Genomic DNA, 43367 nt, shown 5'->3' on the forward strand with positions numbered 1-43367 from the left:
GGTTCTTCCTCGGCGCTTCGCTGTTCGACCACGTCACCCCGGACATGCGGATCTACCGGGAGGAGATGATCCCGGGCCAGCAGGTCAGGGTGGACACGGCGACCAGCGAGCCGGGTGCGAGGCGCTGGCGGTAGGCGCCGATCAGCTCCGCCGGTTGCGGGTCCTCGAGGTACAGCAGCACGCCGACGGCGAGCAGGCCGACCGGCTGGGTGAAGTCGAGCAGCCTGCGGGTGTCCGGGTGGTCGAGCACCGCGGGCAGGTCGCGCATGTCGGCCTGGATGATCGTCGCCGTCTCCGAGCCGCCCAGCACGTGCTGGGCGTGGTGGTAGGCCACCGGTTCGTTGTCGACGTAGACCACGCGGGCCGCGATGCCCGCGGCATCGGCGACCTGGTGGGTGTTGCCGACCGTGGGGATGCCGGAGCCGAGGTCGAGGAACTGGCGGATGCCCTGGTCGAGGCAGTAGTGCACGGCGCGGCGCAGGAACGACCGGTTCAACCGGGTCACGGCCGGGATGCTCGGCGCGATGGCCAGCACCTGGTTGGCGAACTCGCGGTCGGCGGCGAAGTTGTGCGAGCCGCCGAGGAAGTAGTCGTAGGCGCGAGCTGCGCTCGGCTGAGTGGTGTCAACGGTCGCTGGTAAAGCTGGCACGGGGTCCCAGATCGACACGGTGCGTCTCCCTCTTGTTCCGGTGGGGTGATCAGTATCGCCTTCGGATCAAGAGCAGCGACGACCGCGGGCACCGGGGCGGGGTTCGGGTACGTGCGGCCTACGCGGGGCAGGCGAGGACCGCCTTCGCCGCCTCGGTCAGCAGGGTGCGCTGGCGGTCTTCGGGCAGCCCGGTGTTGTGGAAGAGCATCGACTGGATGGCGCCGATCGCGGCGTGCACGACGGCCCTGGCCTCGGCGTCGCTGAGGCCGGGGCGCAGCTCGGCCAGCAGGTGCACCCACTCCTCGAGGTACAGGCGCTGCTTGCGCCGCAACCTCCGCCGGTCCTCCTCGGGCAGGTTCTGGATCTCGTTGTGGTACACCTGCGCGAGCTCGCGGTCGGCCACCACGAACTCGACCTGCCCGGCGATGAGCTCGTCCAGCACCTGCTCGAGGTCGGTGACCTCGTGCACGATGCGTTCCTCGTCCCGCAGCAGGCCGTCGATGACCCGGTCGAACAGCGCGACGAGCATGGCCGACTTGCTCTCGAAGTGCCGGTAGATCCCGGAACCGGTGATGCCGGCGGCCGCGCCGATGTCGGCCATCGAGACCGAGTGGTATCCGTTGCGGGCCACCAGGTCGGCCGCTGCGGCCAGGATCCGCTCCTTGCGGGCGGGGTCCCGGACGCGCGCGGGCGCCTCGCTCATCACCGCTCCTCTCGGGTCCGTGCGTAGTGGTCGGCGTAGCTGTGCCGCACCTTGTGCTTCTGGATCTTGCCAGTCGAGGTCTTGGGCAGTTCATCGACCACGATCACCGCCTTGGGCGCCTTGTACGGGTCGATCAGCTCCTTCACCTTCGCGATCAGCGCCTCGCCGTCGATGCTGCCGCCGTTCCTGGGCACCACGATCGCGGTGATGGCCTCGCTCCACCGCTCGTGCGGCAGCCCCACCACGACGACCTCGGCGACGTCCTCGTCCGCCGCGTAGACGGCCTTCTCCACCTCGATGGAGGCGACGTTCTCCCCGCCGGTCTTGATCACGTCCTTGTTCCGGTCGGTGAACCAGAGGACGCCGTCGCGGTCGAAGTACCCCGCATCACCGGAGTGGAACCACCCGTGCGCGAACGCCTTGCCGGTGGCCTCGGCGTCCTTCAGGTACTCGGTCATCGTGTGCGGGCCGCGGTAGACGATCTCGCCCTTCTGCCCCTGCGGCACCAGCGTCCCGTCCGGCGCCATGATCCCGACCTGCACGTTCACCACCGGGGTGCCGACCGCGCCGCAGTGCGAGAGCTGGTGCTCCGGCCGGAACACGGTCGCGGTCGGGCTCATCTCGGTCTGCCCGAACAGCAGGTAGAAGTCGCAGCCGAACTTCTCGAGGCACTGGCGCAGCTGCGCGTCGGGCATGGGCGCCATGGCGTAGCACGCGCGCCGCAGGCTGGAGAGGTCCCGCCGGTCGACGTCCGGGTGCTCCAGCATCGTCCGGTACATCATGGGCAGCGCGAAGATCTGCGTGATCCGCTCCCGCTCGATCAGCGCCAGCAGGTCCGCGGCGTCGAACGCGCGTCGCACGTGGATCGTCGCCCCCACCATGATCGCCGACGTGCAGTGGCAGTTCAGCTGCGCGGTGTGGAACATCGGCAGCATCGCGACGAACCGATCGTCCTCGGTGAAGCGGGCTTCCAGCGCCATCGTCATCGATTCGAGGTAGATCGCCGTGTGGTTGCCGACCACGCCCTTGGGGAACGACGTCGTGCCGCTGGTGTAGAGGTAGGTGATCGGGTCGCGGTCTTCCACGACGTGCTCGGGCTCGCCCTCTCCGCCGGCCAGCGCGTCGAAGGTGCTCACCGGCCGGTCCAGCGCGACCTCCGCCCCGGTCCCGGGTGCCACGAAGACGTCCCGCACGGCGGGCACCCTGCCCAGCGCGTCGGCCATCGCGGCGGCGAGCTGGCTCTCCACCACGATGCCGCGCGCTTCGGAGTGGTCGAGCACGTAGGCGATCTCGTCGGTGCGCCACCCCAGGTTGATCGGCACGCACACCACGCCGAGCTTGGCGCACGCGTAGTAGGTGACCAGGAACTCCGCGCTGTTCCCACTGGCCAGCGCCAGCGCGTCGCCGCGCGCGTAGCCCAGCCCGGACAGCGCGTTGGCCACCCGGTTCACCCACGCGTTGAACTCGGCGTAGGTCCAGCGCCGGTCGCCGTCCACCACGGCGGTCCGCTCGGGATGCCGGGCGGCCGTCCTGGTCAGGCTGTCTCCCACGTTCACCCGGTGGATGAGGTTCGCGTTCAGCTCGGACATCGTCGTCCCACCTCGCGTTCGTCAGTACGACTTGGGCAGGCCCAGCGAGTGCTGGGCGACGTAGTTGAGGATCATTTCCCGGTTCACCGGTGCGATTCGCAGCAAGCGCGCCAGTCCCCAGTACGGCACGAGTCCGAAGTCGACGGACAAGCCGTTGCCGCCGTGGCACTGGATTGCCGCGTCCACCGCGGAAAGCGCGGCTTCGGCCGCCGCGTACTTGGCCATGTTGGCGGCTTCACCCGCCGGTTCGCCCTGGTCGTGCAAGCGGGCCGCCTTGGCGGTCATCAGCGCGGCCAGCTCCACTTCGATCTTGGCCCGCGCCAGCGGGTGCGACACGCCCTGGTGGGCGCCGATCGGCCGGTCCCACACGGTGCGCGCGTTCGCGTACTCGACGGCCTTGTCGAGCACGTGCCGTCCGATGCCGACGCACACCGCGGCGCCGGTCACGCGCTCCGGGTTGAGCCCGTGGAAGACCTGCGCGAACCCGTCGCCCTCGGTGCCCACCAGCGCGTCCGCGGGTACCCGAACGTCGTCGAAGTGCAAGGTGAACTGCCGTTCCGGCAGCGTCACCGACACCGGCAGCGGCTGCTTGACCAGGCCGGGTGCGCCGGTGCCCACGAGGAACAGGGACAGCCGCCCGTGGCCGCTGGCCTCGTCGGTGCCGGTGCGCGCGACGACGAGGACGGCATCGGCCTCGTCCACGCCGGAGATGTAGTACTTCTGCCCGCGCAGCACGTACGAGTCGCCGTCGCGGGTGGCGGTGGTGGACAGCCGGTGGGTGTTCGACCCCGCGTCCGGCTCGGTGATCGCGAAGACCACCTTGCCGCTCCCGTCGGCCAGCCGGGGCAACCACTCGTCGCGCTGCGCGGCGGTGCCGTAGGTGGAGATCACCTCGCCGCTGATCGCGCTGGACACCAGCAGCAGGAGCAGCGGACAGCCGCGCGCGGCCGACTCCTCGCACACGATGGCCAGCTCGCTCAGCCCGGCGCCGCCTCCGCCGTAGGCCTCGGGGATGTTGATGCCGATGTAGCCGTGCTCGCCCAGCGCCTGCCACAACTCGCTGGTCGGTTCTCTGGCCTCGGCCTTCCGCGCGAAGTAGTCGCCGCCGAACTCGGCCGCGATCGCGCCGACCGCGTCGCGGAGCGCGCGGTGCTCGTCACTTTCCTTGAAGTCCACGGGCCACCTCGAGTAGTTCCGTCGGGATGTCGACATGGCGCGACCGCAGGTACTCGCCGAGTCCTTTGGCCTGCGGGTCGGGTCGGCTGGACGAGGCCACGCCGGCGCCGAGCAGGCCCACGATCACGAAGTTCAGCGCGTGCAGGTCGGGCAGCTCGTACCGGCGCACTTCGAGGCCCTTCGCCTCCGGGATCAGCTCGGCGAGCCGGTCGGTGGTGAGGAAGTCCCGGAGCCATGCGAAAGTGCGCTCGTCGCGGCCCCAGATCCCGACGTTGGCGTTGCCGCCCTTGTCGCCGGACCGCGCCGCGCACACCGCGCCCAGCGGTGCCCGCTCGCACGGCCCGCCCGGCCCCGGCGTCCGGTCCGCGGGCGCCGGTGCGGTTCGCGGCGGTCCGCTCGGCGAGTGCTCGACCACCTTGCTCGTGCCGTCCGGCAGCACCACGGTGTGCTCGACGACGCTCGCCGGAACCAGCGCCGGCCAGTACACGCCGTACGCGCTTTCGGCGGTGGGCGGGGTGGTGGTGTGGAACCCGGCGTAGCCGCCGAGCGCGAGTTCCATGGTGGCGTTGGAGAACGCCCGCCCGACCTTCTTCGGATCCGGGTCCTTCACGGTGATCCGCAGGTGCGCGCACGCCTGCTCGTTGGTCTCCGCGTCCGCCCGGTCGAACCGGATCAGGCGGGTGTCGACCTCGGCGAACCGGTCCTTGCCGCCGAGGATCTCGAACAGCTGCTGCTCGGCCCGCGCGGCCTTGTCGTCGATGTCGAGGCCGGTGAGCACGAGCGTCATCGTGTTGCGGTAGCCGCCGAGGTAGTTCACCGCGACCTTGAGATCGGGCGGCGGCGGGTCGCCGCGCACTCCGGAGATCCGCACCCGGTCCGGGGCCTCCTGGCTGAGCCGCACCGTGTCGAAGTGCGCGATCACGTCCGGTCCTTTGTAGGCGGGCTCCGCGATCTCGTACACCAGCTGCGCGGTGACCGTGCCGACCGACACCAGACCGCCGGTGCCCGGGTGCTTGGTGATCACCGAGCTGCCGTCGGCGGACACCTCGGCGATGGGGAAGCCCGGGTAGCGCCGGTCGGTGATCTCGTGCAGCCACGAGTAGTTCCCGCCGGTGGCCTGCGGTCCGCACTCGATCACGTGCCCGGCGACCACGGCTCCGGCCAGCGCGTCGTGGTCGCCGCGATCCCACCCGTGCCACCACGCGGCAGGCCCGGTGACCACGGCGGCGTCGGTGACCCGACCGCACACCACCACGTCGGCGTCGCCGGCCAGCGCTTCCGCGATGCCCCACCCGCCGAGGTATGCGTTGGCGGACACCGGTTCGACGCCCGCCTCCGCGAGCGGCACGCCGGTGTCCAAATTGGACAGATCATGCCCGTCGCGGACCAGCTCGTCGACGCGGTGCACGAGGTCGTCGCCGTGCACGTAGGCGATCCGGGGCGCGAGGCCCAGTCGCGCGGCCAGCTCGCCGAGGCGGGCGGCCAGCCCGGCCGGGTTCAGGCCGCCCGCGTTGCTCACCACCCGGATGCCCCGGTCCAGGCAGGTGCCCAGCACGTGCTCCATCTGGGTCAGGAAGGTCTTGGCGTACCCGGCCTCCGGGTCCTTCTGCCGCGCCTTCCACAAGATGAGCATGGTCAGCTCGGCCAGGTAGTCGCCGGTCAGCACGTCGATCGGGCCGCCGTCCACCATCTCCCTGGCGGCGGCGATCCGGTCGCCGTAGAAGCCGGAGCAGTTGCCGATCCGCACCGCGCGCGTCATCGGGCGACCTCCTTCCCGGCGGGCTGCCGCCCCGGCCCGGGAGCACCGGCGAAGGCCTGCGCGATCGACATCCACTCGGAGGCGACCGGGCCGCTGATCACCAGGTCGGTGTCGTCGCGGTGCCGCCGCTGCGTGACCGCGAGGCAGAAGTCCAGCGCGCTGCCGGTCACCCGGTCCGCGGCGTCGTCCGGACCCCAGGTCCAGACGCCCCCGTCCGGAGCCGCGAGCTCCACCCGCACCGGCGCGTTCGGCACCTCGAGGCCGTTCAGGGCGAACGCGAACCCGAACGTGCGGATGCCGAGCTCGGCGATGTGCCGCAGCCGGTGCGTGGGCCTGCGCACCACGCCCAGGGTGTCGGCGATGTCCTGCCCGTGCGCCCAGGTTTCCATCAGGCGCGCGGTGATCGAGCTCACGGCGCTCATGTCCGGGCCGTACCAGGGAACTCTCGCCTTCGGGTCGAGGCCGGTGAACGTGTCCAGCAGGTTCTGGCGCGCGGTGGCCAGCCAAGCGGAGAGCTCGGCCGGGGTGAGGTGCCGGTAGCGCTCCGCGATCCGGTCCGGGAACGCCGCGCCCAGCGCGAGCAGTTCGGCAGCGGATTCGCGGAACCGGTCCGGTTCGGTGGCCGCCTGGACGGCCGCCTCGTCGAAGTACGCGAGGTGGCTCACCTGGTCCCGGACGGCCCATCCTTCGGCGGGGGTCGGCGCCTCCCAGTTCGCCGGGGTGGCAACGGTCAGCAGTGCGGTGAGCACGTCGGTCTCCGCGCGCAGGTCGGCCAGCAGGTCTGGCAACGAGACGGGCATCAGGCCCCCTTCCACTGCGGGGTGCGCTTGTCGCGGAACGCGGCGGGGCCCTCCTGCGCGTCCTGGCTCAGGTAGACCGGCTCCCAGATCCGCTCGGCCTCCTCCAACGCGTCGGGCAACGGGTGGTCGGCGACCAGGCGGACCGTGCGCTTGGCCGCGCGCACCGACAGGGGAGCGTTGGCGGCGATGCGCTCGGCGAGCCGTTGGGTGGTCTGCGCCAGCTCGGCGGCCGGCACGACCTCGTTCACCAGCCCGACTTCGCGGGCTCGCTCGGCGTCGATGGGGTCGCCGGTGAGCAGGACCTGCATCGCGATGCGCGGCGGGATCAGCCACGGCAGGGGTGCCGCCCACGGCGCGCCGCGCCCCACCTTGGCCTCGGTGATCGCGAACCGGGCGTGGTGGGCGGCGACGCACAGGTCGCAGCACTGCGCGAGCAGGAACCCGCCGGCGTAGGCGACGCCGTTGACCGCGGCGATGGTCGGCTTCTCGACCTGGATGTTCCGCCCGAACTGGGGCACGAAGTCCGGCGGCGGCACTTCGAGGCCGGTCTCCGCCATCTCCTTGAGGTCGCCGCCCGCGCAGAACGCCTTGTCCCCGGCACCGGTGAGCACCAGCACCTTGGCGTCCTCGTCGTCGTTGAACCGCTGCGCGCCCTCGAACAGCCCGTCGCGCACTGCCTTGGACAGCGCGTTGCGCGCCTCCGGCCGGTTGATGGTCAGCCACGCGACCTCACCCCGGAGCTCGTAGGTCACCTCGTTCACGGGGCCTCCTCCACGACAGCGAGCACCGCGCCCGTCTCCACCGTCTGTCCTATTGCAACGTTCAGCTCGGTGACCGTTCCGTCGTGCGGCGCGGTCACGCTGTGCTCCATCTTCATGGCTTCCAGCACCACGACCGGCGTTCCGTGCGCGACCGCCGCGCCGGTGTCCACCGCGACCCGCACGACCGTGCCCGGCATGGGCGCCAGCAGCGACCCCGGTGCCGTGCGGGACTGCGGGTCGGGGAACCGGGGTAGCTCGGTGAGCGTGGTCGCGCCGAGAGAGCTGTCGGCGTAGAAGACGTCGCCGACGCGCTGCACGCGGACCGCGCGGCGCACGCCGTCGACGGTCAGATCCACCAGGGACTCGGAAGCCGCGTGCAGGACCACCTCGCCGAGGACTTCCGCACCTACCTCGGCCTCGACGATCCGGCCTGCTATCCGGTAGCGGACTTCGATCTCATCGTCCTCATAGGACAGCTTTGCGACCTGCGGGCCGTTCGGCACGTTGCGCCATCCCGAAGGTGCGGACGCCAGCACCGGCGCAGTCGCCCGCCGCTCGGCCTGCCCGGCCAACGCCGCCGCGAGCGCGTGCAGCCGCACGACTTCCGGTGCGGTGCGGGCGAGTTGAGCCGGGTCGTGCCGATCGAGGTAGCCGGTGTCGATGGCGCCGGAGCGGAACTCGGGTTCGCGGAGGATGCCGACCAGGAGTTCGCGGTTGGTCACCACGCCGTGCACCCGCGTCTCGTGCAGTGCCCTGGCCAGGCGCCGGCACGCCGCGTCCCGGGTCGGACCGTGGGCGATGACCTTGGCCAGCATGGGGTCGTAGTGCACGCCGACCTCCGAGCCGTCGGCCACGCCGGCGTCCACCCGCACGCCGTTCATCGGCGGCACGTCGAACCGGGCCAGCGAGCCGGTCGCCGGGAGGAACCCCGCGCCGACGTCCTCGGCGTAGAGCCGGGCCTCCACGGCGTGGCCGGAAACGGTCGCGGTGAGCGCTTCGTCGGGGAGCGGTAGGCCGTCCGCCACCTGCAGCTGCAGCCGCACCAGGTCGAGGCCGGTGACGAGCTCGGTGACCGGGTGCTCGACCTGCAGGCGGGTGTTGACCTCTAGGAAGTAGAACCGGCCGTCCTGGCCCAGGACGAATTCCACCGTGCCCGCGCCGACGTAGCCGATGGCCTTGCCCGCGGCCACCGCGGCCTCGCCCAGCCGCGTGCGCAGCGCATCGTCCACCGCGGGTGACGGCGCCTCCTCGATGATCTTCTGGTAGCGCCGCTGGATCGAGCACTCCCGCTCGAACAGGTGCACCACGGTGCCGTGGGTGTCGCCGAAGATCTGCACCTCGACGTGGCGCGGCGCGTCGACGAAGCGCTCCAGGAACACCGCCGGGTTGCCGAACGCGGCCTGCGCCTCCCGGCGCGCCCCGGTCACCGCGTCGAAGAGCTCCGAGGGGTCGCGCACCACGCGCATGCCCCGCCCGCCGCCGCCGTAGGAGGCCTTCACCAGCAACGGGTATCCGATCTCCGCGGCCACCCGCGCCGCGAAGTCGTCGGCGTCGACCTCGGTGTCCGAGTCCAGGGTGATGCCGGGCAGCACGGGCACCCCGGCAGCCGCCATCAGCTCCTTGGCGCGGATCTTCGAGCCCATCGACTCGATGGCCTGCGGGGAGGGGCCGACGAACGTGATCCCGGCAGCCGCGCAGGAGCGGGCGAACTCCGCGTTCTCCGACAGGAACCCGTAGCCCGGGTGGATCGCGTCGGCGCCCGTGCGCCGGGCAGCGTCGATGATCGCCTCCGCGCGCAGGTAGGTGTCCGACGGCGCGTTGCCGGGCAGGTGCACGGCCTCGTCGGCGTCGGCGACGAACGGCGCGCCCGCGTCCGCGTCGGAGAACACCGCGACCGGAGCGATGTCGCACTCGCGCGCGGTGCGCATGATCCGGGAGGCGATCTCGCCCCGGTTCGCGACGAGCAGCTTGGTGATGGTCATGGCCACCTCACATCCGGAAGACGCCGAACCCGCGGCGACCCTCGACCGACTGGGAATGCGCTGCGGACAACGCGATGCCGAGCACCGTGCGGGTGTCCCGCGGATCGATCACACCGTCGTCGTAAACCCGCGCGGTGACGAACAGCGCGTGCGATTCGCGCTCGATCTGCTCCTCGATCTGCTTGCGCTGCCGCTCGTCGGCCTCGACGTCGAACTCCCGCCCGGCAGCCTCCGCGCTCTGTCTGCCCACGATGGACAGGACGCCTGCGAGCTGCTGCGCGCCCATCACCGCGAGCTTCGCGTTCGCCCAGGCGAACATGAACCGGGGATCGTAAGCGCGGCCGGACATCCCGTAGTTGCCCGCGCCGAACGACGCGCCGATGTTGATGGTGATGTGCGGGACCGAGCTGTTGGTCACCGCGTTGATCATCTTCGCGCCGTCCTTGATGATGCCGCCCTGCTCGTAGTCCTTGCCGACCATGTAGCCGGTGGTGTTCTGCAGGAAGATCAGCGGCGTGTTCGTCTGGTTGGCCAGCAGGATGAACTCGCTGGCCTTCTTCGCCTCCTCGGAGAACAGCACGCCGCGGGCGTTGGCCAGCACGCCCACCGGGTAGCCGTGGATCGACGCCCACCCGGTGACCAGGCTGGTGCCGTAGCGCGGTTTGTACTCGCCGAACCGGGATCCGTCCACGACGCGTGCGAGGACCTCGCGGGGGTCCACCGGCACCCGGAAGTCGGCCGAGGCGATGCCGAGCAGCTCCTCCGGGTCGAACAGCGGCGGGTCCGGCGGTCGGGTCGGGTCCGGGCCGAGCTTGCGCCAGTTCAGCTCGGAGACGATCTGCCTGCCGAGCCGGATGCAGTCCACCTCGTCGACCGCGAAGTGGTCGGCCAGGCCGGACACCGTGGAATGCATCTCGGCGCCGCCGAGCGCTTCGTCGTCGGCGTCCTCCCCGGTGGCCATCTTCACCAGCGGCGGTCCGCCGAGGAAGACCTTGGCCTGGCGGTCCACCAGCACCGCGTAATCGCACATCCCGGGCACGTAGGCGCCGCCCGCGGTGGAGTTGCCGAACACCAGCGCGACCGTCGGAATGCCCATGGCCGACAGCTCGGTGAGGTCGTGGAAGATCTTGCCGGCGTGCACGAACAGCTCGGACTGGGTCGGCAGGTCGGCGCCGCCCGACTCGACCAGGTTCAGCACCGGGAGCCGGTTGGTGCGCGCGATCTCCAAGGCGCGCAACGTCTTCCGCAGCGTGTAGGGGTTCATCGCGCCGCCGCGCACGGTCGGGTCGTGCGCGATGATCACGCATTCCACACCGGACACCACGCCGACGCCGGTGACGATGCTGGCGCCCACCGCGAACTCCGTGCCCCACGCGGCGAGCGCGGAGAGCTCCAGGAACGGCGCATCGCGGTCGAGCAGCAGCTCGATGCGCTCGCGCACCAGCAGCCGCCCGCGCCGGCGGTGCCGGTCGGCGTACTTCTGCCCGCCGCCGGCGCGCGCCAGATCCAGCTGCTCGCGCAACGCGGCCACCGCGGCCAGCTGCGCCTCGCGGTTCTGCCGGTAGTCCTCGGCGGTGACGTCCACGGCGGATCTCAACACGGGCACGATGCCGCCCCTCTCCTCGACAACGGGGTTGAAGTTACTCCACATTCACTAACTTTGAAAAGGGTGAACCTGGAGGCGGCATTTCAGCTGGTCGCATGACTGCATCTGTGACCCCCTTCACAAGTCGTGATGCGCAGTTTACGATCCCTAGTGAATATGGATTCACAATCCAGGATCGGAGCAGCGGTCATGGGCCTCGACGTCACCAGCCTGTCCGACCGGCGTGCGGTCAACCGCTGGGAGCGCGCCAGCGTCGGCGATGTTCTGGAACGCCTGACCTGGAGCTATCCAGACCAGGAGGCGGTGATCGGCTGGGCCGGCGCCTTCGCGCACCCCGAGCACGAGCGGCTCACCTACGCCGAGGCCGACCGCCTCGTCGCGCAGGTGGCGAACGGGTTGCTCGCACGCGGGCTGCAACGCGGCGATCGCGTGCTGATGTTCTGCGAGAATTCGGTGGAGGCCTACCTGACCAAGCTCGGCATCGCCCGGGCCGGACTGGTGTGCGTACCGGTCAACCCGACGCTCGCCCCGGACGTGGTCGGGCACCTCATCGACAAGACGCGGCCGGCGTTCGCCGTCGTCGACGCGGAGCTGTGGCCGCGCGCGGAGGAGCCGTTCGACGAGCACGGCCTCGCTCCCGGCATCACCATCCCGATCGGTGGAGACGCGGTCGAGGGCAGCGCGACGTTCGCGGAGTTCGTCCGCGGAGTGCCCGACGGCGAGCCCGACGTGGAGATCCACGGCGACGACATCTGGCAGATCTTGTTCACGTCGGGCACGACTTCGCTGCCGAAGGGCGCGATGATCTCGCACCACTCGAGCTATTACGCCGCGTACAGCTTCGCGCTCACGCTCACCCGGGGCATCCGGCTGGAGTGCGACCTCAAGCTGGCCGCCTTCCTCCCGATCATCTACCACGTCGCCGACCAGATCTTCACCTTCCCGGCGTTCCTCTCCGGCGGCGCGCTGGTGATCGGGCGCAAACCCGATCCGCGCGCCATCGCCGAAGCCGTCACGCGGGAGGCGATCACCGCGGTGTGGAGCGGCTCGCCGGCCATGGCGAACGCCCTCGCCGACGTGCTCGCCGACGACCGGCTCCGCTACGACCCGCGCAGCCTGAAGGTGCTGGTGTACGGGTGGGCGGCGCTGCCGCCGGGAACCCTCACCACGTTCAAGCGGCTGTGCGGCGACGACTTCGTCGCGGTGGAGATCTTCGGCCAGACCGAGGCGATCTCCTGCCACCGGTTCTGGCCGGACAAGTGGGGCGAGACCTACCGCAGGACCGCGCCCGAGCGGAACTACGTCGGCGTGCCCAACCCGACGCTGGCCTCAGCGGTGGTGGACGACACCGGCGCCGATCTGCGCGATCAGCCCGGGATCGCCGGGGAGGCCGTCTACCGCTCGCCGAGCATCACCGCCGGGTACTACGGCGACGAGGAAGCCACCGAGCACGCGTTCCGCGGCGGCTGGTTCCACTCCGGGGACAGCTGCACCTACGACGACCGCGGGCTGCGGGTGATGGTCGATCGCTACAAGGACATCGTGAAGTCCGGCGGTGAGAACGTGTCCAGCCTGCGGGTGGAAGCTGTGCTGCACCAGCATCCGGGCGTGTTCAAGGCGGCAGTGGTCGGCTTGCCCCACGAGCGGTGGGGCGAGGCGGTGACCGCGGTCGTCATCGCCGGAACCGAGCACCCGGTGAGCGAGGACGAGATCATCGCGTTCTGCCGCGAACGGCTGGCCGGCTTCGAGACGCCCAAGCGCGTCCTCTTCGTCGACGAGTTCCCGGAGACGGTCGGCGGCAAGGTGCTCAAGTACAAGCTGCGGCAGCACTACCGCGACGCCTACGCGCGGCGGGACGCTGCCGGCACTTGAGCCCCGCTGAAAACAGGCCGGGGCGCCCAACGGCGCGCCTTTGCGGGTGTCGAATCCCGGTAGCGACCCGACGGATCCGTTGGCCCAGGGCGAACCCGCCAACGCTTCCCCCGTCTTTCGCGGAGTCGATCGCACGACCTTGCCCGGGAGCCGGTTGCGGTTCCTGTCCGGGTGAATGGGTGCCGAACTGATCCACTCGAGGGGGTGGGGCCGCCGGATTCCTACTCCACGGGACGACGAATCCTGCCGATGACCGGGTGGTGACATTCGGTGATCTGCGGACCGGAGGAAGATCGAATGCGAACGTCCCATCGTCTCGTGGTGGCACTGGCGGCATGGGTGATGCTGGTGGTCGGTGCCGGAGGTGCCACCGCACAGCCGTTGCCGATACCGGGGGCGGCTCCCGCCGTCGTCTCCCGCTCGGACGGCACGCCGCCGGCACCTCCGCTGACGCCTGAACGAACGGCCCCACCTTCTGAGCATCCGGCGCCGCCTCCAGCGGGACCGCCGCCGGCGATCTGCCCGGCGAACGGGATTCCGGGCTCGCGAGTCGAGCTTCCGGACCGCCCGTTGCAGCGCTACTACTTGGACGATCCTCGGCTCGGTCCGGAGTTCCTGCCCCGGACCGGCGCTGTCGGCGAACTGCTCCGCGACTACAACCGGCTGGACTCGTTCTCGGCGACGGCGTTCATCGCCTGCTTCTGGGACCCGTCCGCCAACATGAACGCGGGCGGGTGGCGCTTCCCGCCCAACGACGGTTTCGCCGACGGGCGCACGACGTTCGAGATGGTTCCCGGGCAGGTCATCGACCGGTTCGGCAGCAACAACGGGCGGTTCTTCGCGCCGTTCGGCGTACCTTTCGGGCAGCGGGCACTCGCACCCAGCAGCCTCGACACCCTCGAGCCGCGGTACCCGTTCGACTACCACGTCTTCAAGGTGTTGAAGCCGTTCACCGTCGAGGCCGGAACCGCGTCACCGTGGTTCGGACAACCGGGCGGCGGCCTTCAGTACCGCTCGCCGAGCATGAACGCGAGCCAGCTCATCGCGGGCAACTTCCTGCAGCCCCTCAACTGATTCGGCAGCTCCGAGAATTGGTCGACCGAACAGCTCGTTGTCCCTCCCCGCTGATCTCCGCGGGGAGGGACAATTTTCGGGCTGCCACGGCCGGTCCCGAGTCGCCGACCTTCACCCCCGTGCCGTGACGACCGACCCGGCCGTCGCCGATGCCGAGCAACGGGACCCCGCTCATCCGCGCTCGTGGCGGCGGGCCTGGTCGTACTGGTCACGGGCCTCCCGCTGGATCTCTTCCCGGCGTGCCATCAAATCCTCGATGATCTGGGCCGAGTCCGGCGGTGGCGCGGGCGCTCGCTGCGCGAGGCGACCGTAGAGGTACCGGCAAGCTTCGTCCTCGGAGGCGAACCGCGCAGCCGTTTCCTCGGCACCTCGTTCCCAGAGGGAGACCAAGTAGGCGCCGGACTCCTCGCGCAAGACGTAGTAGGCGTCCGCACGCGGCCCTCCGGACGCGGGGCCACCCGGGATCAAGTACTCGCCGTCGGGCACACCAGCGGCGCGCAGCGCTTCGACGAGTTCGATCCGGTCCATCCCGCCCTCCAGGCGCAGCAGAACACGTGGTGGTCGTGCGGGTACCGCGTATCGAGAATACCGAGATCGCTCGGTCACGGGTCAGCGGGCATTCCCGGTCTTCGCCGATCGGTGTCCGTTGTGGATGGTGCTGGTCCGTCAGGGTTGGTCGGGCGTGGTCGGGGCTGCGAGGCCGGTGACGAGCTGCTCGTACACCGCGCCGGCTCGTGCGTCGAGCTCGTCGAGTTCCACTCCGAGCTCGCGGGCGATCGCCTCGCGGAAGATGCAGTAGCCCATGTAGGTGGCCGCGGTCATCGCGTGCAGGACGTCGGCGTCGGCATCGGGTGGGAGCGCGCCGGTCTCCCGGTCGCGGTCGAGCGCCTCGCGGGTGCGTTCCAGCTCGGGGAACAGCACCAGCTGGTCGTCGCGCTCCAGCGCCAGGAGCGCTTCCAGCTTGGGCACGTCGGGCTGCCGGAGCGCGGCGTCCCACATCGCCGTGCGTCGCCGGGTGAACGGCTGCTCCCAATGGGTTTCGCGGTCGAGCGCCGACTCCCGGAGCAGGCGGGTGATCGCCGCGCGCAGCAACGCGTGCCGGGATCCGAAGTACTGGTAGATCTGCCCGTGGTTGACGCCTGCTTCCGAGGCGACGTCCCGCAGCGTCACGCCTTCGAGGAGCCCGTCGCGCCGCATGATCCGCAGCGCCGCGTCGAGCAGGTCCGACTCGGTCTCCTCTCGCGAGCGCCGTCGTCGGCGGGGTTTCGCGGCGACCTCGTCGGTCATCCCGCACCTCCTGGTCCATTGACTGCCGTGCAGCTCGCCCCTACTCTACCGTTCCGTTAATAACGGTTCGTTAATAACGATGCGTTCACAAGGAGGTGGGCGATGCCGGGAGACCGCTCGCCGCTCGAGGGCATTCGCGTGCTGGACCTCGCCACCGTTCTCGCCGCGCCGGTCACCGCGACGATGCTGGGCGACTTCGGGGCCGAGGTGGTGAAGGTCGAGGAGCCGGGCCGCGGCGACTTCACCCGCGACGGGCCGGGTTCGTCGACCCCGGGGCGCCGTTCGCTGCAGTGGATCCAGGAGGGGCGCAACAAGAAGTCCGTGACGGTCGACCTGCGGACCGCGCGCGGCCAGGAGCTGGTGCGCGAGCTGGTGCCCCACTTCGACGTGGTCGTCATGAACTTCCGCCCGCCCACGCTGGAGGAGTGGGGCCTGGCGCCGGAGCGGCTCCAGGAGATCAACCCGCGGGCGGTGCTGGTCCTGGTCACCGGTTACGGCATGTCGGGCCCCCACCGCGACCGGGGCGCCTTCGACCGCATCGCCAGCGCGTTCTCCGGCCTCACCTACGTCAGCGGCGAACCCGACGGGCAGCCGACCCGCACCGGGTACGCCGTGATCGACTACATGGCCGCCTACCTCGCGGCGTTCGCGACCGTCACCGCGCTCTACGACCGGGACCGCAACGGCGGCACCGGCCAGATCGTGGACCTCGGCCTCTACGAGGCGGGGTTCCGCGCCTCCGAGAACGCGCTCCTGAGCTACGCCGCGCTCGGCAAGGTCCGGGAGCGGCAGGGCAACCGCAACCTCCAGATCGTCCCGGCCAGCGACTTCGACACCGCCGACGGGCGGCGGATCTCGGTGCACGCCGGCACCGACGCGCTGTTCGGCAAGCTGGCGGCGGTCATGGGCGCGGCGGAGCTCGCGGCCGATCCCCGGTACGCGACCCGCGAGAGCCGCGTGGAGAACCAGGACGAGCTGTACCCCGTGATCGCGGCGTGGGTGGGGCGGCTTTCGGCGGACGAGGCCGTTCGGGTTCTCAACGACGCCAGCGTGCCGGCCGCGCCGATCATGAGCATCGCCGACATCGCCGCGGACCCGCACTACCGGGAACGCGGAACGATCACCAGCCTCGTCGACGACGACTGGGGCGAGCTGCCGATGGTCGCTCCCCTGCCGCGGCTCAGCGGAACACCCGGGCGGATCCGATCGCTGGGGCCGCGCCTGGGGGAGCACACCGACTCGACGCTGACCGACCTGCTCGGTCTCGACCAGCACGCCGTGGACGCCCTTCGGGCCGACGGCGTCATCTGACCGATCCGCGCGCCGTTTCCCCGCAGCGACGCTGAAGGACAGGACACCCAATGGCTCCCTCGCTCCTCTCGATCGCGGTGCTCGCCCTGCTGTTCCTCGGTGCTTTCGTGCCGCGCTTCAGCCTCGCGCTCGCCGCCCTGCCCGCAGCCCTCCTGGTCGCCGGCCTCGCCGGCGTCGGCGTCGACGAACTGTTCGGCTTCTTCCCGGTCGACTTCGTCGTGCTGGTCGTCGGGATCACCGCCCTGTTCGCCGTGGTTCAGCTGTCCGGGACCACGGACTGGCTCCTGTCCCGCGCGCTGCGGCCGATCGGGAACCGGGTCGCGTTGATCCCGCTGCTGCTGTTCGCCGTCGGGGCGCTGCTCACCGCGATCGGAACGCTGCCCGCGGCGGTCATCGCGATCATGGCCCCGATCGCGCTCGGCATCGCGGCCAAGCGCGGGCTGCCGCCGCTGCTGCTCTGCCTGACCATGCTCAACGGCATCATGTGCGGGTTGTTCTCCCCGATCGCGGTGTTCGGCGCGAGCACCCCGCGGCTCATGTCCAAAGCGGGCATCGAGGTGCCCGCCCACACGTCGCTCGCGCTCTTCCTCGCCGTGCTCGGCACCGGTCTCGTGCTGTGCCTCGTCGCGATGCTCGTGGGGCGGCGTTCGATCCGGGCCGCCCGCGACGGTGCTGGCAGCCCGACCGCACCCCCGGACCGAGCCTCGGCGGAAATCGTTGGTACGACTGGCACTGCTGTCGCGAGCACGGCTGTCCGGGAGCGCGTCTCCGATGCGGTGGGGCAGCAGTCCGCGCCGGGGCGGCTCGCCGTGTGGGGCTCGATCGCCGCGCTGGTCGTGCTCGTCGTCGGCGGAGCGGTGTTCAAGGTCAACCTCGGCCTGCTCGGGCTGACCCTCGCTGTCGTGCTCCAGCTCGTGCTGCGCATCGAGCCGTCGGCGATCATCCGCCGCCTGCCCTGGGAGATCATCCTCGTGATCGCCGGAGTGCTCACCTACGTCGGGCTCATGGAGCACCTGGGTGCTTTCGAGCAGATCACCGCAGCGCTGAGCAGCGCCACCGGTTCGCCGCTGCTGTCGCTGCTCGCCGTGTGCCTCGTCGTCGGTCTGACCTCGTTCTTCGCTTCCTCGATCGCCGTCCTCGCCACGGCGGTGCCGCTGGTGGCCCCGCTCGTAGCGGCGGGTCTGCCGCCGGTGGGCGCGATCATCGCCGTCGCGCTCTCCGCGGTGCTCGTCGACGTCAACCCCCTCGGCATCACCGGCGGGTTGCTGCTCGGGTCCGCCGCCCCGGAAGACCGGGCACGGCTCTTCCGGCAGCTGATGGTCTACGGGCTGTGCGCGATCGTCCTCGGGCCGGTCCTGGCCTGGTTCGTCTTCGGGTGGGTGCTGTGACCGGTGACCGTCCGATGAGGACGGTTGCGGGCCCGTTCCCTTGATCTGCCGCGGTGTCCGCGAGCGGGGGCTCTTCCGGGTTCTGGGTCGACCATCTTGACAGCTTGATCAAAACGGGGTTATATAACTCCGTTACCGTGGCGCGGCCGTCGACGTCTTGGCGTCGGATCCGTGTCGACCACCGTGCCCGTTGCCGGGGATCGCAGGGTGAGCATGATGGGTTCGATCCAGGACGGTAGGGGAGTCTTAGCCAGGTTGAGTTCCGCCGTCGTGCGCCGCCGCGGCATCGTGGTGGTCGTCTGGATCGTTCTCGCCGCAGCGCTGAACGTCTTCGTCCCGCAGCTGGAGCGGGTGATCGGGCAGAGCCAGGTCTCGTTCGTGCCGGACTCGGCGCCGTCGGTGCGAGCACTGCCCACGATGGACGAGCGGTTCGGCGGCAGCGGTGCGAACAGCATGGTGTTCGTGGTGCTCGCCGACGAACGCGGGTTGACCGAGGAAGACCGGCAGCACTACCGCGATCTGGTCGGGCAGCTGAAGGCCGACGACGCCCGGATCGCCTCGGTGCAGGACACCATCGCGCAACCGGAACTGGCGGAGGCGCTGGAAAGCCGCGACGGCAAGGCGGTGTACATCCCCGTCGGCCTGCGCGGCGAGAACGGCTCACCGGAGACCACGGCGCAGATCGAGTTCATCCGCGAGATCGGCCAGCACGGGCGGCCGGCGGATCTGTCCGTGCACGTCACCGGCCCGATCGCCACGGTCGCGGACATGCAGGCCGAGATCGAGCGGAGCATGGTCGTCATCACCGCCGTCACCGTGGTGCTGATCCTGCTCATCCTGCTGGTGATCTACCGGTCGCTGTTCACCTCCCTGATCGTGCTGTCCGCGATCGGGCTGTCGTTGGCCACCGCGCGCGCGACCACGGCGTTGTGCGGCTTGGTCTTCTTCGACATCTCCACGTTCACCGCATCGCTGCTCACGGCCGTCGTCCTCGGTGCGGGCACGGACTACGGCGTGTTCCTGGTCAGCCGGTTCCACGAGCAGGTGCGAGCCGGCGTCGACCCGGAGCAGGCCGTCGCGGAGGCCACCCGGCGGGTGGCGGGCGTGATCACGGCGTCCGCGGTGACGGTGATGGCCGCGTGCGCGGGCATGGCCTTCGCCGATGTCAGCATCTTCAGCACCACCGGCCCGGCCATCGCCGTGAGCTTGGCGGTGACGCTGGTGGCGGGGCTGACGCTGATCCCGGCGATGCTGGCGATCGCGGCGACCCGCGGTTTCGCGCTGCCGCGCCGCAGCAGCGGGAATCGCCGGTGGCGCGTGACGAGCATCCGAACTGTGCGTCGACCGGGGCTGGTCATGCTGGTCGGCCTGGTCGTGCTCGGGCTGCTCGCCGCGTTCTACCCCGGCGCGCAGCTGAGCTACGACGAGCGGAAGGTGCAGCCTGCCGCCACCGACAGCAATCTCGGGTACGACGCGCTCGGCAGGCATTTCCCGGCCACCGAGGTGCTGCCGGAATACCTGCTGATCAACGCCGATCACGACATGCGCAACCCGCGGGACCTCGCGGTGCTCGAGATGGCCGCCGCGAACGCGGCCAAGGTGGACGGGGTCCAGATGGTGCGCGGCGTGACGCGGCCGACCGGCACGCCGATCACCGAAGCTTCGCTGGGGCAGCAGGCGGGGCAGGTCGGCGACCGGCTCGGGGAGGCCACGGGCCGGCTCGCCGAGGGCAACGCGCAGACCGGACGCCTGGTCGACGGCAGCGAGCAGATCGCCACCGGAACCGGGCGGTTGGCCGACGGGGCCGGTCAGCTCGCGATCGGCAGCGGCAAGCTCGCCGACGGGGCGCGCTCCGCGATCGACGGGGCGCAGCAGCTGCTGGACGGGTTGAACGCGACCGGTGGAGGACTGGGGTCGGTGGCCGACGGGGCGGACCGCGCCCACGACGGTTCTGCCCGGCTCGCCGAGGGCGCGGATCAGCTGGCCACCGGCCTGGAACTGGCCAGCCAGCAAACGGAGTTGGCGGTCAACGGCTTGGAGCTGGCCTACAACGCGTTGCGGGCCGATCAGCTGTGCACCCTCGACCCGGTGTGCGCGCAGGCTCGCAGCGGTATCGGCGAGATCTACGTCGCGGAGCGGGACCAGCTGCTCCCCGGCCTGCGGAAGGCGGCCGAGGCCGCGCGGCAGCTGGCTTCCGGCAGCGGGGAGCTGTCCTCCGGGATCGGCGAGCTGCAGACCGGTATCGCCTCGGTGCGAGATGGGATCGAGCGGCTCGCCGAGGGCGAGCGGACGTTGCGGGACCGGCTCGGCGAGCTGTCCGGCGGCGCGGACCAGGTCGCGGGCGGGGCCGAGGAGCTCTCCGGCCACGCGAACGCCGCGGCCGACGGTGCGAACCAGCTGCACGACGGGACCACGACGATGACGCAGTCCATCCAGGAGCTGGAGCGCGGGCTCGGCCAGGCCGCGGACTTCCTGCGGACCGCGGGGCAGGAGGCGGGGGATCCGGACGTCGGCGGGTTCTACCTGCCGCCGAACGCCTGGCAGGATCCGCGAATGGCCCTGGCCAGCGGGATGTTCCTGGCCGAGGACGGGAAGACGGCGCGGCTGGTGGTGCTGCACGACTCCGACCCGCTGGGGCAGGCCGCGATGGATCGCACCGACGAGGTGGTGCGGACGGTGCAGCGGGCGTTGCAGGGCACCTCGCTGGACGGGAGCACCGTCGAGAACACCGGCGCGGCTTCGGTGAACCAGGACTTGGCGCGAATGTCCAATGCGGACTTCGCGCAGTTCGCGCTGATCGCCCTGCTGGCCGTGTTCGCGGTTCTCGCGCTGTTGCTGCGCAGCATCGTGGCGCCGCTGTACCTGCTGGCGTCAGTGATCTTGTCCTACTCCGCGGCGATGGGGCTGTCGGTGCTCTTCTGGCAGCACCTGCTGGGCGTCGACCTGGACTGGAGCGTGCAGGCGATCACCTTCGTCATCCTGGTGGCGGTGGGGGCGGACTACAACATGCTGCTGATGTCGCGGATCCGGGAGGAGGCCGTCGACGGCAGCCGCATGGGCATCGCGCGGGCGATGACCGCCACGGGAGGCGTGATCACCACCGCCGGGATCATCTTCGCCGTCAGCATGTTCGCGCTCATCTCGGGCAGCGTGGACACCCTCGCCCAGATCGGGTTCACCATCGGGGTCGGACTGCTGCTGGACACCTTCGTGGTCCGCACCCTGGTGGTCCCGGCCGCAGCCACCCTGCTCGGCCGCTGGAACTGGTGGCCGTCGCGACTGCCGAGGACTTAGTGCCTGTCTGACGCACTCGTTTTGCGCGGCGGCGCATCAAGGGCAAAACGAGAATCGAAGACAGACTTTCCGTGCGTGCGAAGGGGTTTCGCGGTGCCAGACTCGTTCAGCGGCTCCAGCCGATGACGACGCTGCGGAGCGCATCTTCGTAGCTCGCGGCGATGTCGAGGCCGGGCGGGATCGCCCCGGAGAGCTCCAGCGACACCAGGCCGTGCGCCATCGCCCAGCAGGACAAGGCGATGTGCTCGGTGGGCGCGGGTGCGAACTGGCCGCTGGCCTGCGCCCGGCGGACGGCCTCGACCAGCGGCTCGAAGGTCTCCGCGCCCGCGTCCTTCTGCTCGGCCGAGAGGTCGAGCTCGACGAACCGGTCGCTGAACATGACGGCGTACAGGTGCGGATTGGCCAGCGCGTGCTCGCGGTAGGCCAGTCCGAGCTTGACCACGTCGGCCGCGGGATCGTCGGTGGTGTCCACCAGGGCCAGCCGGGCGGCGAACTGCTTGGCGGCGTCCCGGTAGACGCTGTCGAGGAGGCCGGCCTTGTTGCCGAACAGCGAGTAGATCGCCGTGGTGGAGGTGCCCGCGTCCGTCGCCAGCCGCCGCAGGCTCAGCGCCTTCACACCGCTCTCGAACACCACCGTGGCGGCCAGTTCGATCAGCGTGCGGCGGAGTGCTTCGTCATGAGTTTTGGGGCGGACCACGCCCGCAGTGTATCGCAGGTGGTTGGCGTTACGGGGTTTTCGACGTGCACCCAGAACCGGGTGCGCGCATCGTCCCACCGTCGACGCTCCACTGTGGATGTTCCTGGCGGCGGCGCTGGAGCGCAGTGGACGAGCTCTTGACAAGGCGTGCCGTAACGGTGTTTTATAACAGTGTTCTGGTTGTGCTGGTGGTCGCGACGAGGAGGGATGCCCATCGGGAAGTCGTTGTGCTTCAACTTTTCCCGGCGCGGCGGGCGCTTTTGGCGAGCTGACCGGCGGTGGGCGCCGGCGGGTCAATCGCCGTTGCTGGTGATCGCTTGCGCGTTGATCAGCTTGTCGGTCAGCGCCCGGTGGATCGCTTCCGTGCGGGAGCGGACGTTCAGCTTGGCGTAGATGTTGGCCAGGTGCCGCTTGACGGTTCCCTCGGTGAGGCCGAGCTGGGAGCTGATCTGCCGGTTGCTGAGTCCTTTTGCGACGTGCAGCAGCACTTCCTGCTGGCGCGGCGAGAGGACCGAGTCGTGATCGGCGATGCTGAGCTGGTTGACCATGGTCTGCGGCATGAAGGTCACCATGCTGTCGCCCATGGTCGCGGCCGAGCAGATCGAGGAGATCAGGTCGGTGCCGGTGGCGCTCGTGTCCAGCAGCGCGAACACCCCGCTGGCGAGCAGCGCGTGCTGCCCCCGGGTGTCCTCGGTCGGGGACACCAGCACGACGACCCGAACGCGGTTGGCGTCGACGGTCATGTTGACCAGCTGGGAGATGTCGCCGGAGTCGACCCCGTAGCACGAGACGACGACGTCGGGGCGGAGCTGCTTCGTCAGCTCGATCGCCGACTCCCCGCCGTTCGCGCGGCCCACCACCACGATGCTCTGGTGGGCGCCGAGCATCAGGGTGAGCGCGTCTCGGATTACGCCCAGGCTGCTCACCACGACGACGCGTATCGGGGAACTCGGCGACGGGGGGAGTGGTGCAATAACGTTCGGATTGCGATCCAGTGGATAAACGGGCGCAAGAGCCGCGGTTCGCTTCGCGTTGACCGCGCTCCGGTCTAAGTGGCCTGCGTCGTGGTCTAAGCACTCGGTGTTTTCGTTCAACAAAGTGAAACTCCCGTGCGGTGTCCCCCATGTGCCCCTGATCGATCACCACCATAGACCCGAAGGTGCGGCATGTGACGGATTCTTGCGGCCGCGCGCGGTTTCCCGAGCATTCGTCCCGGCCGCGGCGTGGATTAGCGCCATGTTATCCACCAATTCCCGTGATTGTCCCGATCGCGTGCGTGCTCCGAATGCGCACCTCTCCCGCGGGTGGTTGTGCCGAACGGTCCACGGGACTGCCGCCGCCTGGGGGATCTGCGGTTGTGCGCCGGGAAGTCCGCGGTGGTCCCGGTCGCCGAAAATGCGGTGGACGGGTCGTCGGCGGCGTGCGCCGATTGTCTGGATCCGTCTTGTCGATACATCTTTCGATGTGTTCTGCCGTGCATCGATGGTGAAATTGTTGCTCCTGCGCAGCTGGATAAACTGGCGAACCTGGGGATGCTCGCAGATGGCCACCAACGATTCGGAGCGTGTTTGGTGTGAAGCATCGAGTTGCGGTTGTGGGAGCTGGAGCCGCTGGTCTGTCGGCCGCTTACAACGTTCGCAGTAAGGCGCCGGTGACGCTATTCGAGTCGAGTGCCGAAGCGGGCGGACACGCGCTGACCGTCACCGTTGACGACAACGGCGCGGAACGCGGTCTGGATATGGCGTTCATCGTTTACAACGAATTTTCGTACCCGCGTTTCTCCAAGTTCCTGGTGGAGTTGGGAGTCGCGACCACGGGTCATCTCGGTCGATTCAGCTTCGCCGATCACGACAGCGGGTTCGCCTACGTTTCGGACGACCTCGAATTGCCCGAGGAACAGGTCCGCGAGCGCTACCCGGAGGACTTCGTCCAGCTCTGGAAGGAGGCCGACCGGTTCCGGCGCACGGCGCCGCGGGACTTCATGCGGCTCCGCGAGGACATCTCGCTGGGAGAGTACCTGGAGACGAGCGGGTACTCCGACGCGTTCCGGTACGGCTTCGTCGTGCTGCTGTCGTCGATGGTCTGGTCGGTGTCGCCGGACGAGATCTGGGGCATGCCCGCGAACACCATCATCACCTTCTTCCTCGGCCACGGGTTCGAGTGGCAGGGGCGGCGGACCGCGGAATGGCGTTGCGTGGAGGGCGGCAGCGCCAACTACGTCCGCCGGGCCCTGGACGTGATGACATCGGACAACGTGGACTACCGGCCGAGCACGCCGGTGCTCGGCGTCGAGCAGCGGGCCGACGGGGTCGTCGTGCGCACCGCGGCCGGGGCCGAGGAGTTCGACTACGTCGTGCTCGCCACGCACGCCGACGATTCGATGGCGCTGCTGGAGAACCCGACGCAGGAGCAGCGGGCGCTCGAGTCGATCAAGTACTCGCCGACGCACGCGGTGCTGCACACCGACCCGGTGGTCATGCCCGAAGACCGCGGCAAGTGGCGCAGCTGGAACTGCAAGCGGCGGGTGCGCGACGCGGACAGCGGTGCGCTCGACACCTGGGCTTCCTACTACCTGAACCAGGTGCAGAACTTCACCAGCGAGAACGACTACTTCGTCAGCGTCGACTGCCCGCTGGAGCTGCCGGCCGAGAAGGTGATCACCGAGGTCGACTTCCGCCACCCGATCTTCACCATGGAGGCGAAGCGGAGCCTGGCCCGGGTCCCGAAGATCCAGGAGAACTCGCGGATCAAGTTCGCCGGCTCCTACCTGGCCGCCCGCGGCGTCGGTCCGGACGCGGTCGGCGGCCACGAATCGGCGTTCGACTCCGGTTACGAGGCCGCGAAGTCGATCCACCGCAACATGTCCGCCGGAAGCAGCGAGCCGCGGTAACCGCGCCCCGACCGAGGAGTTGAAGTTGTCCGAGACGACGAATGCGTCCGCAGGGTTGACCGTCGAGTCGGTGCAGGAGTGGATCGTCGCGCAGGTCGCGGCGCGCCTGGAGACCACCCCGGACCAGGTCGACGTGCACAAGTACTTCGACGAGTTCGGGGTGGACTCCGCCGATGCCCTGGTGCTCGCCGGGGAGCTGGAGAAGTGGCTGGGCTTCGAGCTGGAGACGACCGCGATGTGGTACCACCCCACGATCGCCGAGCTGGCCGCGCACATCGTCGAGAGGAGCTCGCTCGATGGCGCACCGTAATGCGAGCATCGAGCTGATCAGCGCGTCGGCGGGCGCGGGAGGCGGGCCGCGGATCGTGGTCGTGTACCCCGGTCTCGCGCCGGCCGCCGCGCACGAAGAACTCATCGCCGCCATGCCTTCTGCGGTCTCGACGTGCGTGGTCGACCTGGACGCGGTCGAGGAGTACGCCAGGCCGGCGTTCACCGGCGAACCGCCGAAGGTGCGCATCCCGGAGATCGCGGCGCACGTCGCCGCCGGGCTCCGCGAGCGCGACCTGGTCAGCGGCGACTGGTTGCTGGTCGGCTGGTCGCTGGGCGGGATCATCGCGTACGCGCTGACCTCGGAGCTGGCCGACGAGGAACTGCCCGCGGGGCTCGTCGTCCTGGACACCCCCGCCCCGGTGGCGGAGTACTCGTGGCCGGACGACGAGGTGCCGCTCGACCTCGAACTGCTGTGGTTCACGACGTACCTGGCGGCGCGGCACGAGACCACCGCTCCGGCGTCCCGGGAGACCTTCGCCGGGCTCGACGCCGACGCCGGCCTGGAACTGGTCCTGGGCATCGAGACGGAGCGCGGGCCGCTGCTGCCGGGCGCCTCCCTCGCGGGTGCCCGGAAGCTGTTCGAGGGCTACCTGAACGTCGTCCGCCGCAACAACCGCATCGTTTCCTCGTACCAGCCGGCACCGCCGCGCGTGCCGTTCACCCTGATCCGCCCGGAGCACAGCCTGTTCGGCTCGGAACCGGCGGTGGGGTGGGACGAGATCGATCCCGGCGTCTCGGTGCGCACCTGCCGGGGCGACCACTACTCGATGCTGCGCGACCCGGTCGCGCTGGCGCACGTGGACGCCATCGCGCGGTACCGCTTGCGCCTGGCCGAATCCGACGCCTGAGCCGTCGCACCCCCGCGCGCACCAAGCCAGACCAGAATCCACACGGGAGGCCGAGGATGACAACGACCGACCGAGAAGCTGCGAACTCCCGGCCGACCGACATCGCGATCGTCGGGCTCGGATCCCTGTTCCCGGAAGCGGCCGACCTCCGCCAGTTCTGGGCGAACGTCGTCGAAGCCAGGGACTGCATCCGGGACGTGCCGGAGACCCACTGGCGGATCGAGGACCACTACGACCCGGACCCCACCGCGCCGGACAAGACCTACGCCCGGCGCGGCGGGTTCGTGCCCACAGTGGACTTCGATCCGATGGAGTTCGGCCTGCCGCCGAACGTCCTCGAGGTCACCGACATCCTGCAGCTGCTCAGCCTCGTGGTGGCCAAGCAGACGTTGCAGGACGCCGACGTGCACGGCTCGCCCTGGTACGACTCGTCGCGCACCGGGGTGATCCTCGGGGTGACCGGCGCCAACTCGCTCACCCAGCCGCTCGCGCTGCGGTTGCAGACCCCGCGGCTGAAGGAAGTGGTGCGGTCCTGCGGGCTCAGCGAGCGGGACGCGGACGAGATCGCGAAGAAGTTCGTGATGGCGTTGGCGCCGTGGCAGGAGAACTCGTTCCCCGGCATGCTCGGCAACGTGGTCGCCGGGCGCATCGCGAACCGGTTCGACCTGGGCGGCACCAACTGCACGGTGGACGCCGCCTGCGCCAGTTCGCTCGCCGCGCTGCACATGGCCATCGGTGAGCTCGCCACCGGCCGCGCCGACCTGATGATCACGGGCGGCTGCGACGCCGAGAACACCATCCTGATGTACATGTGCTTCTCGAAAACCCCGGCGTTCTCCCGGAACGGGGTGGTCCGCCCGTTCGACGAGTCCGCGGACGGCACGCTCATCGGCGAGGGCATCGGGATGCTCGCGCTGAAGCGGCTGGCCGATGCCGAGCGCGACGGCGACCGGATCTACGGCGTGCTGCGCGGGGTCGGCAGCTCCAGCGACGGCCGGTTCAAGAGCATTTACGCCCCGCGCGCCGACGGCCAGGCCACGGCGCTGCGCCGGGCCTACGCGGAGGCCGGTTTCGGGCCGGAGCAGATCGGGCTGCTCGAATGCCACGCCACCGGCACCTCGGTCGGCGACCTGACCGAGCTCAAGGCGCTGGGGGAGGTGTTCGGCGAGGCCACCGACGAGCGGCAGTTCGCCGCGGTCGGATCGGTGAAGTCCCAGATCGGCCACACCAAGGGCGCCGCGGGCGCGGCCAGCCTGATCAAGGTGGCGTTGGCGCTGCACCACAAGGTGCTGCCCCCGACGATCAACGTGGACGCGCCGCGCGCCGCCGCCGAGCTGGAGTCCTCGCCGTTCTACGTCAACACGCAGACCAGGCCCTGGGTGGTGGATCCGGCCCGGCCGGTCCGGCGCGCGGCGGTGTCGGCCTTCGGGTTCGGGGGCACCAACTTCCACTGCGTGCTCGAGGAGCACCTCTCCGGCGACGACGAGCGCGAGGTGCTGCACCCGGTGGCGCAGGTGCACACCTGGCACGCCGAGAACCCGGCGGAGTTGCTGGCGTTGCTCGACAGCGGTGCCGAGCCGGTGTCCGGGCCGATACCCGCTGAGAACTGCCGGCTGGCAGTGGTTGCGGCGTCACCCGAGGAATGCGCCGAACTGCGCGACGCCGCGGCCGAGCGGCTGCGCGGGGCTCCTGACTCGGATGACTTCGAGCTCCCCGGCGGGGCGTACTACCGGCGCGCAGCGCAGTTGCGGGACGGCAAGGTCGCCGCGATGTTCGCGGGCCAGGGCAGCCAGTACGTCGGGATGGGGGCTGCCACCGCCATGTCGACGCCTCCGGTGCGGGCCGCGTTCGACAGCGCCGCCGCCGCGCACGAGGGCCCGGTTCCCCTCGGCAGGGTCGTCTTCCCGCCGCCGGCGTTCGACGACGCTGAGCGCCCTGCGCGCGAGGAAGCGTTGCGGCGCACCGAGAATGCCCAGCTCGCCATCGGTGCTCTCGCAGCGGGGCAGTACCGGTACCTCGCGGACTCCGGCTTCGCCCCGGACGGCGCGCTCGGCCACAGCTTCGGTGAGCTCACCGCGCTCTGGGCGGCCGGCAGCCTCTCCGACGCGGAGTTCTACTCGCTGGCCGGTGCGCGGGGCCGGTCGATGGCCCGCCTGCCGGATCCCGACGCCGACCCCGGCGGCATGGCGGCGATCAGCGCGACGACGGCGCAGGTCGAGGAGCTGCTGGGCGATCGCGACGACGTCGTGGTGTGCAACGTCAACGCGCCGGACCAGGTGGTGGTCGGCGGGGCGACCGAGGCCGTGCGGGAGTTCGTCGCGGAGTGCCGGTCCGCGGGCGTGTCGGCGTCCCCGCTGCCGGTCGCGGCCGCGTTCCACACGAAGCACGTGGCGCACGCCCTGGAGGAGTTCGGTGCCGCCGCGGCCGAAGTGAGCGTGCTGCCACCGAAGATCCCGGTGTACGCGAACACCGCGGGCGCCGGATACCGCGACGACAGCAGCGAGAACCGGCGCGTCCTGGTGCAGCAGCTCGCCGAACCCGTGCAGTTCGGGCCGTCCGTCGAGCAGATGTACGCCGACGGGTTCCGGGTCTTCGTCGAGTTCGGGCCGAAGTCCGCGCTGTCCGGGCTCGTCCGGCGGACCTTGGCGGACCGCCCGGACGTGATCGTGCTCGCCGCGGACCCCGGTCCGGGCCGGGACGGGGACCGCGCGCTCAAGCAGCTGGCCGCCAGGCTGACCGTGCTGGGGGTGCCGCTGACCGGATTGAACCGCTTTGCCGCCGAGCCCGCGCCGGAGGAGTCGGAGAAGAAGATGAGCATCCCGCTGAACGGAGTCAACTACGTGCCGGAAGAGCGCCGTCGCAACTACCAGGAGGCGCTGGAGAACGGCTACCGCGTCGACCACGCCGAACCCCCCGCCGCGCAGCCGAGCCCCCAGCCGCTGACCAACGGCAGCGGTTCGTCGAACGGGAACGGTGCGGCGCCCAGGTACGCCGCAGGCCCGATCGCCGCCGACCACCTCGACAGCCACCGCGTCTACCTGGACAGCCAGCTCGCCATCGCGCACCAGCTCAGCGGTCTGCTGGCGCGCGAGGCCGAGGGCTCGGTGCGGGACTCGGTTCTCGACGCGATCCGCGCTGTGACCCAGCACGGCGTGTCCATCGGGCAGAGCCACCAGCGGGCCAGCGAGGTGCTGGGTGAACTGGCGCGCTTGGAGGCGGGCTTGCCGTCCGCAGCGCCCACGTCGTGGATTCCGGCCGACCCGGCGCCCGCACCGGAACCGCTCCGGTGGACCGCGCACCTCGAGACGCCGCCTGCGGCCGACGGGAACGGCGCGGTGGCGTTGCTGGGCGGGCAGCCGGAACCCGCGGCGCCCGCCGAGATCGGTCGGCAACCGGAACCGGCCGGACCGCCGGCCGCACCGGAACCGGCCCCGGCTGCTCCGGCGCTGGATCGCGATGCCGTGCGCGACGCGGTGCTCGCGGTGGTCGCGGAGAAGACCGGCTACCCCAGCGACATGCTCGACCTCACCATGGACGTCGAGTCCGACCTGGGCATCGACTCGATCAAGCGGGTGGAGATCATGGGCGTGCTGGGCGAGCGGTTCCCGAACGTGCGGGAGCCCAGCCCGGAGATGCTGGGCGAGCTGCGCACCCTCGGCGACATCGTCGGATTCCTGGCCGGGGAGACCGCGCCGGGCGGCCCGGCCGAGGAGGTGGCCGCGGCCCCAAAAGCCTGATCTGGCAGCTGCCCGCGAGGTTGTCCCGGCTCTCGATGCCCGAGCCGGCCGGGTCGCCGTACCGGGACCGCCCCACCGCGGTGATCGCTGGGAGCACCAGCGCCTTCGCGGACGCGCTCGCGTCCCGGCTGCGCGGTGCCGGGTGGGTCGTGCAGGACGGATCGGCTCCTCGCGAGGACCTCGACCTCGTCCTGTGGGTGGCCGACGAGGCAGCGCCGGACTGGGACTCGGCGGCCGGTGCGCTGCGCGACGCGCTCCTGCTGGCCGGTGATGTGCAACCGGGGCTGGAGCGCACCGCTGCGGACGCGCGGGCGGCTTTCGTCGCGGTGACCCGCCTGGACGGGATCCTCGGGTACTCCGGGGTGGACCTCGAGAGCGCGGTGACCGGCGGGCTGCCGGGTCTGGTCAAGACCTTAGCGGCGGAGGCTCCCGCGGTCTTCTGCCGCGCGATCGACCTGCACCCGGACCTCGCCGCGCAGCGGTGCGTCGAGCTGGTATTGGCCGATCTGTCCGATGTGGACAGAGGGCTGCACCAGGTCGGCTACGACGCCGAGGGTGTCCGCAGGACCGTCGTGCGCGGTTCGGAGCCCGGCGCGGACCCGGAACTTCCCGCGTGCGCGCCGATCGCGCCGCCGGGACCCGACGACCTCCTGGTGGTCTCCGGTGGCGGGCGAGGCGTGACGGCCGAATGCGCGATCGGCTTGGCCCGCCGCTTCGGCACCGGTCTGCTGCTGCTCGGCCGCACTCCGCTCGACGCGGACGAGCCGACCTGGGCCAGCGGTGTCCCGGAATCCCAGCTGAAGGCGGCGATCGCGGCGCGGCTGCGGGAGGACGGCGGCAAACCGACGCCGCGCGATGTGCAGCCGGTGTACCAAAAGCTCGTGGCACAGCGCGAGATCCGCCGTACGCTGAGCGCCGTCCGGGAGGCGGGAGCGTTCGTCGAGTACCTGACCGTTGATGTCGCCGACTCCGATGCCGTCAGCGCGGCGCTCGCCGAGCACCGCGACCGGATCACCGGTGTCGTGCACGGTGCGGGCGCGCTCTCCGATCGGTTGCTCGTGGACAAGACCGCAGCGGACGTCGACGCGGTGTTCGCGCCGAAGCTGTCCGGGCTGCGTTCGTTGCTCCGCGCGGTGGACCAGGACCGGATCCGCCACGTGCTGCTGTTCTCCTCGGTGGCCGGGTTCTTCGGCAACCGCGGGCAGTCCGACTACGCGATGGCCAACGAGTCGTTGAACCGGCTGGCCTGCACGCTGTCCCGCGACCTGCCTGCGGCCAACGTGGCCTCGCTGAACTGGGGTCCGTGGGCCGGCGGCATGGTGACCCCGGAACTGGCGCGGATGTTCCGGGAACGGGGCCTGGAGCCGATCCCGGTCGACACCGGCGTCCAGATCGTCGTCGACCACTTCGCGGCCGACCAGCCGGAGGCGGTGGTCTCGGTCGTCGCCAGCTAGCGGAGCTGTTCCAGCGCGCACATCCGTCCACATGGGACCGGACCGGGAGCCGCGGTCGAGACCGCAACTCCCGGCCGGTCCAGCCGAGCCGAATGCGGAGCTACGTCCATGATCAACACTCCGATCGCGATCGTCGGCATGTCCTGCCTCGTCCCCGGGGCGGAGAGCCCCGACGAGCTGTGGACGTGCCTGCGCAACGAGGCCGATCACCGGTCCGACGGCGGCCCGGAGCACTTCGGGGACGGCGCGGCGGTCCCCGGCGGCTGGGGCGACCCGAGCCACCACATCACGTCCACCGTCGGCGGATTCGTCCGCGAGCCCGAGATCGACCTGACCGGTCTGGGCATCCCGGCCGAGGACCTCGCCGGGATGGATCGCGTCGTGCGCTGGCCGCTGCACACCGCGCGTCGTGCGCTGGCCGACGCCGGACTGGACGTCGCCGCGCTGCCCGCTCGCACCGGGTTCGTGCTCGGCAACTACTCGTTCCCCACCGAGCTGTCCACCCGGCTCGCGGTGCCGCTGGTGCGGCAGGCGGTGAACGACGGCCTGCGCGCTGCCGGACTGGAAGTCCCACCGGCCCCCGCCGAACAGGACGTCGCCGCCGGCAACATCTGGCCGTCCGGCCTGCCCACCGGGGTGATCGGCGACGCGCTGGGGCTCCGGGGTCCGCGGCTCGCACTGGACGCCGCCTGCGCGTCCGCGCTCTACGGGCTGGCGGTGGCCAGGGACCAGCTCGCCACCGGCAACGCCGACGTGATGCTCGCCGGTGCCGTGTGCGCGCCGGACTCGGTGACGCTGCACCTGGCGTTCTCGGACCTCCAGGCGCTCGCGACCGACGGCGAGGTCAGCCAGCCGTTCGACGAGCGCTCCGCCGGGATCATCGTCGGGCAGGGCGCCGGGATGTTCGTGCTCAAGCGGCTTTCCGACGCGTTGCGGGACGGCGACCGGGTGCACGCCGTGATCGACGCCATCGGCCTCGGCAACGACGGCGCGGGCAAGCACCTGCTCGTGCCGAACAAGGCCGGGCACCTGGAGGCGTACCGGCAGGCCTACCGCGACATCGATCCAGCCACCGTCGACTACGTCGAGTGCCACGCCACCGGAACTCCGCTCGGCGATGGCACGGAACTGGTCGGGCTGGCCGAGTTCTTCGCCGACCACGGCGGCCCGCCGCTGCTCGGCTCGATGAAGGGCAACGTCGGACACCTGCTCAGCGCGGCCGGACTGGCGAGCGTGGTGAAGGCCATCATGGCGATGCGGCACGGCATCATCCCGGCCACTCCGGGCGTGGGGCAGCCGTTGTCGCCGGAGGGCGGTGAACCGGCGGCCGAGCGCGTCGTGCGCGAAGAACGCGCCTGGCCGACCGACGGGCCGCGCCGGGTGGGCGTGTCCAGCTTCGGCTTCGGCGGGGCCAATGCGCACGTGGTGCTTTCCGAAGCGCCTGCGGAACAACCGCCGACCGCCGAGGTGCGGATCCCGCGGATGGCGGTGACCGGCGTCGGGGTCAAGGTGGGCGATGTCGACGACGTCGACGCGCTCGAACGCGTCGTCCGCTCGGGCGAGCCGGTCCTGCGATCGCTGCCGGAGGGCCGCTGGTACGCGGACCTGCAGCCAGCGCCGGTCGGTGGCTACCTGGAGCGCATCGAGGTCGATCCGCGGGCCTACCGGCTGCTGCCCGCCGAACTCGCCGGTTCGAACCCGCAACACCTGGCCCTGTTCCAAGCGATGGAGGCGGCACTGCTCGACGCCGGTCTCCCGGCGGTCCCGCCCGGCGCCCGGACGGAACCGCCCGCGCGGGTCGCGGTGGTCGTCGCGATGGAGATGGAGCCGCGGGCCCACCAGCACCGGGCCCGCTTCGACATCGGTGCGCACGTGCGCGCGGAATGCGATCGCGCCGGGGTCCGGCTCGGGGCCGATGCGCTGGACCAGCTGGTGGCGGCGGTCCGCGACGCGGTGCACGATCCGCTCGGCGCCAACGAGGTGCTGAGCTACATCGGCAACATCATGGCCAGCCGGATCTCGGCGTCCCGGAACTTCAGCGGCCCCTCCTTCACGATCTCCTCCGACGGCACGGCAGGCGCCGCCGCGCTCGAAGTGGCCGGTCTGCTGCTGCTGGACCCCAGCATCGAGAAGGTCGTGGTCGGCGGTGTCGACCTGGCCGGGGGGATGGAGAACACGCTGGCCCGGTCGCGGCTCGCGGCTGAGGACGGCGTCGAGCTCGCGCCGCTCGGCGACGGCGCCGCCGCGGTGGTGCTCACCAGGGCCGATGATCTGGCGCGTGCTTACGCGACGATCGAGTCCGTCGCGCTGCGGCACGGCACCGACGCCGGTGCCGACGCGGCGCGCGCGGCCCTCGCCGGTGCCGGTGTGACCGGGGCCGACGTCGACTACCTGGAACTGGCCGGTGGCACCGAAGCAGCGCGTCGGCTCGAATTGCGGCAGCTGTCGACCGCGTACCGCGCTGAGCAGGACCCGCACTCCTGCGCGGTCGGCGGCCTGGCACCGCTGGTGAGCGACACGCAGCGGTGCTCGGCATTGCTGTCCCTGGTCAAGGTCGCCCTGTGCCACTACCGCGCCGACCTGCCGCCGACCCCCTTCGACGGCGCCGATCTGTCCGAATTGGACGGTGCGCCGTTCTGCCGCCTGGAGGCACCGCAGCCGTGGCTGAGCCGGCACCAGGACCGGCCGAGGTACGCGGCGATCAGCTCCACCGACACCGGGAGCGCTGCCCACGTGGTGGTCGCCAGCGCGGACACCGCCGGTGCGACGCATCAGGTGACGTGGGACGAAGGCATCGGAGCCGTGCTGCTGCCGCTGGACGGCGACGACGGCGAGGAGCTCGCCGAGCAGGCACGCGAGTGCCTGGCCGAACTGGACTCCGGCCGGGACCTCCGCGCCTTGGCGGGGGAGCGCTGGTCGGACCGTCAGCCCGCGCGCTGCACCGCCGTCCTGGTGGCGATGGACGAAGCCGGCATGCGGGTCGAGCTCGAAGCGGCGCAGCGGGGCTTGCCGCAGACGGTCGCCGAGGGCGGCGAGTGGGCGACCCCGTCCGGCAGCTTCTGCACGGCACGCCCGATCGGCCCCGGGCGGATCGCCTTCGTCTACCCGGGTGCGTTCACCGCGTACCCCGGCGTCGCGCGGGACCTCTTCCGGCTATTCCCGGAAACCCTGGCGCTGTTCGAGGAGAACGCCGAAGAGCCTGCGCACCGGTTCCGGCACCGGGCCCTGTACCCCCGGGCGGTCGGCGGCCTGGACCGGCGGGCGTTGCTGCGGCACGAGGCCGACCTGCTCGACGACACGCCCTCCATGCTCATCGCCGGGAGCAATCTCGCCGTCGTGCACACCCAGGTGCTGCGGGACGTGCTCGGCATCGAGCCGGACGGGGCCTTCGGGTACAGCCTGGGCGAGGGCAGCATGCTCGCGGCCACCGGCGTCTGGCAGAACTCGCCCGCCAACGACGCGGCGATCATGAGCACCCAGCTGTTCCAGCAGGAGCTGGTCGGGCCGAAGCGCATGGTGCGCGAGACCTGGGGCGTGCCCGACGACGTCCCGGACCAGGCGTTGTGGTCCACGCACGTCCTGCTCGCGGGTGCGGACCGGGTGCGCGAGGCGATGCGGGGCCTCGAGCGGGTGTTCCTCACGCACGTCAACGCGCCGGGAGAAGTGGTCGTCGCGGGCGCGCCGGAGGTATGCCGCGAACTGATCGCGCGGGTCGGCTGCCAGTCCGCCAAGGCCCCGGCCAACCACGTGCTGCACTGCTCGCTGGTGGACCCCGCCATGCCGGAGCTGACCTCGCTGGCCGACTACCCGCTGGGCACCCCGCCGGCCGGGGTCGAACTGCTGACCGCCTACGACTACGGGGACGTCGACACCGACGACACCTCCGGCCTGGCCGGGCGGGTTTCCGCGACGCTGAGCCGAACGCTCGACTTCGAGCGGCTCACCCGCGTCGCCTACGACCGAGGGTTCCGGTTCTTCGTCGAAGTCGGGCCGAACGCGACTTGCACGCGCTGGATCGGCCAGACCCTCGGCTCGCAGCCGCACCTGGCGGTGTCGATCGACCGCCGCGGCATGTCGACCGGAACCGCGCTGCCGATGGCGCTGGCCAGGCTGATCAGCCACGGCATGCGGATCGACATGACCCGGCTGCTCGGCGTGCCGGAGGCGCCCGAGCGCCGGCTGGTGCAAACCGTGCGGTGGGCGGACCCGGGCGCGGAGCGCGTGCGCCGGGGCGCGGTCGCCGCACTGGCTGGAGCCGGGGGAGAGCAGGCCCCCGAGCCGCCGTCGGAGCGGATCGAGTTCGACGGCGGGCCGTTGGTGCCCTTCGTGCCGAGCTTGGGCGAGCCCGAGGCCGCAGTCGTGAGCGGTTCGGGGCGTGATGGCACCCCGAACCACTCACGACCGGCGGAGGACCCCGGGAAGCCGTTGCCGAGCAGCGAACTCGCGATCCCAGCCGTTGCGCCTGCGGTGTCCGAGCAGCGCGAGGTGCGGCCGTTGGCCGTGCTGTCCAGCACCATCGCGCAAGCCCACCAGGCGGTGCTGCGCACGCAGGCCACCATGCAGCAGATCGCCTTGGCCCGGTTGGCAGAGCCACCGGTCGACGAGCCGAACGTGCTGTGGGACGAGCGCGACCTGGTCGAGTTCGCCGAGGGCGACGTGGCCGCGGTGTTCGGCCCGTGGGCCGCCGAGATCGACGCCCTCCCGCGCCGCGTGCGGCTGCCCGCACCGCCGTTCCTGTTCACCACGCGGGTCGTCGCGCTGGAGAAGTCCGGGACGCCGAAGATCAGCACCGAGTACGACGTCCCGGCCGGCGCGTGGTTCACCGTCGACGGTCAGGTTCCCGGCGTGGTGACCGTTGAGGCGGGCCAGTGCGTGCTGCTGCTGGCGTCCTACCTGGGTGTCGACCTGCGGCACGGCGGTACCCGGAAGTACCGGCTGCTGGACAGCGCGATGGTGTTCCACGGCGACCTGCCGCGCGAGGGGCAGACGCTGCGCTACGACATCTCCATCGACCGCATGGTCTGGAACGACGAGCGGCTGATCTTCTTCTTCAGCTACCGCTGCTACGCGGACGGCGAGCTGATCCTGGAGCTGATGGACGGCTGCGGCGGGTTCTTCACCGACGAAGAACTGGCGGCCTCCCCGGGCGTGATGATGCCGGACCCGACCAGGACGCGCCGCGGTGAGCCGGTGCGGCGGCGGTTCAAACCGCTGGCCCGCACCGACCGGACCCAGCTGTCCAAAGAGGACCTGGCGAAGCTGGCGGCCGGGGATCTCGCTGGTGTCTTCGGCGCGGCGTGGGACCAGCGCGCCGACGGGTGCAACCCGTCGGTGCGGTTGCCCGGCGAAGCCATGAGCATGATCGACGAGGTCGTGCGCATCGACCGGCTCGGCGGCCCGTGCGGGCTCGGCGAACTGGAAGCGGTGCAGCACATCGACCCGGACGACTGGTTCTTCCGGTGCCACTTCGTCGGCGACCCGGTGCTGCCGGGGTCGCTGATCGGCGAGGGCGGCACCCAGCTGCTCCAGGTGTTCGCCATGTACCTGGGCCTGCACCTGGTGTTCCCGGACGCCGAGTTCCAACCCGTCCCGGAGCTGCGCACCGAGTTCAAGGTCCGCAGCCAGGTGACGCCCGGAACGCCGAACATCCGGTACCACGCCGAGATCACCGAGATCACCCTGCTGCCGCGGCCCACCGTGATCGCCGACATCACGGTCTACCAGGGCGACAAGCCGATCATGGTGATGAACGACTTCGGCATCCAGGTGCGGGAGAAGCCGGGCACCCCGTACCGGCCGGAACGCGGCGGGATCCCGCCGTTCCTCGGCCGCCGCAACCACCACGGCGAGCCGGTCATCATGAACGAGTTCCACGCCGCGCACGCCGCCAAGGGCGACCTGGCCACCGCGATGGGACCGGAGTTCGAGATCTACCGCGGTCGCCGCGCCCCCTACATCCCCAACGGCGACTTCCTGTTCACCGACCGCATGCTGCGGCTGGAGGGCACCCGGGGAGTCCTGAAACCCGGCGCGAAGCTGGTGACCGAGTACGACGCGCCAGGGGAGGACTGGTACTTCACCGAGAACTCCTCCCCGCACATGCCGAACTGCGTGTTCATGGAGACCTCGCTGCAGTCGGCCATCCTGCTCGGCTACTACCTGGGCCCGACGCTGCGCGATCCGGGCACCGACTACGGCATCCGCAACCTCGACGGCAAGGCCACGCTGGTCGCCGACGTCGACCTGCGGGACCGGACGATCCGGCAGGAGTCCGTGCTGCTGTCCAGCCACGCCATGCCGGGCGCGATCATCCAGAGCTTCCGGTACACCCTCGAAGTCGACGGCCGGACCTGCTACGTCGGCGAGTCCACCTACGGCTACTTCAGCGAGCAGGCGCTGGCGAACCAGGTCGGGCTCGACGGCGGTGAGCACGTGCCGAGCTGGCTGGAGGCGCAGGAGGTCGAGCCGAGCCGGGTCCGCACCCTGCCGGTGCGCTCCGACGACCGGTGGTTCCAGCCGCAGCCCGGCACCGGCCTGCGGCTGGCCGACGGGCACCTGCGGCTGGTGGATTCGGTCGACGTCGTGGCCGACGGCGGCCGGCACGGCCTGGGCTACGTGCGCGGTCAGCGGCGGATCGACCCGGCCGACTGGTACTTCGACTGCCACTTCCACCTGGATCCGGTGATGCCGGGCTCGCTGGGCGTGGAGTCGATCATCCAGGCGCTGCAGGTGTTCGTGATCGACGAGGGGCTGGCCGACGACCTGGGGGCCGCCGCCTTCGCGATGGCCACCGACGTCGAGCTGACCTGGAAGTACCGCGGGCAGGTCTCGCGGACCGACCCGGAGATGTCGTTCGAGGCGCACGTCACCGAGATCCGCCGCGAGGCCGACCGGGTGGTGGTGATCGCCGACGCGAGCGTCTGGAAGTCCGGGCTGCGGATCTACCAGCTCGGCGGGGTCGCGGTGGAAGCACGGCGGGCGTCCGATGTGGAGGGGTCCTGATGTCGATCACGGCGAACGGCTCGGCTGCTGTGCATCCGGTGCACGGTGTGCGCACCGAGCCCGACGGCATTCGCGGCGTCCTGAACCGGTTGGAGTCGCCGTGCTTCGCGGTGGAGACCGAGCGGGGGATCGGCGTCACCAACGAGCAGCCGCAGCCGGGCGCGCGGATCCTCGCCGCGGTCGGACCGCTGCCGCCGCAGCGGCTGGGATCGGCCCGGTTCCGCGCCCACCACGGCGTGAGCTTCGCCTGCATGAGCGGTGCGATGGCCAACGGCGTCGCGTCCGAGGAACTCGTCATCGCGATGGCACGGGCTGGATTCCTCGGTTCGTTCGGTTCGGCCGGTCTGCTGCCGGACCGGATCGACACCGCTCTGCGCAGGTTCGCGCGGGAGATCCCCGGAAAACCGTTCGCCGCCAACCTGATCCACAGCCCGAGCGAGGACGCCCTGGAGCGCGGCACCGTCGAGCTCTACCTCCAGCACGGGGTGCGATGCGTGGAAGCGTCGGCGTTCATGGACCTCACGCCGAGCATCGTGCGGTACCGCCTGGCGGGGTTGGTCCGGGGAGATCGAGGCGAGCCGGTCGTCGCCAACCGGGTGATCGCCAAGGTCTCCCGGCCGGAGGTCGCCGCCAAGTTCATGCGCCCGGCTCCGGAGAAGCTGGTGTCCGCGCTGCTGCGGGAGGGGCTGATCACTGCCGAGCAGGCCGAGTGGTCCCGCACCGTGCCGATGGTCGATGACATCACCGTGGAGGCCGACTCCGGCGGGCACACCGACCGCCGACCGCTGTCCGCGCTGTTCCCGGTGATCGCCGGGCTGCGTGACGAGGTGTGCCGCGAGTACCGCCGCCCGGTCGAGATCCGGGTCGGAGCGGCCGGCGGGATCGGCACCCCGGAGGCCATCTCGGCGGCGCTGAGCCTGGGTGCCGACTACGTGGTGACCGGCTCGGTCAACCAGTCCTGCGTGGAGTCCGGCATCTCACCAGCGGCGCGCGAACTCCTCGCCGCGGCGACGATCAGCGACTGCGAGATGGCGCCCGCCGCGGACATGTTCGAGCTCGGCGTCGACGTGCAGACCCTCAAGAAGGGCACCATGTTCCCGATGCGGGCGCGGCGGCTCTACGAGCTCTACCGGACCTGCGGCGGGTTGGACGAGATCCCCGACGAGGAGCGGAACCGGCTGGAGAAGCAGGTGTTCCGGCGCTCCTTCGACGAGATCTGGTCCGACGTGGTGGGTTTCTTCGACAGCCGGGACCCGGCGCAGGTGCAGCGCGCCGCCGACGACCCCAAGCGCCGGATGGCCCTGGTCTTCCGGTGGTACCTCGGGATGTCCTCGGCGTGGGCGACCGGCGGGCAGCAGGACCGGACCATCGACTACCAGATCTGGTGCGGGCCCGCGATGGGGGCGTTCAACGACTGGGTGCGCGGTAGCCACCTGGAGCCCGCGGTGGACCGGCACGTCGCCGACGTCTCGCAGCAGCTGATGCGGGGCGCGGCCTTCGCTGAAAGGGTGCACCAGCTCGGTGTTTCCGGAATCCGGCTGCCGAACAGCTGCACCCGCTACCGGCCGCTTCCCGGAGGTGCGCGATGACGGTGCTGGACGACGTGGTCGCCACCTATCCGGCCGCGGTGGAGTTGGAGCGGCTGCTCGGCGATCCGCGCGATCCGACCAACCCGTTCGGGTTCGGGGCGGTCGTGGAGCGGGACGGCGCTGCGCTGTTCCCCCAAGCCTTCGCGGCCGAACTGGCCCCGCACCTCGGTCTCTCGTTCGTCCCGCCGGAAGACGGCGGCGATCTGTCCACAATGGATGAGACGTTGACCCTGGCGCGGCTGGTCTCGCGGCGGGACGGCGCCGCGATGCCGGCCACCATGTTCAGTGTCACCGGCGCGGGCTGCGTCCTGCTCGCGGGCGACGCGGGGCAGCGGGAGCGGGTCGTGCGGCTGCTGGCCGCGGGCGGGGTCATCGGCTTCGCCATGGCGGAGTCCGAGCACGGAAGCGACCTGCTGGCCAACGAATGCCGGTTGGACCCCGACGATTCCGGCGGTTTCCGGCTCAACGGCCGGAAGTGGCTGGTCGGCATCGGTGACCGGTGCGATGCGCTGGTCGTCGTCGCGCGCACCGGCGGTCGCGGTCCGGCGGCGTTCACCGCGGTGCTGCTCGAGGGCGAGCAGTTGGCCGCAGTCCGGCGCGATCAGGCGCGGCGCACCAGCGGCCTGCGTGGCATCGACTCGACGAGCGTGTCCTTCGACGACGTCGAGGTCCCGGCCGACTGCGTGCTCGGCGGCGTCGGTCGCGGAGTGGAGATCGCCCTGAAGGTCATGCAGCTCGTGCGGGTCCTGAGTACGGCGGCCAACCTGGGATGCGCCGACACCGGATTGCGGCTGGCGATGGACTTCGCCGGTGAGCACGTGTTCGGCGGCCGGGTGCTCGCCGAACACGCGCAGCCGCGACGTGTTCTCGCGACCGCCGCCGCGATGCTGTTCGCCTGCGATGCCGTTGCGCTGCCGGCGTCGCGTGCGATGCACACGCTGCCAGCGGCGCAGTGCCTCTGGTCGGGAATCGCGAAACGGGTGGCCACCGACCTGTCGGCGGAGATCTTCGCGCTCTGCGCGGACGTCCTGGGGGCCAGGAGCCTGCTGCACGACGGGCCGTTCGCGGCCTTCGACGTCGCGCGCCGGGACAACGCGGTGGTCCGCCACATCGACACGGCACCGGACGCGAACCTGTGGTCGATCGCGACGCTGGTCGCCCAGTTCCCCGAATCCCCGCCGGAGATGGAGGTTCCGGAGGAGGTGGCCGCCACCTTCCGGTTGGGCGATCCGCTGCGACCGGTGCGCTTCGGGGAGCTGGACCTCGCGCTGCGCGGGATGGACCCGGTCACCGCCGGGTTCTTCGGGATCTCCGCTGCGGTGATCGCCGAACTGGGTACCGGATCCGCTGCGGCCGCGAGGGTCAAGCGAGTCGATGCGCGGTTGAGAGCCGTGATCCGCGCGATGCACCGGGTGCGGGCGCGGGGCGTGGCGGGGGATCCGGCGCGGTGGGACCTGGCTGTGCGTTTCTGCTGGCTGCACGCGGCGGCGAGTTCCGTCTGCTTGTGGTGGTTCAACCGGGAGCGCCGTTTGTATAGTCTGCCCGCGGGTTCCGCTGGCTGGTTGTCGGCAGTGCTGTCCGTTCTGCTGGACCGGGCCGGCGATCGAACGCCGAGGCTCGACGCGCACGACACGACCGGGACGTACACCCTGGCCGAAACCCTGCACACCGCGAACAAGCTGTTCAGCGCGGTTCCGGTCGCCCTCGCTCCACCGCGACCGGTGTGCTCGACGGATGGGAAGTGAGACGCAGCTGTGAACGCCGAATCGCATCCACTGGTGAAGTCGAGCGGAGCGGTCCGCGAAGGTCCCGGCCGCTGGGAGGTCGAGGTGCCGCGCTCGTGGTGGGCGTGGCTCGGACCGCAGGGCGGACTGCTCAACGCCCTGGCAGCGCAGGCCGCCGCCGACCTGGTCGAGGATGCGGCGGCGCCGCGTGCGACGCACGCCCAGTTCCTGCGCAGCCCGTCGGAGGCGCCGATCGAGTTCGTCGCGACCCTGGAACGCGCCGGTCGCACCAGCCAGTTCGTCACCGTGCGCGGGATCCAGGAGGGCACCCCGGTCCTGCTGGCCTCCTTCGTGTTCGCGCGGAGCACCGACCGTTCCCCGGTCGAGCAGCGCGTCGAGGCGCCCGAGGTGCCGAGCCCCGAGGACAGCCTGGAAATCGAGTTCCCGCTCGAGCTGGTGCCGTTCGGCCAGCAGTTCGTCATCCGGTACGGCAGCGGCGGCATTCCGATGGCCGGATCGGCGGATTCGGAGATGGCGTACTGGTTCCGGCTGCAGCCGGACGTGCCCGCCGACGCCCTGGTCGCGATCGTGCTGGCCGACGTGATGCCGCCGGGGATCTACCCCCTGCTGACCGAACCGGCGCCGATCGTGTCCGCCGAGCTGTCCGTGCACCTGCACGTCGACCTGGCCGCCCAGCCGGTCGACGACGACGTCCTGGTGGTCCAGCGCAACGTCAGCAACGGGCAGGGCTGGTGCGTCGACGAAGCCGACCTGTGGGACCGCAACGGGCTCCTGCTCGCCCAGTCCCGCCAGCTGCGCCGAGTCCTGAACAACGACAACGGAGGAGACCAGGGTGAGCGAGTCGAGGACGAGAGTTGATCTGGCGGGCGTTCCGGAGACCTTGCTCTGGCCGCTGTACTGCCGAGCGGCGGAGTCCCGGCGCCCGGACGCGCTGATCTCGGACCCCAAGTCGGTGGCCATCGCCGACTCCATCGACTACCCCTTCGAGGAGCACTTCGGGCGCCCGCACATCGCGCTCGCGCTCCGGGCGATGTGCTTCGACGACCAGATCCGGAAGTTCCTGGCGACCCACCCCGACGGCACCGTGGTGGCGCTCGGCGACGGCCTGGAAACCCAGTTCTGGCGGGTGGACAACGGCCGGGTCCGCTGGTTGTCGGTGGACCTGGAGGAGACCATGCAGGTCCGCCGCAAGTACTTGCCGGACACCGACCGGCTGCGCAACCTGTCCTGCTCGGCGCTCGACGAGGCGTGGATGGACGAGGTCGATCCGGCGGCCGGGCTGTTCATCAGCGTCCAGGGCCTGCTGATGTACCTCGAGGAAGCGGAGGCGTGGGGCCTGATCCGCAAGTGCGCGGAGCGCTTCCCGGGCGCGTGGCTGATGTTCGACGCGATGCCGGCCTGGCTGACCCGCCAGACCTCCGGTGGCAGCTGGCTGGACGTCCTGATGATGCGCGGCCGCAAGGAGCGCACCGAGGACAAGTACAAGCTGCCGCCGCTGCGCTGGGGAGAAAGCGTCGACCGGTTGCGCAAGCGGCTGTTCGCCCTGCACCCGGCGGTGGCGGAAGTGCAGGACGTGGGCTACCCGCCGGGGCGCGGCCTGACCTTCCGGTTCCTGAACCCGTACATGGGCAGCGCCCTGCCGATCCGGAACCTCCGCCCGAACAACACCCTGGTCCGCTTCGCCGCGACCGACGGCTGATCCGCTCGCGTTCGTTTGGGGCGGTGAATGCGCCCCAAACCAAGCACAATCATTTAATACCCGGTAATTGTATCGGATTTATTTGAACATTGTTTAGATTATAAGCGGTAGCAGGTACTACGGTT

Annotated in this window: 28 protein-coding genes; 15 read left to right on the top strand and 13 right to left on the bottom strand. The window is 70.8% G+C overall.

Translation table 11 applies throughout. The annotated features are described in order from the left end of the window. Positions 1-52: 52 nt before the first annotated feature. The 9 genes from ABTZ89_RS03535 to ABTZ89_RS03575 form a co-directional block, all read right to left on the bottom strand. On the bottom strand, positions 53-667 hold the full coding sequence (locus tag ABTZ89_RS03535) for an SAM-dependent methyltransferase (RefSeq protein ID WP_351039631.1): 615 nt from the start codon (positions 665-667) through the stop codon (positions 53-55). A gap of 100 nt (positions 668-767) precedes the next feature. Further along, positions 768-1352, bottom strand: coding sequence for a TetR/AcrR family transcriptional regulator (locus ABTZ89_RS03540; protein ID WP_270952680.1), 585 nt, complete (start codon positions 1350-1352; stop codon positions 768-770). Next, entirely contained in the window at positions 1352-2941 is a 1590-nt protein-coding gene (locus ABTZ89_RS03545; protein ID WP_351039634.1) for a long-chain-fatty-acid--CoA ligase, read from the bottom strand. Before ABTZ89_RS03545 ends, ABTZ89_RS03540 begins: the two co-directional genes overlap by 1 nt. Before the next feature lie 21 nt (positions 2942-2962). Continuing rightward, the gene (locus ABTZ89_RS03550) at positions 2963-4117 is read right to left on the bottom strand and encodes an acyl-CoA dehydrogenase family protein (protein WP_351039637.1); all 1155 of its coding nucleotides are present in this window, start codon (positions 4115-4117) and stop codon (positions 2963-2965) included. Beyond that, positions 4098-5876 carry an acyclic terpene utilization AtuA family protein gene (locus tag ABTZ89_RS03555; protein WP_351039639.1) on the bottom strand — a complete coding sequence of 593 codons (1779 nt, stop codon included), beginning with the start codon at positions 5874-5876 and terminating at the stop codon, positions 4098-4100. The genes ABTZ89_RS03550 and ABTZ89_RS03555 overlap by 20 nt, the downstream gene beginning before the upstream one ends. Then, positions 5873-6676: a TIGR03084 family metal-binding protein gene (locus ABTZ89_RS03560; protein WP_351039642.1), complete on the bottom strand. Its 804-nt coding sequence runs from the start codon at positions 6674-6676 to the stop codon at positions 5873-5875. The genes ABTZ89_RS03555 and ABTZ89_RS03560 overlap by 4 nt, the downstream gene beginning before the upstream one ends. Continuing rightward, complete coding sequence (locus ABTZ89_RS03565; protein ID WP_351039645.1) at positions 6676-7437, bottom strand: enoyl-CoA hydratase/isomerase family protein; 762 nt, start codon at positions 7435-7437, stop codon at positions 6676-6678. The genes ABTZ89_RS03560 and ABTZ89_RS03565 overlap by 1 nt, the downstream gene beginning before the upstream one ends. Continuing rightward, a complete protein-coding gene (locus tag ABTZ89_RS03570; RefSeq protein ID WP_351039648.1) occupies positions 7434-9419 on the bottom strand; it encodes an ATP-binding protein in 1986 nt (661 codons plus the stop codon). The genes ABTZ89_RS03565 and ABTZ89_RS03570 overlap by 4 nt, the downstream gene beginning before the upstream one ends. A 7-nt stretch (positions 9420-9426) precedes the next feature. Beyond that, positions 9427-11070, bottom strand: a complete 1644-nt coding sequence (locus ABTZ89_RS03575; protein WP_502949507.1) for an acyl-CoA carboxylase subunit beta — start codon at positions 11068-11070, stop codon at positions 9427-9429. A gap of 144 nt (positions 11071-11214) precedes the next feature. Here ABTZ89_RS03575 and ABTZ89_RS03580 point away from each other — a divergent pair, with 144 nt between their 5' ends. Both ABTZ89_RS03580 and ABTZ89_RS03585 read left to right on the top strand, forming a co-directional pair. Then, positions 11215-12897 (top strand): AMP-binding protein, encoded by a 1683-nt coding sequence (locus ABTZ89_RS03580; RefSeq protein ID WP_351039654.1) that lies wholly within the window; start codon positions 11215-11217, stop codon positions 12895-12897. Positions 12898-13467: 570 nt separating this feature from the next. Next, on the top strand, positions 13468-13971 hold the full coding sequence (locus ABTZ89_RS03585; RefSeq protein WP_270952690.1) for a TNT domain-containing protein: 504 nt from the start codon (positions 13468-13470) through the stop codon (positions 13969-13971). A gap of 171 nt (positions 13972-14142) precedes the next feature. On the opposite strand, the gene ABTZ89_RS03590 is transcribed toward ABTZ89_RS03585, so the two are convergent. Then, the gene (locus tag ABTZ89_RS03590) at positions 14143-14499 is read right to left on the bottom strand and encodes a hypothetical protein (RefSeq protein ID WP_270952691.1); all 357 of its coding nucleotides are present in this window, start codon (positions 14497-14499) and stop codon (positions 14143-14145) included. A 138-nt stretch (positions 14500-14637) separates the two neighbouring features. After that, positions 14638-15258 (bottom strand): TetR/AcrR family transcriptional regulator, encoded by a 621-nt coding sequence (locus ABTZ89_RS03595; protein WP_270952692.1) that lies wholly within the window; start codon positions 15256-15258, stop codon positions 14638-14640. Between the two features lie 102 nt (positions 15259-15360). Between ABTZ89_RS03595 and ABTZ89_RS03600 the strand changes: the two genes are divergently transcribed. The 3 genes from ABTZ89_RS03600 to ABTZ89_RS03610 all read left to right on the top strand — a co-directional run bounded on the left by ABTZ89_RS03600 (position 15361) and on the right by ABTZ89_RS03610 (position 21251). Continuing rightward, a complete protein-coding gene (locus tag ABTZ89_RS03600; RefSeq protein ID WP_351039659.1) occupies positions 15361-16569 on the top strand; it encodes a CaiB/BaiF CoA transferase family protein in 1209 nt (402 codons plus the stop codon). Between the two features lie 50 nt (positions 16570-16619). Next, on the top strand, positions 16620-17957 hold the full coding sequence (locus tag ABTZ89_RS03605; protein ID WP_351039662.1) for an SLC13 family permease: 1338 nt from the start codon (positions 16620-16622) through the stop codon (positions 17955-17957). Between the two features lie 255 nt (positions 17958-18212). Beyond that, positions 18213-21251, top strand: a complete 3039-nt coding sequence (locus ABTZ89_RS03610) for an MMPL/RND family transporter (protein WP_351039665.1) — start codon at positions 18213-18215, stop codon at positions 21249-21251. Between the two features lie 106 nt (positions 21252-21357). Here the strand turns inward: ABTZ89_RS03610 and ABTZ89_RS03615 are convergent, their stop codons facing one another. Then, on the bottom strand, positions 21358-21948 hold the full coding sequence (locus ABTZ89_RS03615) for a TetR/AcrR family transcriptional regulator (RefSeq protein WP_270952696.1): 591 nt from the start codon (positions 21946-21948) through the stop codon (positions 21358-21360). Between the two features lie 293 nt (positions 21949-22241). After that, positions 22242-22874, bottom strand: a complete 633-nt coding sequence (locus ABTZ89_RS03620; protein ID WP_270952697.1) for a response regulator transcription factor — start codon at positions 22872-22874, stop codon at positions 22242-22244. Positions 22875-23542: 668 nt separating this feature from the next. Between ABTZ89_RS03620 and ABTZ89_RS03625 the strand changes: the two genes are divergently transcribed. From ABTZ89_RS03625 to ABTZ89_RS03670, 10 genes are all read left to right on the top strand, one after another. Next, positions 23543-24838: an FAD-dependent oxidoreductase gene (locus tag ABTZ89_RS03625; RefSeq protein WP_270952699.1), complete on the top strand. Its 1296-nt coding sequence runs from the start codon at positions 23543-23545 to the stop codon at positions 24836-24838. A 25-nt stretch (positions 24839-24863) separates the two neighbouring features. Continuing rightward, positions 24864-25148, top strand: a complete 285-nt coding sequence (locus tag ABTZ89_RS03630) for an acyl carrier protein (protein WP_270952700.1) — start codon at positions 24864-24866, stop codon at positions 25146-25148. Continuing rightward, positions 25135-26016: a thioesterase domain-containing protein gene (locus ABTZ89_RS03635; protein WP_351039671.1), complete on the top strand. Its 882-nt coding sequence runs from the start codon at positions 25135-25137 to the stop codon at positions 26014-26016. The genes ABTZ89_RS03630 and ABTZ89_RS03635 overlap by 14 nt, the downstream gene beginning before the upstream one ends. Positions 26017-26072: 56 nt before the next feature. Then, a complete protein-coding gene (locus ABTZ89_RS03640) occupies positions 26073-29753 on the top strand; it encodes a beta-ketoacyl synthase N-terminal-like domain-containing protein (RefSeq protein WP_351039674.1) in 3681 nt (1226 codons plus the stop codon). Between the two features lie 35 nt (positions 29754-29788). Continuing rightward, positions 29789-31207, top strand: a complete 1419-nt coding sequence (locus ABTZ89_RS03645) for an SDR family NAD(P)-dependent oxidoreductase (RefSeq protein WP_351039677.1) — start codon at positions 29789-29791, stop codon at positions 31205-31207. A 108-nt stretch (positions 31208-31315) separates the two neighbouring features. Then, complete coding sequence (locus ABTZ89_RS03650; RefSeq protein ID WP_351039680.1) at positions 31316-38209, top strand: beta-ketoacyl synthase N-terminal-like domain-containing protein; 6894 nt, start codon at positions 31316-31318, stop codon at positions 38207-38209. Next, on the top strand, positions 38209-39798 hold the full coding sequence (locus ABTZ89_RS03655) for a PfaD family polyunsaturated fatty acid/polyketide biosynthesis protein (protein ID WP_351039683.1): 1590 nt from the start codon (positions 38209-38211) through the stop codon (positions 39796-39798). The genes ABTZ89_RS03650 and ABTZ89_RS03655 overlap by 1 nt, the downstream gene beginning before the upstream one ends. Next, entirely contained in the window at positions 39795-41543 is a 1749-nt protein-coding gene (locus ABTZ89_RS03660) for an acyl-CoA dehydrogenase family protein (RefSeq protein WP_351039686.1), read from the top strand. The genes ABTZ89_RS03655 and ABTZ89_RS03660 overlap by 4 nt, the downstream gene beginning before the upstream one ends. A 33-nt stretch (positions 41544-41576) precedes the next feature. Beyond that, the gene (locus ABTZ89_RS03665; RefSeq protein ID WP_270952122.1) at positions 41577-42401 is read left to right on the top strand and encodes an acyl-CoA thioesterase; all 825 of its coding nucleotides are present in this window, start codon (positions 41577-41579) and stop codon (positions 42399-42401) included. Continuing rightward, positions 42376-43242 carry a class I SAM-dependent methyltransferase gene (locus ABTZ89_RS03670; protein ID WP_351039690.1) on the top strand — a complete coding sequence of 289 codons (867 nt, stop codon included), beginning with the start codon at positions 42376-42378 and terminating at the stop codon, positions 43240-43242. The genes ABTZ89_RS03665 and ABTZ89_RS03670 overlap by 26 nt, the downstream gene beginning before the upstream one ends. The last annotated feature ends 125 nt before the right edge of the window (positions 43243-43367 follow it).

Origin of the sequence: Saccharopolyspora sp. NPDC002686 (assembly GCF_040295745.1) — a bacterium.
GTDB classification, from domain to species: domain Bacteria; phylum Actinomycetota; class Actinomycetes; order Mycobacteriales; family Pseudonocardiaceae; genus Saccharopolyspora; species Saccharopolyspora oryzae.

Bases quoted from the DNA above. Each gene is read 5' to 3' on its own strand.
- ABTZ89_RS03605 (WP_351039662.1), top strand. From the start codon at position 16,620: ATGGCTCCCTCGCTCCTCTCGATCGCGGTGCTCGCCCTGCTGTTCCTC.
- ABTZ89_RS03545 (WP_351039634.1), bottom strand. From the start codon at position 2,941: ATGTCCGAGCTGAACGCGAACCTCATCCACCGGGTGAACGTGGGAGAC.
- ABTZ89_RS03635 (WP_351039671.1), top strand. From the start codon at position 25,135: ATGGCGCACCGTAATGCGAGCATCGAGCTGATCAGCGCGTCGGCGGGC.
- ABTZ89_RS03555 (WP_351039639.1), bottom strand. From the start codon at position 5,876: ATGACGCGCGCGGTGCGGATCGGCAACTGCTCCGGCTTCTACGGCGAC.
- ABTZ89_RS03540 (WP_270952680.1), bottom strand. From the start codon at position 1,352: ATGAGCGAGGCGCCCGCGCGCGTCCGGGACCCCGCCCGCAAGGAGCGG.
- ABTZ89_RS03650 (WP_351039680.1), top strand. From the start codon at position 31,316: ATGATCAACACTCCGATCGCGATCGTCGGCATGTCCTGCCTCGTCCCC.
- ABTZ89_RS03575 (WP_502949507.1), bottom strand. From the start codon at position 11,070: ATGTGGAGTAACTTCAACCCCGTTGTCGAGGAGAGGGGCGGCATCGTG.
- ABTZ89_RS03655 (WP_351039683.1), top strand. From the start codon at position 38,209: ATGTCGATCACGGCGAACGGCTCGGCTGCTGTGCATCCGGTGCACGGT.
- ABTZ89_RS03640 (WP_351039674.1), top strand. From the start codon at position 26,073: ATGACAACGACCGACCGAGAAGCTGCGAACTCCCGGCCGACCGACATC.
- ABTZ89_RS03570 (WP_351039648.1), bottom strand. From the start codon at position 9,419: ATGACCATCACCAAGCTGCTCGTCGCGAACCGGGGCGAGATCGCCTCC.
- ABTZ89_RS03645 (WP_351039677.1), top strand. From the start codon at position 29,789: ATGCCCGAGCCGGCCGGGTCGCCGTACCGGGACCGCCCCACCGCGGTG.
- ABTZ89_RS03560 (WP_351039642.1), bottom strand. From the start codon at position 6,676: ATGCCCGTCTCGTTGCCAGACCTGCTGGCCGACCTGCGCGCGGAGACC.
- ABTZ89_RS03660 (WP_351039686.1), top strand. From the start codon at position 39,795: ATGACGGTGCTGGACGACGTGGTCGCCACCTATCCGGCCGCGGTGGAG.
- ABTZ89_RS03580 (WP_351039654.1), top strand. From the start codon at position 11,215: ATGGGCCTCGACGTCACCAGCCTGTCCGACCGGCGTGCGGTCAACCGC.
- ABTZ89_RS03590 (WP_270952691.1), bottom strand. From the start codon at position 14,499: ATGGACCGGATCGAACTCGTCGAAGCGCTGCGCGCCGCTGGTGTGCCC.
- ABTZ89_RS03600 (WP_351039659.1), top strand. From the start codon at position 15,361: ATGCCGGGAGACCGCTCGCCGCTCGAGGGCATTCGCGTGCTGGACCTC.
- ABTZ89_RS03595 (WP_270952692.1), bottom strand. From the start codon at position 15,258: ATGACCGACGAGGTCGCCGCGAAACCCCGCCGACGACGGCGCTCGCGA.